This is a genomic window from Ferrovibrio sp., assembly GCF_002796975.1.
Taxonomy (GTDB): domain Bacteria; phylum Pseudomonadota; class Alphaproteobacteria; order Ferrovibrionales; family Ferrovibrionaceae; genus Ferrovibrio.
Map to the genome: position 1 here is coordinate 51,989 of NZ_PEKV01000010.1, position 57,054 is coordinate 109,042.

A 57,054-nucleotide genomic window follows, 5' to 3' on the forward strand; every position below is an offset into this window, starting at 1 on the left:
GGTCACCGCCAGCGCCTGCAGCTTGTTCTCCTTCACCTGCGGCACATACGTGGGCATGAAATCGACCGAGAGATCGACCTGCCCGCCCAGCAGATCGGTCATCAGCGGCATGGTGCCGCGATAGGCCACCGGCGTCATCGTCACGCCGGTGAACTGCTGCACCAGTTCGGCCGTGATATGGCCGAGCGTGCCGTTGCCCGGATTGCCGACAGTCACCTTGCCAGGATTCGCCTTGGCATAGGCGATCAGCTCGGCAAAGGTCTTGGCCGGGAAACCGAGCCGCGTGGTGATCATCAGCGGCGAACGGGCCACCAGGATGACCGGCGTGAAATCCTTTTCCGAGTCGTAGGTCAGGCCCTTGTACATCAGCTTGTTCATCGCGATCGGCGAGGGCGTGCCGAACAGGAATGTGTAGCCGTCGGGCTTGGACTTGGCGACGGCGGCACCGCCGATATTGCCGCCCGCGCCGGTGCGGTTCTCGACAATGAAGGGCTTGCCGAGCTTGTCGCTCAGTTCGGACGCCGTGGCGCGCGCCAGGAAATCGACCGCAGAGCCGGCCGGGAACGGCACGATCACGGTGACCGGGCGATCCGGCCAGGCCTGTGCCGCGGCATCGCGGCCGGGTGAGAGCAGAAGTGCGAGACCCATCAGGGCAAGAGCGAGCAGACGCATGTTTCCTCCGCGTGGTGCTGGTGTTTTCCGCGACTGTTTTTCGTTGGTGTGGTCGATCATGGCGATACCGGCAGCGACAGCATCTCACGGGCCTGCTGCGCCGTCGCGATCTCACCGCCGAGGGCTTCGACAATGCGGCGCGCCTTGGCCACCATGGCAGCATTGGACTCGGCCAGCACGCCCTTCTCCAGGAAGATGGCATCCTCCAGCCCGACGCGGACATGGCCGCCGGCCAGATAGGACTGCGCCACCATCGGAAAGCAGGAACGGCCGGTGCCGAACGCGGTCCAGGCAGTGCCCGGCGGCAACAGGCTGCGCGCATAGAGCACGGTTTCGGGCGACGGCTGGAAGCCGTATTTCACGCCCATCACCACGGAACACAGGAGCGGGCCTTTCAGGGTGCCATCGGCGACAAGGTCGCGGCAGAGCGCAATGTCGCCGGAATCGAACAGTTCGATTTCGGGCTTCACACCGGCGCCGTTGATCACGGCCGCCATGCGCCGGACATTCTCCGGCGTGTTGATCACCACCTGCTTGCCGGAATTCATGGTGTTGAGATCGAGCGTGGCGATATCGGGTTTCAGTTGGGCGATATGCGTGACGCGATCTTCCGGTCGCATCAGCGTGGTGCCGGGCGCCGCCACTTTCGGATCGTCGGGGCTGGGGACAAAACGCCCGCCCGGCCCGGTGGTGAGGTTGATGATCAGTTGCTTGTTCTTCGCCCGGATACGCTCGACCGCCTCGCGGTAATGCCCGATCTCCATCGAGGGCCGGCCGCTCTGCGGATCGCGCACATGGATATGCACGGCGGCGGCACCGGCCTCGGCGGCGCCCAGCGAAGCTTCGGCAATCTGCACGGGCGTGATCGGCAGATGCGGCGTCATCTCCGGCGTCGTCTGATTGCCGGTCACGGCGCATGTGATGATGACGCGCGATTGCATCGGTGGCCCCGCTCCTCCCTCTGGATGCTGCCCTCCTGCGAGGACATTGGTTGCCGAGGGTTCTACAATAGAAGGGGGGCAGCGGCGCGCGTCACCTCCTGCCGTTCCACGATACGGAATGGTTTTCCGGCAGGCGCTCTAGGTATGGGCGCTCAGAAAGGCCTGCAATGGCCGCACCACGCCGGCATCGGTGACCGTGAAGCCCGGCAGCGTCTCCATCGAAGCGCGGTATTCCTTGTCCCGGATGATGCCGATCAGCCGCTGCACCGAGGGTGAACGGAGTTCCGGCTCGCGGCAGACGAAGAAACAGTCTTCCGTCACCAGGTGGACGAAATCCAGGCTGAACTGGACCGCTGCCGCCCGCACCCCGAAACCCGCATCCGCCATGTCGCGGGCGACATTCGCCGCCACGGCGGCATGCGTCGTCTCGACGCGCTGGTAGCCCGCGATCAGACGGCCGTCGATCTTGCTTTGCGCCAGCAGGTTGTCGAACAGCAGACGGGTTCCCGAACCCTGATCGCGATTCACGATCGAGATGCCCTCGCTGCGCAGGGCTTCGAGGTCAAGGATCTGCTTCGGATTGCCCTGCTTGACCATCAGGCCGATCTGGCGCGTTGCCAGGCCGATGGACTGAAACAGCTTGGGATCGAGCAGCGATTTGAAAGAGGCTGCCGCCCGCTTGCGCAGCGAACCGTGCGGCAGGTGTACCGCGGCAATCTCGCATTCGCGCGCCGCCAGCGATTCCAGCGCGGCCTGGTTCGACATGTAGCGCAGGTCGATCTGCACCTCCGGCTCCTGTGCCAGCAGATCGCCGACCCGCGAGATCGCGAAGCCATGATAGGCATGCATGCGGATCCGCGGCGGTATATGCGGCACCAGGCTGGCGAGTTCGGCTTCGAGTTCGCGGGCGATATTGTGCAGCTGCGGTCCGAGCCGCGCCCGCAGATGCTGGTCGGCCCAGACCAGTTTGCTGCCCAGCGGCGTCAGCTGCGTGCCCCTGCCGCGATGCCGGGTGACCAGCGGCTCGCCGAAGAACGACGCCCATTTGTCGACCAGATTCCAGGCATGGCGATACGACATCCCGGCCTGATCGGCAGCCGATGCCAGGGTTCCGGCCATCTGGATTTCACTCAGGAAGCTGATCACCACGCGCATCGACAGCGGCGAGGTTTCGCTGGTGAAATTCCACGTCGATTCAATATTGATCCGAACCATTCGGGTCGTTTTCCTGGGTCAGGCCGAGCCCAACCTCAGCGTAAACAACATGGAACTGCAAGGAATACGTCGGAAATATCCCTGCCCGGCACAGCCGGAGAGAGATGTCGCCGGCCGGGGCCGGCCGGCGACACCGTATCTCTGCTACTGGAACAGCTTCACGGCATTGAGCAGCGTCTGGAATACCCCGCCGAGCAGCGGGATTCCGACAAAGGCCCAGGCCAGGAAGACCCTGAACGGGTGCGTGGTGTTGGCAGCTTCATTCTGCATGATGTGTCTCCTATGCCCGCGCCGCGGCGGTTCTTGGATCCGCCGGCACGTCGCCCTCTGCCTTCATGTGATAGCGCGCGTCGACCGCTTTCACGAAGTAGTTGCAGATGAAGCCGATCACCAGCAACCCGGCCATGATGTACATGGTCGTGTTATAGGCCTGGGCTTTCGGCACACCGTGGGTGACGTTGTACTCGCGGATGTAGTTGATCAGCACCGGGCCGGCGATGCCTGCCGCCGACCAGGCCGTCAGCAGGATGCCATGGATGGCGCCGACATACCGCGTGCCGAACATATCGCGCAGATAGGCCGGCACGGTGGCAAAGCCGCCGCCATACATGCTGACGATCACCAGGAAGCAGCAGACGAACAGCACCACATTTCCGGTGCCGCCGGCATAAGGCACGGTGATGTAGAGGACAAAGCCGAGCGTCATGAACACGAAATAGGTGTTCCGGCGTCCGATATAGTCCGATACCGAGGCCCAGCTGAAGCGACCGCCCATGTTGAACAGGCTCATCAGGCCGACCAGGCCTGCCGCGGCCACCACGGTGATGCGGCCGGGGAACATTTCCTGGCTCATCGCCGAGGCCTGGCCCAGCACGCCGATACCGGCCGTGGTATTCAGGAACAGCACGACCCAGATCAGCCAGAACTGCGGCGTCTTGACCGCGTCGTAAACGAATACGTCGTTCTTGGTGATCATCTTTGTGGCGGCCGAGGGCGCAACATAGCCCTTCGGCTTCCAGCCGGGCGCTGGAACGCGCACGATGGCGGCACCCACCATCATGAACACGAAATACGCACAGCCCAGCACGATGAAGGTTTTCAGCACGCCGACATCGCTGCCGGTCGCGAACTTGCCCATGAGCCAGACCGACAGCGGCGAAGCGACCAGCGCGCCGCCGCCGAAGCCCATGATCGCCATGCCCGTCGCCATGCCTGGCCGATCCGGGAACCATTTCATCAATGTCGAGACCGGCGAGATATAACCGATGCCGAGTGCGCATCCGCCGACGATGCCGTATCCGAAATAGATGACCCAGAGATTGTGGATATGGATGCCGAAGGCGGAGATCAGGAAACCTGAGGCCCAGCACATGCCGGCGGTGAACATGGCGCGGCGCGGGCCGCCCTCTTCCACCCAGCGACCGAACAGCGCCGCCGAGATACCGAGGATCACCATCGAAATCGAGAAGATCCAGCCCAGCTCGGTCAGCTTCCAGTCATCGGGCGTCGACTGGCTGACGCCGAGCAGGCGCGTCATCGGCAGGTTGAACACGCTGAATGCATAAGCCTGACCGATGCACAGATGCACGCAAAGCGCGGCCGGTGGCACCATCCAGCGATTGAACCCGGGTTTCGCAACGGTACGTTCGCGATCCAGGAATCCGAACAGGGATCCTGACCCTGCTTTGGTCTCTTCCATGGTAGTCATCAGTTTCCTCCCAGAAACGGTGTGATGATGGCTATCGTTGAGGGGACTGCTGTTTGGCCTGCGCCGTCGCCGTCTTCTGCTTTGTGAGAACCGCCACGATCTCGCGTAGATTCGCGTGTTTTCGCAATATGAAATCAGATGCCGATTTGGATATGCACTCATGTGCATATTTGGACAACGCGACAACCGGCGCAGAATGGGTGCGCACTCCGATCCTGCTTCAGAGGAGCAACCATGATGCGCGAGCCTTTTCTGCAGACACCGATTTGCTCACTGCTGCAATGCCGTTACCCCATCCTGCAGGCCGGCATGGGTGGCGTGGCGCGCGCCGAGCTGGTGTCGGCCGTCTCCAAGACTGGCGGTTACGGCTTTCTCGGCATGGTGCGTGAATCGCCCGAACTGATCGCGCAGCAGATCGACCTGGTCCGGCGCAACACCAACCAGCCCTTCGGCGTGAATCTGATTCCGCTGGCGACGCGGCCCGATCTGTTCAAGGCCGAGCTGGATGTCTGCCTCGCCAAGCGGGTCCATGCGATGTGCTTCTTCTGGGGCGTGGATGCGGCGGCGGTGGCGCAGGCCAAGGCGGCAGGCTGCATCGTGCTGTATCAGGTCGGCTCGGTGGCCGATGCCATCGCCGCCGAGGCTGCGGGCGCCGACATCATCATCGCGCAGGGTTTCGAGGCCGGCGGACATGTGCATGGCACGGTGTCGTCGCTGGTGCTGGTGCCGCAGATCGCCAGCCGCGTCAGAATCCCGGTCGTGGCATCCGGCGGATTCGCCTCGGGCGAAAGCCTGGTGGCCGCTCTCGCCCTCGGTGCACAGGGCATTCATTGCGGCACGGCGTTTCTGGCCACGCGCGAATCCTTCGCCCATGACGTCCACAAGTCGGCGATTGCCGCCGCCGGCTCCGACGACACCGTCTACACCGATGTCTTTGCCATCAACTGGCCGGCCGGTTCGCCGGTCCGCGTGCTGCGCAACGCCCTGACCGACGAGCTTGGCCCGGAACTGCTCGGCCACGATCCCGACGAGATGCCATGGGACGAGATTGCCAGCGAGGACGGCCGGCCGATCTATCGCTTCAGCACCGACTCGCCGCTGCGCAACATGACCGGCGCACTCGACGAACTCGCGCTGTTCGCCGGCCAGGTGTCCGGGCTGATCGACGACATCCCGAGCGCCGGCGAGCGCCTCTCCGGCATTGTCAGCACCGCGGAACGGGCGCTGCGCCGGCTGCAGCAGGCCGCGGTGCCAGCCGCCGCCTGAAGCTGGATTTCACCGGCGGGTTTCACCGACGATACCGGCCCGGGAACCTTTGGCGCTGGCGCGCATCCAATCGGCATAGACGCCTTTCAGGAGCCGCTACCGATGAACAGCCTTGTCCCCCCGCTGATGATGCCCGAGATGATGCCCGACATGGATACCGCGCGCCCGACGCCGTCGGAAGCCGAGGCCGCCGTGCGCACACTGATCCGCTTCGCCGGCGACGACCCGTCGCGCGAAGGGCTGGCAGACACGCCGGCCCGCGTCGTGCGCGCCTATGCGGAATGGTTCGGCGGCTATCAGCTCGACCCGATTGCGCTGCTGAGCCGCACCTTTGGCGAGTCTGGCGGCTATGACGAGCCGGTGGAGCTGCGCAATATTCCGGTCCATTCGGTCTGCGAGCATCATATGGCGCCTATTCAGGGTCTGGCGCATGTGGCGTATATTCCGACCGACCGGGTGGTCGGCATTTCGAAACTGGCGCGCGTGGTCGATGCCTGCGCCCGGCGGTTGCAGATCCAGGAGCGTCTGACCGATGACATTGCCTCGGCGATCGACAAGGCCCTCAAACCGCGCGGCGTCGCCGTCGTGATCGAGGCCGACCATGCCTGCATGACCTCGCGCGGCGTATCTGCCGCCGGCACGCGCATGGTCACCAGGCGGATGCTCGGCCTGTTCGGCGCGGATGCAGCCCTGCGCCGGGAATTCCTGTCGTCGCTGACATTGACATCCGAACGGTAGAAGTCATGGCGACAGCACCGTTACGATCCAGCGCGCAGACGATCCGGGCGGATATCGACGACCGCAGCCTCGTCGACCTCGCGATCGGCGGCAGCGAGGCCGCGATCCGCCATATCATCCAGCGCTACAACCGGCGGCTGTTCCGGGTCGCCCGCGCCGTCCTGCGCAACGACGCGGAGGCCGAAGAGGTGGTGCAGGAAGCCTATCTCCGCGCCTTCAGCCGGATGCAGGACTTCAGGGGCGAAGCCAGTCTCGCCACCTGGCTGACGCGCATTGCGCTGAACGAGGCGCTCGGGCGTCTGCGCCGCCGCAGGCCCGCGCGCGACTTCAACGACCTGATCGCCTCAGCCAGCAATGACGAAAAGGCCGACATCATGCTGCTGCGCCCGGCCGCCACACCCGAAGCCGACCTGTCGCGCCAGGAAATCCGGCGCCTGCTCGAACAGGTGATCGACACGCTGCCGGAGCCTTTCCGCATCGTCTTCATCATGCGCGACATCGAGGAGATGAGCATCGAGGATGTCGCCCGGCAGCTAGCGATCAAACCGGAAACCGTGAAGACGCGGCTGCATCGTGCGCGGCGGCTGATTCGCGCCACCCTGCGGGAGCAGTTCGCTTCGGCTTTCTCCGAACTCTTCCCGTTCGACGGGATGCGCTGCACCGGGATCACCGAGCAGGTGATCGGCCAGCTGCGCAGCCGCAGGATTCTGCCGCCCGCCGAAGCGCCGAACTGACCCGGGCCCCGCGACGCGCCCCATGGCGCGGCGGCCCGAATCCTGCTACTTTGCAGCGCCTGATTTTTAAGCGATTTTCCGCCGGCCCAGCGGCCGGAAGATAACGTTTTAAACTGCATTATGGGGAATGGCGTTGTGGTGGGGATAGACGGGGCTGCGCCGCAGTCTGAAGCTGGAAGACTGGCTGAAGCGACAAAGCTGACCGGCAGCGTTTTCGAGTACCTGAGCGCAGGCCTGCCGCGACTGCGCGATACGTTGCGGATCGCCGTCCTCTATAACGGCGATCGCCAGAGCCCCGGCGCCGTCATCCACCAGACCCACAATCCACGCTCCGAGAAATCCTATCGCCCGGTCGCCGAGGACATCGCCGGCGCGCTGCGGGACAACGGCTTCCGGCATGTGCTGCTGCTGCCGGACGACATGACGCTGGCCGCACGGCTGCGTCAGGAGTCCGTCGATATTGCCTGGCTCAATACCGCCGGCGTGCAGGGCTACGATGCCGTCGCGCATACGCCGTCGCTGCTGGAGATGGCAGGGATTCCATATGTCGGCCATCGCCCGTTGCTGGCGGTCACGCTGGACAACAAGCAGGTCTTCAAGCGCGAATGTGCCGGCCTCGGTTTACCCACGCCGGCCTTCATGGTGTGGGACGGCGTGTGGGGCAAACTGGATCCGGAGAACGAGCCGCGTTTCCAGAGTGCCTTCCGCGGCTATCGCGGGTCGTTCGTGGTCAAGCCGGTCACCGGCCGCGCCTCGCAGCATGTGCATTTCGTGCCGGACTATGCCGGCCTGACCGCTGCCGTGGATGAGGTGTATCGCCGCACGCTGAACCAGGTGCTGGTCGAGACATTTGTCGGCGGGCGCGAATACTGCGTTGCAGTCGGCGGCAAGGTCGTCTCCCGCGGCGGCCAGCTGGAGCAACTGGAGCAGCCGCTGGTCTTCTCGGCGCTGGAACGCCTGCTGGAGCCGGACGAGGCGATCTTCACCTCGATGGATGTGCGCCCGATCACGCAGGATCGCACGCGATTGCTGGGTCCGGCGGATGGCGCGATTTACGACGAACTGGTCCGGCTGGCACGTGCGGTCCGTGGCGAGTTCCAGCTGCGCGCGCTGGTGCGCCTCGATGTGCGTGCCGACGGCGACGGCCGCCTCCATATCCTCGAAGCCAATCCCAAGCCGGACCTGAAACGCCCGGATGGCAAACAGACCAGCCTGGTTTGCATCGGTCTCGGCGCCCATGGCATGAGCTATGAAGACCTGATCCTCTCACAGCTGGTCGACCGGCTTGAGCATTATCTGCGCAACCGCCCGGCGGCCGTGCGTCATATCGCGGAACGGCTTTTGTGAGTTTCGCGGATCGCGCCCGCAACGGTCTGATCATGCTGGCCATGGCAGCCCTGTCGCTTGGCCTGCTGGTCTATGTCGGATGGAGCGAGGCCAGGCGGACCTATGCGCATTTCCAGGTCGACAAGATGGTGGCGCAGGGCGAACTGGTGCTGACCGCGATGGACACCTACCTGCGCGCGGGGCTTCCAATCGGGCAGTTTCCCGGCTTCCGGCAGATTGCAGACTCGATTCGTGAGTCCGATCCGGCCATCGCCGCGATTGCCATCCATGATCTGAACGGCCGCACAACCTTCCTGGCGGGCGATGCTGCCACCCCGCGCCTGTCCGGCAATGCGACTGCGGACCGGTTCCAGGTCTATGAGACCGACGACTGGCTGCAGGTCGCGCTGCCGCTGCGCAATCGCTTCGAAACCATCGGCGAGCTGCGGCTCACCATGCCGCGCGCTGCCGTGACGGGCAGTGTGAACGCGCATCTGCCGCGGCTTGTCGCATTGGCGACCGGCCTCGCGCTGCTGTTCGGCCTGTTCGCTTTCCGGTTTGCGGCGCGGACAAAAGACAGCGGCCTGTCCTGGATTGGCGCGGGTTACCTGCTGACCTTCGTCGTCGCCACGGTCGCCGTGGTGATCAGCCTGCTCAGTCTCTACGAGGATGGCGCCCAGGCGAAGGCCAAGGCGCTTGCCAGTTCACTGGCGCAAAGGCTCGAACCGGTATTGGCTTATGGCCTGCGCGTGGAGGATTTCGAGGGCCTGGACCGGATGTTGCTGCGCTATCGCCAGCTCAATCCCGATATCAAGGCCGTAACGATCACCCTGAACGATACGGTGGTTGTCAGCAGCGAACCGGCCGCGACCGGACAGGTATGGCGAAGCGATGCAGAGGCTTACGAATATGTCGTCCCCATCGCGCACGACCCCATCGCGCACGGCCCCGGCGCGAACGGCCCCGGCGCGAACGAAATCCGCGTGATCGTCGCACTGCCGGTCGCGATCGTGTCGAATGCCGTACTGCACGGCGTCAGGAATTTTGCCGCGCTGTTTGTCGGCACCGCGCTGATCGCCTCGCTCATGCTCGGTGTGGCGCATGCCCTGGGGGCGCGCAACAGCCAGGCCGACATACGACGGCTGGCGCTGATCCGGCCGGTCTTCTTCATCTCTATATTCTGCGAATACCTGCCGGCGAGTTTCTGGCCGCAGCTGCTGCGGAACGCCGCCGCGGACTCCAGCCTCGGCCAGAATGCGGCCTCCCTAGCCTTCGCCGTCTATTTTGCGGTTTTCCTGCTGTCGCTGCTGCCGACCAGCGCCTGGGTCAACCGCCGCGGCCCGCGCAATGCCATTGTCTGCGGCGCCCTGCTGGTCGGCCTGGCCAGCCTGCTGCCCGCACTGCTCGCCGATTTTCCGATCCTGCTGCTTGCGCGTGCCATCGCCGGGCTGGGACAGGGCGTTCTGTTCATTGCCGTGCAGGCCGCGGTTCTGGCCAGCGTTCCGCCCGGTGAGCGTACCCGCGCCGCTGCTGTCATCGTCTTCGGCTTCAATGCCGGCATGATTTCAGGTGCCGCCATCGGCTCCCTGCTGGTCAACGACCTTTCCGCCAACGGCGTCTTCGCGATCGGCGCCATCACGGCAGGCCTGCTGGCGGTCTATGCCGCTTATTCCGCGGCAGCGCTGCCGGTCAATGCCGCCACCGGCGCCGGCTTCCGACAGATGCTGCGCGATATCCCGCAGGCTTTTGCCAGCCTGGGCTTCCTGCGTGCGCTGCTGCTGATCGGTGCGCCCTCGAAGGCGCTGCTGACCGGCGCCATCGGCTTCGCCACGCCGCTGCTGCTGAGCGGACTGGGCTGGGCTGCCGAGGATATCGGCCAGGTCATCATGCTCTATGCCGCCGGCGTCTTGCTGTGCAGCGGGCCGATGGCCCGCTTTGTCGACCGCACCGGCCGCAGCAGCGCGACCCTGCTGGCCGGAGGGCTGATCTCGGCCATCAGCCTGTTCGCACTCGGCAGCGCCGGCCTCTGGTCCCTGTCGCCGCTTTTCGAGACCGGCATGATCGTCGGCGGCGTCTTCCTGCTCGGCCTGGCGCATGGCTGCATCAACGCGCCGATCATCACCTATATCGGCACGACCGGCGCCGCCCGGCAACTCGGCGTGAATGGCGCGACGGCGCTGTATCGCATGGTGGAGCGCGTCGGACATGCCCTCGGGCCGGTCCTGGCCGGACAGCTGCTGCTGCTGACCTCGAACAGCCCCGCGGCCTGGCTGTGGATGGGCGGCATCATGCTGGCCTGCACCCTGCTGTTCGCGCTCCCCACGCGGATGTCACAGCGAGGCGCAGCGGAATGATCCGCGTCGCGACCGTTATTCGCCTGCTGGCGATTTGCATGGCATTGCTGCTGGCCATGCCGGCCGCGGCATCGACATCCGACGACGCCCTGCGCGACGTCGCGGCGTGGTTCGCGGTCGATGACAAGGCACTCGATCACTGGCTGCCGTCTGCCCCCGGCGCCGCGGACGATCGGCGTATATTGCTGCAACGCAAGTCAGCGGCAGACGGACCCCTGCAGCGCGTGATGGTGATCTATCCACGCAAATCCACGGCCTATGATGTCGCGATGTCGACAATGCTGCACGACTTCGCGGCGCGACAGCTGAATCTGGAAATCCTGGCAGTCAATTTCGCGCGCGATCCGCAGCGCGGCGCCTCGCTGATCGCCGAGGCGCGCCGCGAGGGTTATGCCCTGGTCTATGCTATGGGGTCGGAGACCGCGGAATGGCTGTATCAGGATCATCGCGACATCGACATTCCCGTGGTGACTGTCTGCGCCAAGGATCCGGTGCAGCTCGGGCAGATGCCGGATTACGACCGGGGCAGCGGCAACAGCTTTGCCTTTACCTCGCTGAATGTGCTGCTCGATGTGCAGATCGGCTATCTGCGCGAGCTGAAGCCGCAGCTGAAGAACGTTGCTATCCTGGTTGACGAGAAGAATACCAGCGCGGTGACGACGCAGGCGCGCCCAATTGCCGAGGCGTTGCAACGGCAGGGCATCCAGGCGCTGAAAGTGGCGGTGACAAATCCGGCACAGGCGAAAGAGCAGCTGGCGACCCTGGTACCGGCGGCAGTGGACGAGATGCGCCGCAGCGATCCCGCTCTGGAGCAGAGCGTGTTCTGGGTCACGGGTTCAACCAGCGTCTTCTCCGAGATCGCCACGATCAATGCGCAGAGCGGCAAGGTGCCGGTGCTTGCCGTGGTGCCGGAGGTCGTACAGGCCGGCACGGACAGCGCAGTCCTGTCGATCGGCGTCAGTTTTGAGTCGAATGCTCAGCTGGCGGCGCTGTATGGCGTCGACATCCTGACCGGAAAAAGCCGACCGGCGAGCATGAAAGTCGGTGTGGTGTCGCCGCCGGATATCGCCATCAATTTCCTGCGCGCGCGCGAGATCGGCCTGAAAATCCCGTTCTCGTTCTTCGAGGCGGCGACTTTTGTCTTCGATGCCGATGGCAGGCCGGCGCGGATTCGCGGGCAGACCGTCTCCCGACAGCCCGGCGGCTAACTGCCGCTCTTGCCGGTATCCTGCTCCGGCCTTGAAGCAGCCAGCACGGGATGCTTCGGCTCGGCGGCAATGCGCTGCTCGGCGCGGGCCAGGAAAACCTCCGACGGCGCATCGCTGCCGCGCATCTGGATCACCAGGCGGAACTGCTGCGCCGCCTCGTGCCAGCGACCGGCGGCGTAGAAATCCAGCCCCTTCTCGAACAGCGCGATCCATTCGAAGCCGGCCGGAACCTGGCCGTTCTCGTCGCGCATGGCGAGCAACTCATAGACGGCAATGGCAGTCTCGCGACCGCGGACCTTCACCGAATCCAGACGCCGGGTGACGATATCGTAGCGCGCCAGTTCCCAGGTGTTCTGGCTGATCAGGATGGTACTGCCGAATTCCTTGTTCATGCCTTCCAGGCGGGACGCCAGATTCACCGGATCGCCGATCACGGTGTAGTTCAGGCGTTCGGCGCTGCCGATATTGCCGACCACCATGCGGCCGGTGGTGAGGCCGATGCGCAGCTTCAGCTCCGGCAGGCCGCGGCGTGCCCAGTCGTCGCGCAGGGCTGCCATCCCGGCGGCGCAGTCCAGCGCTGCGCGGCAGACCAGCGTCGGATGATCTTCGTCGTAATTGGGCGCGCCCCAGAAGGCCATCACGGCATCGCCGATGAATTTGTCGATGGTGCCGCGCTGGCCCTCGATAGCACTGCTCATGGCGCCGAAATATTCGCCGAGCAGCGGCACGATGCGGTGCCCAAGCCGCTCCGAGGTCGAGGTGAAGCCCTCGAGGTCCATGAACATGACTGACATGTTACGGCGTTCGCCGCCCAGTTCGGCCACCACGCCCTGATCCACCAGGGTCTTCACCAGATCGGCCGAGAGATAGCGGCGGAAGGAACCAAGGCCGCGGCTCATCTGCTCGATCGAGGCCGACAGCGCGTCGATCTCGATCAGCGGGCTGGAGACGCGCTGCACCTGATCCAGATCGAAATGTGCGATCTTGCGCGTTTCACCGATGAGGCGCTGCAGCGGTGCAATGAACAGATAGCGCGACAGGATAATGGCCATCAGGCTGACCAGCAGCACGGCGCCGAGCACCGCCAGCAACACGCGATAATAGTTTGCCTCGATCGGGCCCATGAAAGCCGCTTCGGGAATGATCGTGCCGATGACCCAGCCGCTGCGCTCGGACGGCGCCAGGGTCAGGAAATAGCGTGCGCCGGTCGCATCGCGCGTGATGAGCTGCCTGGCTTCAGTGAGCGTTTCCAGCTTCAGGCCGGCCTGCTGGATGCCGGCATTCGCCAGCTGCAGCATCGGGTGATAGCTGTTGGCCAGCGGTTTCAGTTCCGGCAGGTTTGAGGTCAGCGACGGCTGCGTGACTTCGCGCGCATCCGGAAACGCCACCAGGTTGCCGGCCTGGTTGATGATGAAGGCCGAGCCCGAACGCAGCGAGGTCAGGTTTGCCAGATACTGCGAGATCCGCTCGAGTTCGATGGCGATGGAGATTACACCGGTCAGCTCACCGGCATGATTTTCCAGAGTGACCGCGGTATTCAGGCCGGGCTTGCGGCTGACGTCGAAGACATAGATGTCGGTCCAGATATGCTGGCCGGGCCGGGCCGCCGCCAGACGGTACCAGGAGCGGGTGGGCGCATAATAGTCGGAAACGCGGTATTTCGTCGTCGTGTAGGTGATCTGCTCGCCGTCGTTGACGTAAGAATCCTCGACGCGTTCGGCTTCCTGGCGTTCCGGCGACCAGCGGCTCTCGGCAATGCGCAGGCTGACGTCGTCGATCCGCTGCGCGCCGTAGAAATCGCCATTCGGCTTGCCGAAACTGACCCAGGAGAAATGCCTGTTCGCCTTGAGCAGCGCGAAGAACAGCCGGTCGCGGCTGCGCTTGTCCTCCAGATCGATCGCGCCGTCATACAGCGCATCGTGCAAAGCGGCCTGGGCGGCGGTCGCGGATTCGAAAATGCTGGAGACTTCCCGGTTCACGCCGGAGACGATCTCGGTATTCAGCTGCTGCGCCATCACCGCGACATTGTCGCGGCTGACAAACAGCCAGGGCAGATGCACCGCGGCGGCCGTGAAGAAGACAGTCAGCAGGGAGATGACGATGAGGCTGACCTTCAGCGAAACGCGGAAGCGCCCGCGCATGGTCGTCGTCTCAGACCCGGCCTGAACCGTCACGCTGCGCCCTTCCCCCATGGATTTCATCGCCTCTGTTGCCGGCAATGGCCGAATTTGGCCATGATCGGCCGGCAGGATAGCGCGATAAGTGTTGATGTAACGTGAAAAGCTCTCTGGGCGGACGGCTTCGGCGCCGCACGAACGGCGACAACACCCCCATGGCAAAGATCCGTGTGCGGCAGACACAACCATGCATTCATTGTGGAGGTCGGAGAACAATTCTCAGATGACGCGACGGTGCGATGAGAACGCTGGATGCATTTTATACAAATTTTACTATTCCCGATGCCCCAACTACACTCTTTCTAGTTGTTTTCCTTCAATAATTCTATTGTGCGACACTGGCGGACCTGAAATATCGTCCGTATGGACATCTTTCTTTCATCACCCCCCGAACCCGCCTTCCCAAGCTCCACCCCCACAGATCCCCTACGGGCCGCCTCTCGACCTGAGGTACGGCCTATCCAGGATCGCATCCACGACCTTTGGGACGCACTGGCCGATTTCGATGCCGCGCGCATGGAAGAGGCACGCACCCACCTGCTCACCGGCATCTGCGGCCTGATCGGCGCGCAGAATGCCGTCTGGATCGGCGCGGTTCGGCTGGGGGACCCGCAACCGGAAGACCCGGTCAAGGGCTGGCGACCGCGCGCCATCCGCCAGCTCCGCCCGACCGAGGCAATCAAGGAGAAGGCCAAGGAGCAGGCCGATATGCTGGAAGCGGGCGAAGTGGACGTCACCACCTTCCGCAATGTCGCACTGGCCGGGCAATACCGCGTCAACCGCCTGGTCGAGCTGGCGCCGGAAGGCTGGTTCGAGAGCGACTACTATCGTGTCTTCTATCTGGGCGCCGGCTATCGCGACGCGATCTGGGCCGGCATTCCCCTCAACGAGGATGCCGAAACCTACTTCGGCTTCTATCGCAATATCGACCACCCGCCCTTCGACATGGCAGATCGCGATATCGTCGCCTATGCCCTGCGCAGCCTGCGCTGGTTCTATCGCCTGCAGATGCTCGGCGAAGGACTCAGCGTGGCCTCCGCTCCACTTACGCCGACCGAGCGTCGCATTCTCCAGGGACTGCTGCAGGGGTTGACGGAAAAACAGATCGCCGCCGCGGTGGGGCAGAGCCCACACACGACCCATGATCATGTGAAACGAATCTTCCGCAAATACGGTGTCAGCAGCCGCAATGCACTCATGGCGCTCTGGCTTGGGCGCACCCCTCCCTGAACAGTCGGGCTAACTTCCGGCGCTCTTGACGGGCATGCGCTGCCTCGTCTCTCGATTCACGCGGCTGTCATTGTCGGCGCGGTGTCGATTGCGATCGCGCGCATTCGCCTATTTTGTCCTGAACAGTCTTCCGCTTGCGGAGGTATACAGGAACCACGGGCGCCCATCGGGCCCTACGGCAACGCGATCGGCGTTGCGATTCGTCGCGTCAAATCTCTGGGTCGTGGCGTTCCAGCGCCGCAGCAGCGACGGCGAATCCTCGTCGGTACTGAACACCGAGCCGTCTGCGCCGGCGCCGATGTCGCTGGCGGTGCGCGTGCTCACCGACTGGCGCACGACGAACTTCTGTCCATCCCACTCGCGAATGGCACGATCGCTGTCGAGAACCCACACGTCGCCGGACACACCGACGGCTACCCTGCCCCACGTCCCGCTGGCCAGCTTCTTGAACGAATTCTCCGTTGACAGTTTGCGGAAGATCCCCCCGAACGCCGTGACGTAGACCGTTCCGTCGCTGCCCACCGCAATCGAGCTTTGGCAAATGCCAAACGCCGCAGTGCAACTCGTCGGCACTCCGCTCAGGTTGAAGGTGTCGAAGCCCGATGTGGAGGAGGTCGTCTTCTGGCGAAAAACCTGGCTATTGGCAATCGCCCACAGGCGGCCCTGCGAATCCGTGGACACGTCGCTGGGCGTCATGGGGGGCCGCGGCGCATAGTCCGTGAAGGTTTCCGTTTTCTGGTTGAATTTCCTAATCCACTCCCCACCGTCGCAGATGACAAGGACCGTTCCGTCAGAGCCCACCGATACGTCGTCCGTCACGGCACAGCCAGGTTCGTAACTCTCGACCTGCAGATTTCGGGTGAAGGTGAAGCCTGACTGCGTGGCAACGGGTGAGACCGTCTCGACCGCGCCTGTGCCGACCGTCGGCGCCGTCGTGGCAATCGCCGTATTGCGGTCCTGGCTTTCGTCACGTTCGAAGAACGCCGAGGCCAGTATCTTGCCGCCCGAGGTGACGATCCATGGGCGATCGCGCGGGCCGACGGCAACCCAGGCCGCGTCGAAACCCGGTACCGGAATTTCCTGCCAGTTGTTGGCCGAGAAATCCCAGCGCAGGAGTTTGTTGTCGGTGCTGGTCGCAAATACGCTGCCGCCTGGACCGATAGATAAGCTTTTGCCCTGTCGCGGCAGGCGCTGACAGGGATTGACATCACAGCGGTACATCGAACCGTCCGCCCGGATGGTCCATGGCTGGCCCTGCGCATTCACCGCGACCGTCAGGCCCCGTCCCGGGATCGTCTCGTAAAGTCCGCCCGCTGTGCGCCGGCGCAGCGTCTCGTCGGCCACCGAAACGATGACCGTGCTGTCGAGACCGATGCCGAGGTTGGCGGCCGTGCCCGGGACCTGCACCCAGTCGGCGCCATCATGGCGGAAGATACGCGCCAGCGTGTTCACGCCCCATGGATTTCCGGCGGGGTCCATCGCGATATGGACCAGCGCGCCGGGAAACGGCTCGAAGCGGCGGAATGTGTTGCTCCAGCGGATCAGTCGTCCGTCCATCGCGAAGCCGAAAACGCTGCCCTCGCGTCCGATTGCCAGACGCGCCGCTGTCGCCAGGGTATCGACGAAGACGATCGGCTCGGTGCTCGGGATGTCGGCGACCGGGGGCGCCGTGCGCTGCGTCCGCCCGCGCGCGCTCTGCTCGCTCGGACCGGCGGCGCCGGGCCGCGCCTGCACCGCCCGCGGCGCCTGTGTCGCGAACATGTCGGATGCGGCAATCGTCCCTGTGCGGGTGAATACCCATGGTTTGTCCCCCGGCCCGACGACGACACCTTCAAGGTCGGTCGCGCCGGGCACCGGCTGCCAGATGCCCGCCGTTTCGCTCCACACCTGCAGCGTGCCTTCGGTGTTCACGGCAAAGAGGGTTCTGCCCGGGCCGAAGGCGATGTCGCGCACACGCCCCGCAACGCCGACCCATGCGTTCGTGGCACGGTCGAAGCGCTGCACCGTGCCATCGCGCGCAATGGCCCACGGCGCTCCGTCCGGATCGACGGTCAGACGGGCTGCAGTTCCCGGAAAGGCTGCCCATGCCTGTGTCTGCGCGTTCCAGCGCGCGAGCGTACCATCAGTTCGCACGAGGTAGAGTTCGCCCCGGAAATTTCCGGCGATGTCGGCGCCGCGCTCGTCGCCCACCTGCTCCCACCACATACCGTTGTGACGAAAGATCTTGCCGTCGCCGGCGACGCCCCACGGCCGCCCGTTCTCTCCGATCGTGATCCGCGCGAGCTCGCCGGGAATGGGGCTCCAGTAGCGCCCATCGGCCTGCCACCGCCACACATGCCGATCGCGACCGACCGCGAACACCTCACCCGACGGCGTGATCGCGAGATCCGCGGCGCTTCCCGGCAAGGCCGCCCAGGTATACGTACGCTGCACCTGGATCGCCGGCTGCTGCTGCGACACGGCGGAGAACGGCACCGTCAGGCTGACGAGGGTGATGAACGCGATTGCGATGAGGTGCCGCATGATCAAGCCTGTTTACGGATGGATTTCTATCCCCGGACGCGATCCAGGATTTCACCCACCTTTTCCTGCACGTCTCCGCGGCGAAGCCAACTCTCTCCTTCGATGTCGCCGGTGCGGAACTCGTTGTTGAAGTCACCGCTTTCCAGCCGATCCATCACGTCGTTGAAGGTCTTGCGCGGAACGAACCATTGCTGCTGGCGGCGCTCGAACTTCTCGAGCGAACGCTCGAATTCGCTGAGCCGCTCTGCATCGGCGCGTGCGTCTTCCGGCGAGCGGGTACCGTATTGCGGCCGACGGGGCGTGAGCAGGATCAGGATCGAGCGCTCGAACTCACGCTTGACCTGGCGGTTGAAGAACAGATTGAGGCCCGGAATATCCTTGAGCCCCGGCACACCGTCCGAGCCTCCCGAATTCTCGCGCTCGGACAGACCGCCCAAGATCAAGGTCTCACCGAACTTCATGGCGACGGTCGAGTTGACGATGGTCTTGGTGGTGTCGAGGCGGAACTGGAACAGCACCGACTGACTGGGATCGGTGAGGAACGTGCGCTCGGCAATGACCTGGAGCCGGATCATGTTGTCAGGCAGAAATTCGGGTACGACGCGCAGTTTCACGCCGACCTCTTTCTGGATCGAGACAGAGTCGCCCTGCCCGCCCGAGACGGCGGCTGCGGCGATGTCCACACCGGAGAAGAACTCCGACGCCTGTCCCGACAGCGCCACCAGGCTCGGTCGCGCCAGAATATGGCTTTGACCGGAGAGCGAATTGGCGATGTTGAGAGAATAGGTGACGGAGGGAATGCTGATCAGGCTGGTGATGGTTCTGGTATTCTCCGACAGGGTGGGGTCATCCAGATTCTTCAGGCTGTTACGGCCGAAGCTCAGTGCCGGCAACGGCCGCAACGGATCGCCGAATTGCAGTTGAAGTCCGCTCAAGAGATTGATGCCGCGGCTGTCGCGCCGGTCCTCCTCGATGCCGATCATGACGACATCTACCACCACCATATTGGCGTTGAAGAAACCCTGACTGCCGAACTGTCCACCCGGTGCGCCGAAACCGCTCTGGCCGGGAAATCCGCTCTGCCCCGGAAAGCCGCCGAGCGGCGCGGGGAAGACCGGCTGGACGGGAATGGCCGGCGGCGCGCCGAAGCCGGTCTGGCCGGGAAAGCTCGGCGTCGGCGGCTGCGCGAAGCCGGGCGTCGGTGGCGTCGAGAAGCTTGGCGGGAACTGTGCAAGCTCGATCTGCTTCTGCGTCCCGGCGCTGCCGCCCTGGGCCGCCTCGTCGTACGCCATCGCCCAGGCGTCAAGACGACGGCCGAGGGTGCGCACATGGTTGGCGTTCGTCTCGCTCGACTGATACGCCGCGAAGTAGGTTCGCGCGTCGCTGCGCTGGTCGAGCGCCGCCTTGGTGACTGACAGTGCCTTGAGTATGCGCGGCTTGCTCGCGCGCTCAGGGGCGAGCTTCTTGAAACCGTTCAAGGCAGCGTCCGCGGTACGCGGATCGCCCGCGTAGTAGGCGGCACGTGCCAGATCGTACAGCACTTCGGGGTCGTCCGGCCGCACGGTGGCGGCACGCAGCAGCGCATCCTCGGCAAGGCCGAACTTGCGCTGGTCGAGATAGGCGAGACCCAGGAAGTACTCGGCGGTCCAGTTCGTGGAATCGAACTTGAGCGCCAGCCGATAGCCTTCCTCGGCCAGGGGGAATTTCGATTCGTCACCCTGCGCGGCCATCATGTGGTAGGCGAAGCCGTTCAGGAACTGCAGCTCCGAGCGAGTGATTTCCAGCTTGAGTGCGAGGTTGAACTGCCGCGAGGCTTCCTCGTACCTGCCATCTCGCAGCGCCATCATGCCATCGCGCACCGCGCGCCGTGCGATGGTGTCGGCGGCACTGCCGGGTATCGCGGAGGCTGTGCCGAAGCCACTCATTTGACGCGAGCTGCTGCTGAAACCCAGCCCATCGGTTTGACACCCGGCCAGGCTCAGCGCAGCCACGCACGCGCCGGCTCCGAGCGCGGTTCGCAATCCCGCGCCACGCCGCATCGATTCCCCCATGATACCCCCTCTGCCTTACGCTCTACTTACTCAGGTCTTCGGCTTCCACACGTGGCCTTGCGCACAATTCGCCATCGTGATGATGGCGCCTGTCGTGCTCGCCGCCCCGTGGATGCCAAGGCAGGTACCCGTGGACTGGTTCCTGATCCGGCCATCCTGCTGCAGCGACCATTGCTGGGTGGCGCGCCGGGGATCGCAGGCCTGGAGTGCCGGACTCGCCCCGCTCGCGGCCACGTCCATGCAGGCATTGAGGCCGCCGTTTCGCAGTTCGCCGTTTTGCGCGACGAAGATCCACTGGGTCGAGTCCTCGTTGCACGGACGGATGCCGACGTAGTTGGCCGCATAACCGATGCACATGCCACGCGCCGACGAACTTTCGGGCTGCAACGCCTGCCCGACGGGCGTTCCGTTCAGCGCGGCAACGGCATGGGCCCGGATCTCGGCGGCCCCGGCCGCGGACGGCGGCGTCTCGGATCCCGTAGCGAGCGTCCAGTATCCCTGCACATTTCCCATGCCCTGCTCGCTCGCCGTCATGCGGGAAAAGTCCGGGGCCTGCCTGGCCGTCGCCAAAGCGGTTTGCAGCTTGGGGCGGGCCTGGGTGATGCTCTCCATTTTCTCGAACTCGGCCGTGATGATCTCCGTCGCAATGAAGATGATGATTTGCGGACCGGCGCTGGCGATCATTTTCATGGCGGCCATCGTCGCTTTGGTACCGGCCTTCTTCGCCGTAACAATGGCCGCCTTGGTGCTATTCTTGACCATAACTTTCGTCAGGTCTTCACCGGCCTTCAGCGCGACCTTCTGTGCGAATTTTATGCCGGATTGCTTGGCGACCTGGGTCGCGTACGGCGCCAGCTTCGTGAACGCGCCCCCGAGCATGGCCATGGTATAGCCGGTGCTGGCAACGCCGCTCGCCGTCATACCCACAATCAGGCCCACATGGCCGATCTCCTCGAAATCCGGCGGCGCTACGCCGGTGTCGAGCAGCGCAACCATGTTGCCGGCGGTCTGGTTCCGCTGCTGCCTCCAGTAGGTGTCCGCCTGGGCCCATGCCTCGTAGGCCAGTAGCGCGTCCTGCGCGGTATAGGTCCGTCGCGCGACGATGTACCTGCCGAAGCTTTGGAGCAGCTCCTTCTGCGCCGGCGTGGCCACGGAGGGCTGCGCGATTGCGTCCAGGAGCTTCGCGAACAGGACCGCTTTGAGAACCGCGCTGTCCTGCGGTGCCCTGGCGATCTCCTCCCAGACCTCGCGCCGCACCGTGGCGACCGGCGTGTTGGTGTTTTTGGCCAGTTCGGCGATTGCGATCTCAATGCCATTCCGCTCGCGCAGGATCTCCAGCGTCGCGGCCTCGGCCCCTTGCAGCCGGAACAGGCCCGGCTCGTCGTAGGGCGCCGTAGACCAGCGGAACCCGTCCGGAGCGCTGCAGGCGTTGGCATCCTTCACGGAGTACACCGTCCGCTTCGCGCCGGTCGGACAGGACCAGCACGTGCCGCTGTTCGCCGCGCCGGGATTTCCCCTGACCAGGTTCCTGGCCCGCAGCGCCGAGAGTTCTGCGTTCGATACGCCGATCAGATCGAAGTGCTGCCCGGACGGGCAGGTCAGCGCGGCCTGGAATGTCGCGCGCGCAAACTCCATGCGCGGATCCTTCTCGCATGCCTGCGGGCCCGTGACGTCATGGACGGTGCGATCCCACGCCTCCGCGCATTTGTAGCAGCCGCCGCCGGTGCGGGTATCCTGCTGCCCGGGAATCTTCAGGTCGTGAATCTCGCCAGCTTCGCACTGGGCTCTTTTGACGACCGATGCGCGGGCGATCTGGGCCGACAGCGAACGCGAGCAGGCTTCGCCGCTGTTGATATGGTTGCCGGTACGGTTGTACCCGCTGGGGCAAGACCAGCAGCTGCCGCCGTCCCAACCATCGTGGAACTGGCCACTCGAGCACTCGTGCGGCCAGATCGTGCGCTTCTGGCGGATGGCCGACTTCAGATCGTCGCGCGCCGGCCGGACGCATGCATCCCCTGCATCGATATGGGCGATGGTGCGTTCGTAGCCGGACGGACAGCTCCAGCATTCGCCGCCACGGATCGGATCGTGGAACGACCCCGGCGGGCAGAGCGGGCCCATATACCTGGCCGGGCCCAGCTCGCCGCGAGCATTGGGATCCCGGCGCGCGCAGGCCCGGGCCGTGTCGACGGCGGCAGTACTGCGTTCGTAGCCTTGCGGGCACGACCAGCACTGCCACAGACCGACATCGAAGAACGATCCTGCCGGACACGAGCCGCGCGCCGGCCCCTCGTAGGTCGCGCCCATGGGATCACAAGGCGGCTGCGGCTTGCCATTGACGATGCCGCCGCACATCGGGCTGCTCCCGACCGGGTTGGACGGATAGCTGAACTGGGCGGCAGGCGTAACACTGGCGCCCGGCGTGTTGAGGATCACTGGGCCGCCGACCTTGACGTTAGGCTTCTGGTCCAGCTGGAGCTTGCTCGGGTCGCCGACTTGCAGGTTGCCCGAATTGGTGATGACCAGCTGGGGTTGCGGATCGGCGGCCGGCTTGGTCTCGATCTTGCCCGGGGTCACGATCACGCCTTGCTGGAATTGCGAGGTCTGGACCTGCGTCGATTGTTGCTGGGTTGCCTGCCGCTGCACGGGCTGGGCCGCGACCGGGGGGACCTGGCCGCCAGCCAACAGGTTCGGCAGCACCAGGACCTCGTATTTCTCGATCGTGATCTCCTTGCCGCCCCAGCCGATGTTGCACTTGCCGGCGACTTCCTTGCCGGAATGGATGCCGTCCTGCAACGCTGCGCGGCAGGGGCGCATTGCCTGCGCGCCTTCATTGCCGGCGACGAAAGACATCCTCGGGTCAATGCCTGCGGGTTCGCGCCAGACATCGGGAAACGAAGTCGCGTATTGCTGCGGCACCGAACGCGTCAGAATGTCGAAATCGGCGATGGCAAGCTCGCGACCGCCATAGCCGATATTGCATTTGCCAGCCCAGACCTTGCCGGGATGCAGGCCGCCCTGGTGGCGCGCCCGGCACAGCATCATGGCTTGCGCGCCGACCTGACCACCGATCACCGCACCAGCCAATCGCGGGTCACCCGGGGAGACGCCGTTGACCCACGCATAGGGTGTCATGCTGGCAATGCCGTCAGTGTAAGGAGCCCAGGTCCTGGGATCGGCCGAGGGTGTCTGTTGCTGCGCGGTCGCGCCCTGCATCACACCTGCAATGCCTGTGACAAGCAGCGCCGCTGCGATGACCGCCTTGTATCCGACCATAGACCCCCCTGTTCCGGGTGATGGCTAGATTCCCGGAAAGCATGCAAATCTAGAAAAATCCAGCGAGTGAGCGCGCGCAAAGGGAGGTCAAAAAAACATCAATTCAGAGTGTTGTTTGGGGGATCAATGCGTGTTTTTGAGTTCGGGCCGNNTTTTGAGTTCGGGCCGTATGCCGTGGATTTCGCCGAGCGTCGATTGACGCGCAATGGCGAACAGGTGCCTGTGGCCGGCAAGGTGCTTGAAATCCTGCAGGCGCTGGTCGAAGCCGAAGGCCGGCTAGTTACCCGCGAGGCGTTATATGCGCGTCTGTGGCCGGACGTGGTGGTCGAAGAGCGCAATCTCACCGTGCATATCTCGAGCCTGCGCAAGCTCCTCAACAATGGCGATTCAGTCGACTATATCGAAACGGTCCCCAAGGCCGGCTATCGCTTCACCGGCACGGTTAAGGCCAAAGCTCCAGCCGGCGGAGCGTCCACCGCTATCACACCCCTGACGCCTGCTACCGGCGAGACTCCTCCATCCAGACATCGGCGTCACGCCTGGGCCGCCGCAGCTGTACTCCTGGTCGCGGTCATGGGTGGCGGCTCGTGGATCGCCCACGGCGGATCGACTTGGCTGACCGAAAGCGAGCGCGAGATATTAATTACGGTAGCAGTCCTGCCGTTCGCCACTACGGGGCTCGATGCGACCGAAATTTATCTCGGTCTGGGAGTCGCCGACGCCATCATCACGCGTCTCAACGGCGTGTCTGGCATCGGTATGCGCCCACTGGGAGCGGTGCGCGAATTCTCCGGCACAACCGATCCCGTGGCAGCCGGCCGGAAGATGCAGGTGCATGCCGTATTGGACGGCCTGATCCAGCGCGAGGACGACCGGCTACGTGTCTCCGCCTATCTCACCGATACGGAAAGCGGCCTCGCGCGTTGGAGCGAAAGTTTCGAGCTGCCGCTGACCGGCATGTTCCAGCTTCAGGATACCGTTTCCATGCGTGTCGCTATGGCCCTGCCGCCACAAATTGCAAACTGGGGGCAATGAGCTAAGCCGCGTTCAGTTCTACTTTCTTCCGTCGGTACTGGCTCATCTTAGCCACCGCGCAAGGAGGATTGCTCGGCGGGCGACAGGCTGTCGCAAATGTACAGCGCCCCGATCGCGCAGGAGCCGCAAGGCTTCGGCAGCGCCACTTCGGAAGGATGCAGGGGTGAGAGGCTGTGGCGATCGACGGTGGTCATGATTCGAGAGAGACCGTATGGATCAGCCAGATCGGCTACAAATTACTGGCCAGCAGAGTATACGTGTCTTGCGGTACGCGCCGGACTCTCAGGACGATCTGACTCCTATGCGATCTGCTAACGGACGTCCGGCATCGGCGCGTCGATTACCGATCTCAATCTGAGGAATGTTGGAATCGCATTGGACGCGCGCAGAAAGCAAGACGACCTGCGCCTACTCCAGAAGCCTAGCGGCGACCCTGTCCCGGACAGGCAACAAAAGTCTTTGCAAAAACTGGCTTCCCAGCCAGGCGGCTGGCCGCTTCGCCTTATTCCGGCCAAAGCTCCGGCCTACCCTATGTTCAAACTGAAACCGCGCAGCGGATCACCGCTGACTGCACGGTGTTCATTTTATGCTGCACGCGACACCCCTTTAGCGGGATTTAAAGGACTTGGGCTTTATGTCATATAGGTGTAATGAATCTGTAACAATCCTGATTTCCCGTAAAGGCTTCAAATAAATGGCTGTTTTCCGCGATCCAGATCCAGACCCCGACGGCATCCTGGACACTTCCCTGCCCCCCGCCAGCCTGATGACGGCGCGCCATGACCGGGGGGCGGCAGAATGATTTCCGCAAACGCTGGCGCGACCGAACTGCTTCTCCATCTCGTGGCCGGTGTGGCCCTGCTGCTCTGGGGCGTGCGCATGGTGCGCACCGGCATGACCCGGGCCTTCGGCGCCGCCCTGCGCCGCTATCTCGGCCGCGCGATGCGCAACCGCTTCCAGGCTTTCCTCGCCGGCATCGGCGTCACTGCCCTGCTGCANNGCCGTGCTGCTCGGCGCCGGCATCGGCACGTCGATCACCGCACAATATCTCTCGCTCGACCTGCACTGGCTCGGGCCGCTTTGCATCATCGTCGGCGTCATCGGCTTCTTCGCCTCCGAAAGCGGCATGCCGCGCCATGTCGGCCGGCTCGGCATCGGCATCGGCCTGATGCTGCTGTCGCTCGAAATGATCATCGGTGCCAGCGCGCCCCTGCGCGATGCGCCGGGCCTGGCCGCCATCCTGCTGCCGCTGGAACGCGAACCGATTCTCGGCGTGCTGCTGTTTGCGCTGCTCACCTGGCTCAGCCATGCCAGCCTCGCCACCGTGCTGCTGGCGGCTTCGCTGGCCAAGGCCGGCACCGTCGATCCGACCCTCGCCGTGGCGCTGGTGATCGGCGCCAATCTCGGCACCGCGATTTCGCCGCTGGTGGCCAGCACCGGCCAGCCGCCGGCCGCGCGCCGCGCCCAGCTGGCCAACCTGATCACCCGCGTGATCGCCACGCTGGCCGTGCTGCCCTTCATTTCGCAGCTGCCGCACTGGCTGGCTTACGCGGGCGAAGACGGCGCACGCATGGCGGTGAATGCCCACACCGCCTACAACATCGCGATTGCCGTGGCTTTCCTGCCTTTCGTCACGCTGCTCGACAAGCTGGCCCGGCGCCTGATGCCCGATCTGCCGACGCTCGAATCCGGCGGCAAGCCGCGCTATCTCGACAATTCGGCGCTCGATACGCCGACGGTCGCGCTCGCCGCTGCCGCACGCGAGACGCTGCGGCTCAGCGATGCCGTCGCCCGCATGCTGGACGACACCATGACGGTGTTCACCAAGGACGATTCCAAGCTGGCCAAGACGGTGGAAAAGGCCGACGACGAAGTCGACGGGCTGTACGAGGCGATCAAGCTGTACCTCACCGAACTCAGCAAACATGGCCTGGATGAATCGGAGAGTCGGCGTTATGTCGACGTGCTCACCTTCACCACCAACCTGGAGCATATCGGCGACATCATCGACAAGAACCTGATGGAGCTGGCGCAGAAGAAGATCAGGAACAAGCTGGCCTTCTCGAAGGAAGGCCTGGCCGAACTGACCGACTTCCACCATCGCGTCGCCGCCAACCTGCAGATGGCCTGCAACCTGTTCATGTCGGGCGACGTGAAGATGGCGCGCCAGCTGCTGCAGGAAAAAGCCGAGCTGCGGCTGGCCGAACAGCGCGCCGCCGAGAGCCACTATGAGCGCATCCGCGCCGGCCGCGCCGAAAGCATCGAGACCAGCGCGATCCATCTCGACCTGATCCGCGATCTCAAGCGCGTCAACAGCCACCTGACGGCGGTGGCCTATCCCATCCTGGAACAGGCCGGCGAACTGACCGCAACGCGGCTGCGCGCCGACGAACGGCTGGACCGCAGTTCTGAGAAGGACGCCGCCGCGGCGCGCAACGGCAGCGCCCGCATGGCGTGATTATGCGGGCGTCGCAGCGATGCGGCGCCTGCTGCCTGCCAGGCGATGCAGCAGCCAGGCAGCGATCAGGATATTCATCATGTTGAAGGCGATGCCGTTCAGCAGCGCCGCTTGGTACGACCCGGTGAAATCGTAGATCTTGCCTGACATCCAGCCGCCCAGCGCCATGCCGGCCAGCGTGGCGGAAATCGCCAGGCTGACGCGCAGGCCGGCCTGCGCAGCGGGAAACAGCTCGCGGATGATGAAGGCGTAGCTCGGCACGATGCCACCCTGCACCAGGCCGAAAACGGCGGAAATGACGTAGAGCGACATCAGTCCGTCGAAGGGCAGATAGAGCGCCAGTGCCAGCATCTGCAGGGTGGACCCCAGCAGCAGTGTCTTCAATCCGCCGATCCTGTCGAGAATGTAACCGGAGGCCAGCCGGCTGATGATGCCGAAGCCCAGCATCAGCGACAGCATCTCCGCGCCGCGCGCCGGGCCGTATCCGAGATCGACGCAATAGGCCACGATATGCACCTGCGGCATTGACATGGCGACACAGCAGCCAAGTCCCATCACTAGGATAGCGCCCTGCAGCAGATTGGGGTGCAGGCCGAGCGGACGCGCCATGCCCGACTGCGCCGTGGCGGCCGGTGCGGATTGCACAGGCGGCCGACGGCGCAGCAGCAGGCTGAGCGGCAGCAGAGTAATGAGGCAGAAGACACCGACGTGGAAATGCGTATCGCGCCAGCCATGGCCCGAGATGAAATATTCCAGCACCGGCGGCCAGATCGTGCCGGCGACATAGTTGCCGGCGGCACAGAGCGAGATGGCCAGTCCGCGCCGGCGATCGAACCACATCGAGGTATCGGCCAGCAGCGGCGCGAAGAAGGCCGCGCTGCCCATGAAGCCCATCAGACCACAGATCGCGGCAAAGACCCAGAAGCTTGGCGCCTGCGAGGCCAGCATGTAGCCGGCCGACATGGTGATCGTGGCGAGCACGACCGGAAAAATGATACCGCGCTTGTCGGCCATGCGACCGGCGATGATGCTGCCGAAGACGAAACCGATCATGGTCAGCGTGTAGGGCAGCGCGGCTTCGGCGCGCGCCACGCCGAAGTCGGCCTGGACCGCAGGCACCACCAGAACCGGCGACCACATGCCGACTCCGCCGATGGTGCCGATCACAATGGCGGTGATCAGACGCAGCCAGGCATAGGGCGATTCGACACGGCTTTCAGCAAAGGCCTGGGCCATGTGGATTTCCTCCGGGTGGGCGATTGGCGGGTGGCGGATCTTTATCGTTATGCGGAGCAGTCTAGCCGCAGCAGGAGCCGACCGGCAATTACCTCGTCAGTCCACGATGAACAGCTTGGCGCCAGTGACAGTGCGCGAGCGATGCGGCTCCGCATTGTCGGCGACCTGATACGACTGTCCGGCCTTCATCACGAATTCGCGGCCGTCTTCGAGTTCAGTGACCAGTTCGCCCTCGAGGACGAAAAGGATATGTCCCTTCACGCACCAGTGGTCGGCCAGATAGCCCGGCGTGTAGTCGACGCGGCGCACGCGGATGCCGCCGAAATTCTGTGTGCGCCAGGTGGCGCTGCCGGTCTCACCCTTGTGCTGGGTCGGCGCGATGGTCGACCAGTCGGTGGTGCCGAAGGGAATGTCGGACATCTGCATGGGGAAGCGCTCCGGAAACTGAAGCCCCGCTTCTAGGCCGGAATTTCACGCGAAGCCAGTGCGGAATTGTCGGGGGACAATATACCCTGTTACCACCCCAGCTGACGGCTCGCCAGATCCTTCATGATCTCTTCGGCGCCGCCGCCGATGGTGTTGACCTTCACTTCACGGTAGATGCGCTCGACACGCAGCCCCCGCATGAAACCGGCGCCGCCGAAAATCTGCACGGCTTCTGAGGCGCAGAAGGCCATCGTCTGTGTCGCCTGATTCTTCAGCATGCACAATTCGGCGACCGGGTTTTCGCCGTTGTCCAATGCCCATGCTATGCGCTCCAGAAACGCCTGGCTCGCTTCGATGCGCTGCGCCATGTCGACCAGCTTGTGGCGGATCACCTGGTGCCGGATCAGAGGCTTGCCGAAGGTCTCGCGCTGCTTCGCATAGTCCAGCGCGTCTTCGTAAGCCACCCGGGCGAAGCCGATGGCGCCGGCCGACAGCCCGAGCCGCTCATCATTGAAGTTGAGCATGATGCCCATGAAGCCGCGATTCTCCGGCCCGATCAGGTTCTCGGCCGGCACGCGGCAATCATCAAAGTGGAGCGTCGCGGTGTCCGAAGCCCACCAGCCCATTTTCTTCAGCGGCGTGCGCGTGAAGCCGGGCGCGTCGCGCTCGATCAGCAGCAGCGAAATCCCGCCCATGCCGGCATCACCGGTGCGCACTGCCACGGTGTAGTAATCGGCGCGCATGCCGGATGTAATAAACGTCTTCTCGCCGCGCACCACATAGTGGTCGTCGTCCAGCTTCGCGGTGGTCTTGAGATTCGCCACATCCGAGCCGCCACCGGGTTCGGTGATGGCGAGCGCGGAAATCTTCTCGCCGCTGAGCACGCCGGGCAGCACTTTGTCTTTCAGATATTGCGAGCCCAATTTGGCAATCGGCGGACAACCTATGGTGTGGCTCATCAGCGAAGCCGCCACGCCGCCCGATCCGGCGCGCGCTAGTTCCTGGCCGGCGATGATGGCGTAGAAGCGGTCGGCGGCAATCCCGCCATGGCTTTCCGGGAAATTCAGCTGCAACAGGCCGATGTCCGCGGCCTTTTTGTAAAGCTCGCGCGGGAATTCGCCGGCTTCATCCCACCGGTCGGCGAAGGGCGTGATCTCTTTCGCCACGAAACGGCGCAGCTGGTCGCGAAAGGCCTCGTGATCGGCCGTGTAATAGGGCGAGGTGCCGAGCATGCTTGATCAGCCTCTCGAGGGCGGCCGCAGCCGCGCCATCATGATGATGTCGTCATACTGCCCGTCGATCTTGCGGGCGCGGGATTTGATGCCCTCCGTGACGAAGCCGAATCTGCGATACAGCTTCACGGCGCTTTCGTTGCTGGCATAGACCTGCAGTTCGACCCGCTCGATGCCGACACGGCCGGCCGTGTCGAACACCGATTGCAGCATCTCGCGGCCGAGCCCCTTGCCACGATGCGGTGCATCCAGCCCCATGCCGACGGTGCCAACATGCGAGAAGCCGACGCGATGCTCGGTCTGCGGCAGCACATGGATGTTGCACCAGCCGACCACCAGGCCGCTGCCATCGACGGCGACGATGAAGGGCAGGCCACGCTGCAGCATCGCCTTGATGTAGAATTTCACCTCCTGCAGGGGCGGCGCCGCGGTGAAGGCGAGATAGCGCCGCTCCGCCGCGACGCGATCAAGGCAGGCGCGATAGCCCTCGGCATCGGCCTCGGTGATCGCACGCAGTGTGGCGCGCGTCTGATCAGAGTTGGGGGCTTCGCTCATGATGCGTTCGCCGGCGTGAGTGCGGCGAGTAGCTGCCGCGCCGCCACCTGATCGCCGACCTTGACCGGCAGGGCCTCGATGGTGGCATCGACACGCGCCACCATTTCATGCTGCATCTTCATCGCTTCCATCACGACGAGGCGCTGGCCCTTTTGCACCTGATCGCCGGCAGCCGCCAGCACGGCGACGATCTTGCCATTCATCGGCGCGCGCAGTTCGCGCTCGGCCGCACCCTCGGCTTCAGCCGGCGGCGCCCAGGTCAAATCGCGGCAGGCGAGATCGGCCGCACCGCTGGAAAGATGCAGCTCGTCGCCGGCAAAAGCATAGACGACATCGCGTTCGATGCCGCCGGCTGTGACGCGCAGGCGGGTGTCGCCGCGCGAAGTCACTGTGTAATCCGCGTCATTGATGCGGTAGCGATCCTTGCCGAGGACAGTGACCGCCAGTTTCGCGCTACCCTCGCCGATACCGAGTTTCACCGGCCAGGCCAGGCTGCCGTTGGACGACCAGGCATCGGCCGGATCATGGCCGAACTGCGTCGCACCGCGTTCGAACCACAGGAGCGCCGCAATGGCCTGCAAGGCGGCATCGGCAACCGGCGTGGCGGGCGACGCGAAATACTGCGGGATGAAGGCCGTCGTGGCCTTACCGGCTGCAAACTCCTTATGAGAAAGCAGCTCGATCAGGAAGCCGCGATTGGTGCTGATGCCGAGCGCGGCGGTCTGTTCCAGCGCGGCGATCAGGCGACGGCGCGCCTCCTCGCGGGTGCCGCCATGGGCAATCAGCTTGGCAATCATCGGATCGTAAAACGGCGTGATCTGCTGGTCGCGTGCATGCAGGCCGTGATCGACGCGAATGCCGGCCGGCGGCGACCAGAGAGCAAGCTGCCCCGATTGCGGCAGGAAATTCTGCGCCGGCGCCTCGGCATAGAGCCGCACCTCGATGGCATGGCCATCCAGCCGTACATCGTCCTGCGTCAGCGGCAGTGCCTCGCCGGCGGCGACGCGGATCTGCAGCGCCACCAGATCGAGGCCGGTGATCGCTTCCGTCACCGGATGCTCGACCTGCAGGCGGGTGTTCATCTCCAGGAAATAGAAGTCTTTGCCATTGGCGTCGAGCAGGAATTCCACCGTGCCGGCGCCGATATAGGAAATGGCTTTCGCGGCTGCGACGGCCGCCACACCCATCTGCGCGCGCAGATCGGCATTCACTGCCGGCGAAGGCGCTTCCTCAATCACCTTCTGGTGCCGGCGTTGCACGGAACAGTCGCGCTCACCGAGATGGATGCAGTTGCCGTGGCTGTCGGCAAACACCTGGATCTCGATATGGCGGCCGTTGACGACGGCTTTCTCCAGGATCAGCTCGCCGGAGCCAAAGGCATTCTCGGCCTCATGACGTGCCGTGCGGATCGCATCGCCGAGATCGGCGGCAGTGTGTACCAGCCGCATACCGCGCCCGCCGCCGCCGGCCGCAGCCTTCACCATCACCGGCAGACCGATCTGCTCGGATTCCCTGGCGAGCGTTACATCCGATTGGTCGCTACCCTGATAGCCCGGTACGCAGGGCACGCCGGCAGCGATCATGCGCTGCTTGGCCGCCGCTTTGTTGCCCATCGCGGCAATCGCCGAGGCCGGCGGGCCGATGAATATGAGACCGGCATCCGCGCAGGCTTTGGCGAAGTCCGCATTCTCCGACAGGAAGCCGTAACCCGGATGCACCGCATCGGCGCTGGTAGCTTTGGCGGCTGCAATCACCGCGTCGATATTCAGATAGCTCTGCTTCGCCTCCGCCGGACCGATACAGATGGCGCGGTCTGCCTGCTGCGCATGCAACGCGCCGGCATCGGCCTCGGAATACACCGCTACCGTCTTGTAGCCGAGCGCCTGTGCGCTGCGGATCACCCGGCAGGCAATCTCGCCGCGATTGGCCACTAGGATGGTGGTGAAGCCCGGCATTATTCCACAATTCCACAACTGTCATGGCCGGACTTGTTCCGGCCATCCACGCCTTTGATACCGTCGTTCAAACGCAAGACGTGGATGCCCGGGACAAGCCCGGGCATGACAGCTTTCTGTTGAACCGCGCCCACTATGCCTTACTTCTTCTTGCCCGGCAGGATGCCCATGTATTTCGAGATGATGCCGAGCATCACTTCATCGGCACCGCCGCCGATCGAAGCGAGGCGGCTGTCGCGATAGGCGCGACTGATCGACGTTTCGTTCATGAAGCCCATGCCGCCGAAATACTGCAGGCAGGCATCGGTGATCTCGCGCGCCAGACGGCCGGCCTTCAGCTTGGCCATCGAGGCCAGCATGGTGACATCCTCGCCCTTCAGCATCAGGTCGGCGGCGCGATAGCTGATCGAGCGCAGCAGTTCGACCTCGGTGCGCAATTCGGCCATGCGGAAATGCACCACCTGATTGTCGAGGATCGATTGCCCGAAGGCCTTGCGCTGCCGGGTATACTCGATGGTCTCGTCGATATGGCGGTCGAAGGCCATCAGCGAGGAGAAAGCGCACCACAGCCGCTCCTCCTGGAACTGCTGCATCTGGTAGACGAAGCCGTGGCCTTCCTGGCCGATCAGATAGCGCTGCGGGATGCGCACGTCGTCGAGATAGACCTGCGCGGTATCCGAACTGCGCATACCCATCTTGTCGAGCTTGCGCGCAATCTGCACGCCTTTGGTCTTCATCGGCAGGCAGAGCAGCGACTTGTTCTGATGGATCGGGCCTTCGCCGGTATTGGCGAGCAGGCACATCCAGTCGGCCTGGGTGCCGTTGGTGGTCCACATCTTGCCGCCGTTGATGACATAGTCGCCGCCGTCTTTCCGCGCGGTCGTCTTGATGCCGGCCACATCCGAGCCGGCGCCGACTTCCGACACGCCGAGGCAGACCACTTGGTCGCCGGCAATCGCGGGGCTGAGGAATTCCTTGCGCAGCTCATCCGAACCGAAACGGGCGAGCGCCGGCGTGCCCATATCGGTCTGCACGCCGAGGCCCATCGGCACGCCGCCGCAGTTGATATGGCCGAGCGCCTCGATCATCACCATCTGGTAGGAGTAATCGAGGCCGAGGCCACCATATTCCGTGGGCTTGTTGATGCCGAGGAAGCCGAGGTTGCCCATTTTCTTGAACAGGTCATGCGCCGGGAAGATGCCGTCGCGTTCCCAGTCCTCGACATGCGGGTTGATCTCGGTGTCGATGAACTTGATCAGGTTGCGGCGCAGGCCTTCATGTTCCTGGGTGAATTCCATTTTTTCCTCCCTCTGTCGTCATACCCGGGCTTGACCCGGGCATCCCATTCAATGGGACCCGCGGGTCAGGCCCGCGGGTGACAATGAAACCTACATCCTCGCAATCCCGAACGCGTTTTGCTTGGTCACCCGTGCATCGGCTTCACGGCATACAGACAAACACATGGCCAGCACGCGACGGCTGTCGCGCGGATCGATCAACCCGTCATCCCACAGCCGCGCGGTGGCGAAGTACGCCGTGCTTTCTGCTTCCATCTTGGCGACGACTTTCGCCTTCATCTTCTCCAGCGCGGCCATGTCGGGTTCGGCGCCGGCGCGGCGGAATTTCTCTTCCGCCACGATGCCGAGCACGCCGGCAGCCTGTTCCGGCCCCATCACGGCGATGCGGTTGTTGGGCCAGGCGAAAATGAAGCGCGGATCGTAGGCGCGACCGCACATGCCGTAATTGCCGGCGCCGAAACTGGCGCCTATATGCAGCGTGAGTTTCGGCACCCGCGCATTGGTCACCGCCTGGATCATCTTCGAGCCATGCTTGACGATACCGCCGCGCTCGGCCTCCTTGCCCACCATGTAACCGGTGGTGTTCTGCAGGAAGACCAGCGGCATGTCGGCCTGGTCGCAGAGCTGGATGAACTGCGCGGCTTTCACCGCGCCTTCGGTGTCTATAGGCCCGTTGTTGCCGATCAGGCCGACGGCCTCGCCCTCGATGCTCGCCTGCGCGCAGACCGTGTGTGACCCATATAGCGCCTTGAAATCGGTCAGGTCGCTAGCGTCAGTCAGCCGCGCCATCACCTCGCGCACGTCGTAAGGCTTGCGATAGTCGACCGGCACGATGCCGCAGAGCTCGTCGATGTCGTATGCGGGGGCAGACCAGCTTTTCTTCTGCAGCTGCGGACCGCGCGCGTTCCACGGCAGGCGCTGCAGAATCTCGCGCGCGAGGCGCAACCCGTCGGCGTCGTCTTCGGCCATGAATTCGGCGACGCCCGAGACCGTCGTATGCATCTCGGCGCCGCCGAGTTCTTCATCGGTGGCGATTTCGCCGGTGGCGGATTTCAGCAGCGGCGGCCCGGCGAGGAAAATCTTGGCACGGCCTTTGACGACCACGACATAGTCGCTCATGCCCGGGATATAGGCGCCGCCCGCCGTGCTGGAGCCGTGCACGACTGTTATCTGCGGGATGCCGGCCGCCGACATGCGCGCCTGGTTGGCGAAGCCGCGTCCGCCATCGACAAAAATCTCGGCCTGGTAATTCAGGTTGGCGCCGCCGGATTCGACCAGGTTCACCACCGGCAGCTTGTTGCGGAAGGCGATCTCCTGCGCGCGCAAGGATTTGCGCAACCCCATCGGCGCAATGGTGCCGCCCTTGATACCGGAATCGGATGCCGTGACCATGCAACGGATGCCGGCAATCGAACCGATGCCGGCGATGAAGCCGCCACCCATGATGTTTTCGCCACCGTCATCGTCGTGCATCCGGTAGCCGCAGAGCGTCGAGATCTCCAGAAACAGCGCACCGCGATCCAGCAGATGCGCCAGACGATCCCGCGGGCTGAGCTGGCCGCGCTTCTCAAATACCGGACGGCGCGCATTCGAGGTGTCGCGCACGCGCTGTTCGAGCGCGCGGAAACCTTCCACCAGCGCCAGCATATCCGCGCGGTTCTGCCGATATGCGTCCGAGCCGGTGTCGATCTGCGACCGCCAGATGGCCACGTTTATTCCTCCAGCACTTTCGGCGAGACCGCGCGATGGAAACCGTCGAAGGGCTTCGGCGCATTATCGTGTTTCGGCAGCGGATAGTGCCGGCGCGCATTCGGTACGGCGGCATCGACACGAAGCGTTGTGCCGCTGATGAAGCTTGCCGCCGGCGACAGCAGGAAGACGATGGCAGCAGAAACTTCCGCCTCGTTGCCGAGCCGCCGCATCGGCACATGATTGCGCATGTCGCGAATCAGCGGCTTCATCCAGTCGGGATAGGTGTCCATACCCGAGGACGCGATCCAGCCCGGCGCCACCGCATTGACGCGCACGCCCGACACGCCCCATTCGGTGGCGGCTGTTTCAGTGAAATTGACCATGCCGGCGCGCGCCGCGCCCGAATGGCCCATATTCGGCATGCCCATCCACATATCAGCGACGATATTGACGATGCAGCCGCCATGGTCGGCCATCCACTGCGTGTAACATTCGCGCGCCACCAGGAAGCCGCCGGTGAGGTTGTTGCGCACCACCGCATCCCAGCCCTTCTGCGAGGTCTGGGCCAGCGGCGCCGGGAACTGCCCGCCGGCGTTGTTGACCAGTCCGTCGATGCGGCCGAAGCGTTGCAGCGCCGCTTTCACGGTTTCGGCGACGCGCTCTTCCTCGCGGATATCGCAGGAGAGGCACTCGACCTCCGCACCCGGATTGTCGGACTGCAATTCTGTTGCCACGGCCTGCAGCTTCTCAAGCTTGCGGCCGACCAGCACCAGCTTTGCGCCCAGCCGGGAAAGTTCGTGTGCCGTGCAACGGCCGATACCGGAGCCGCCGCCGGTGACGATCACCACCTGGCCGGCAAAAAGCGCATCGCGGAAGACCGAGCGATAGGGCATCGGACCGTTTCTCTCCCTGCGCAGCTATGATGAGGGTCGCTGCGGAATTTTTATCGTTCAGGAACGCTACTTGACGCTAACGTAAGCGTCAATATAGGGTGCAAAAAACCCGCATGACACCTGACCTTACGTCAATTCGTCATGTTGCCGCCGACTATGAACCGGGAGCCCGAGATGTCGCTCGAACAGATCACCCAGCAGATGAGCCAGCGTGTGAAGCCCGGCGCGATCGACGCCACGGTGAAGTTCGATTTCGGCGATGACGGCATTGTCTTCGTCGACGGTCCGGCTGGCACGGTCAGCAACGACGACAACGACGCCGACTGCACCATCACCATCTCGATGAGCAACTTCACGGCGCTGGCCAGCGGCGACCTCGATCCCACCACGGCCTTCATGATGGGCAAGCTGAAGGTGAAGGGCAGCATGGGCGTGGCGATGAAGCTGCAGTCGATCCTCGGCTGAGCCGCAGCCGGTTCGAACAGGTATCGAAAAGCCGGGTGACGCCAACATCACCCGGCTTTTTGCGTTCAGGTCGGCTGTTGCCGGAGATTGCGGTTCTGCAGTGTCGCGAACAGCGCGGCGGCAAGCAGCAGCAGCACCTGCAGGCCGATGGCCTGGATGGACGGATTGACACCTGCCTGCACCGCCCAGGCGGGCAGGTCGACATAGTCATATGGCACCCAGCCGATTTCCTGGAATTCCTGCAATGCACCGCCGATGAAGCTCAGGCCGAGCAGGAACAGGATGACTGAGGTGACCGAGAAGACCGGCCGCAGCGGCAGCCGCAACGCCAGCTTCGTCATCGCCAGATAGATCAGGATCAGCAGCAGTGCGGCCGCCGCCAGGCCGAGCGGCATGCCGGACAGGTCGGCTTCCGCACCCGCCGCCACAGCATGCAGGAACAGGATCGTCTCGGCGCCTTCGCGAAAGACGGCGAGAAAAGCGATGCAGGCCAGCAGCCAGGGCCCGTCAGCCTGCAGCGCGCGGTCGGCATGGTGCTGAAGATGGCGCTGCCAGCCGGCCGGATCGCGACGCAGCCAGAGCCAGCCGCTGACATACAGCAGCAGCGCGGCCGCCACCGCCATCACCACCGCCTCGGTCAGATCGTCATGCGCACCGCCGAAATAGCGGTAGAAAATCCACGCCGCCGCCAGGCTGGCGAGCAGGGCAGCCAGACTGCCCCAGAACAGCGCGCTGCGCCGGTGACCTTCGCCGGCACGCTGCAGGAAGGCCGACAGGGCGGCGATTACCAGCAGGGCTTCCAGCCCTTCGCGCAGCAGGATGAAAAACGATTCGACAGCGACCGACAGCATGGCAACGGCCCTCCTTGGTTTTGGGCGGGGCGCGGCCAACGCTATTGCGAGTCGTTTTCAACAGCAAGGCCGCTGCAGGTGACATAACGCCGCGCCTGGCGCGGATTTCCGATATCCGGCAGTTCGGCGGCCTGGCCCCGCGGCAGACCGGCCTGCCCGCGGACGCCATGCGCCAGCGGCCGGGGCCGACCCTCACCCCCAACGGCCCTGACGGCACCGCTGAAAATCTCACAAGCCATTGTTAATAAAAGGGTTATCGGCCTTGGCGGGGGCAGCCCTTTCGGTTACTCTCCCGGCCCAGTCTCTACCGCCCTTTTCGTTTCCGAGGATTTCATGTCGCAACCGCAACCGCTCATGCACGGCAAGCGTGGCCTGATCATGGGCGTCGCCAATGACCGTTCGCTGGCCTGGGGCATCGCCAAGGCGCTGCACGACCATGGCGCGGAACTCGCCTTCACCTACCAGGGCGAGGCACTGGAAAAGCGCGTGAAGCCGCTGGCCGCCACCATCGGCGCCGAGCATGTGCTGGAATGCGACGTCACCAATGCCGCCTCGATCGACAGCACCTTTGAGACGCTGGGCAAGGCCTGGGGCAAGATGGACTTCCTGGTCCATGCCATCGGCTTTTCCGACAAGAACGAGCTGAAGGGCCGCTATCTCGATACCAGCGCGGAAAACTTCGCGCTGACCATGAATGTCAGCTGCTACAGCTTCACCGCCGTGATGCAGCGCGCCGAGAAGCTGATGACCGATGGCGGCGCGGCCGTCACGCTCACCTATTACGGCGCCGAGCGCGTGATGCCGCATTACAATGTGATGGGCGTCGCCAAGGCAGCACTTGAAGCCAGCGTGCGCTATCTCGCCGTCGATCTCGGCAAGAAGGGCATCCGCGTCAACGCCATTTCCGCTGGCCCGATCAAGACGCTGGCCGCCAGCGGCATCGGCGACTTCCGCTATATCCTGAAATGGAACGAGCTGAACGCGCCGCTGCGCCGCAACGTCAGCATCGAACAGGTCGGCGGCGCCGGTCTCTATCTGCTCAGCGATCTGGGCTCCGGCGTCACCGGCGAGACGCATCATGTCGACAGCGGCTATCATGCCGTAGGCATGGTGGCGACCGACCAGTCGCAGCAGGTCGCCGAACTGCTGCTGTCACTCGGCAAGAAGGCCGAGTAAGCAGGCCCAATGTCAGACAACAGCTTCGGACGGCTCTTTCGCGTCACCACCTGGGGTGAGAGTCACGGTCCGGCGCTGGGCTGCGTGATCGACGGCGCACCGCCGCGCGTGCCGCTGACCGAAGCCGATATCCAGGACTGGATGGACAAGCGCAAGCCCGGCACCTCGCGGTTCGTGACACAGCGCCGGGAACCCGACAGCGTGAAGATTCTGTCCGGTACCTTCGAGGGCCTGACCACTGGCACGCCGATCATGCTGATGATCGAGAATGTCGACCAGCGCTCGAAGGACTACGGCGAGATCAAGGACAAGTTCCGTCCCGGCCATGCCGACTTCACCTACTGGAGCAAATACGGCATCCGCGACTATCGCGGCGGCGGGCGTTCGTCCGCGCGCGAAACCGCGTCGCGTGTCGCCGCTGGCGTCGTGGCGCGGCAGGTGCTGAAGACGCTGATTGGCCCGCAGGTGCAGTTGCGCGGCGCGCTGGTGCAGATCGGCGAAAAGACCATCGACGGCACGACCTGGAACTGGGACAGCGTGACGCAGAATCCCTTCTGGTGCCCCGATCCGAAAATGGCGCTGGAATGGGAAGACTATCTGGATGGCATCCGCAAGGCGGGCTCGTCGGTTGGCGCGGTCGTCGAACTGCGCGCCAGCGGCATTCCGGCCGGGCTGGGCGAACCGATCTACGGCAAACTCGATGCCGAACTCGCGGCGGCGATGATGAGCATCAATGCCGTGAAGGGTGTCGAGATCGGCGCCGGCTTCGCCTCGGCGCGGCTGAGCGGCGAGCAGAATGCCGACGAGATGCGGCTTGCCGACGGCGCACCGGAATTCACCTCGAACCAGGCCGGCGGTATCCTCGGCGGCATTTCGACCGGGCAGGAGATCGTTGTGCGCTTCGCGGTGAAGCCGACGTCCTCCATTCTCAATCCGCGCGCCACGATTGACCGCTTCGGTGGCGAGACCGAGATCATGACCAAGGGTCGCCATGACCCCTGCGTCGGTATCCGTGCCGTGCCGGTCGGCGAAGCCATGCTGGCGCTGGTGCTGGCCGACCAGCTGCTGCGCCATCGCGGCCAGGTCGGCGGCTTCAAGAGCGGCTTCGACGCGCGCTAGGCGCGCGCGGTCGCCTTCCATTCACACCCCAGTGTGTCATGGCCGGGCTTGACCCGGCCATCCACGCCTTTGTCTCCGCGGCTCGAAAAGTAAGACGTGGATGCCCGGATCAAGTCCGGGCATGACAAACAAGTAAAAGCCAAAAAAGCTACTGCATCATCGGCGAGGCGAGGTCACCCATTGTGTGGCACGACATCTCGCAACGACGGCAGGCCTCGGCGCAGATCGCGCAATGGTCGTGCATCTCGGCATGGCTCTCGCACTCTTCGGCACAGACGCGGCAGGCTTCGGCGCAGGCGGCCAGCAGCACACGCAGCGTGGTGATGTTGCTGCCGGTACGGCGCGTCGCGACTTTCGCCACCGTGTCGCAGATATCAGCGCAGTCGAGATCGAGCCGGATGCATTGCTTGAGATGATGCGCCTCGTCTTCCGCCAGGCAGGCATCGGCACAGGCGATGCAGGTCTGCGCGCAGTCGAAACAGGCTTCGATACAGTCAATCAGTATCTGGTCGGCCTGAATGTCACCGTCCACTTCGGGATGGGTCCGGATCATCATCTGGGTATGCATGGCCCCTCTCCATATTTCACGCTGGGCGCTCAACCCCGGAGTCTGGGACTTTGTTCCAGCGGCGCTTAGCCCTAATCTCAGGGCAACCCAGGAGGACATCATGGCCAAGAGCAAGCCAAAAACCGCCCAGAAATCCGCTACCAAAAAGGCATCTAAGCCGCATGCCCTGAAGATTCCGGTGCCGCCGCGCGAAAAACTCGACCCGGCGACCCAGGCCTATTTCGCCAAATGCGACGAGAAGATCGGCTTCGTGCCCAACGTGCTGCTGAGTTACAGCTTCGATGCGAAGAAGCTGCGCGGCTTCACCGAGATGTATAACGAGCTGATGCTCGGCGAGTCGGGCCTGAGCAAGCTCGAACGCGAGATGATCGCGGTGGCGGTCAGCAGCATCAACCACTGCTTCTACTGCCTGACCGCGCATGGCGCGGCCGTACGCCAGATCTCGGGCGACCCCAAGCTGGGCGAGCAGATGGTGATGAACTACCGCGTCGCCGACCTGACGCCGAAAATGCGCGCGGCGCTGGATTTCGCCGCCAAGCTGACCGAGAGCCCGGACAAAATCGTGGAAGGCGACCGCGAGGCTTTGCGCAAGGCCGGCTGGAGCGACAAGGACATCTGGGACATCGCGTCGACGGCGAGCTTCTTCAACATGAGCAATCGCATGGCCGCCGCCATCGAGATGAACCCGAACGACGAGTATCACGGCGCGTTCCGGTGACGGTTTGACCGGGCATTAATATTAAAACTGTCATGGCCGGGCTTGTCCCTGCCATCCACGTCTTAAGGGAAGGCGTGGATTCTCGGGACAAGCCCGAGAATGACAATTATTTCTATGGTCGGACGTTAACGTAACTGATCATGCTCGCACTCCTCTCCCGCCTCTTCACCCGCCTCGGCAAGTTCGAACTGCCGCTGCTGGTGCTGCCCGGCATCGCTGCCGCGGGCGTCTGGGGTTTCGTCGCGCTGGTCGACGAGGTGCTGGACGGCGAGATCCACGACATCGATGGCCGCCTGCTGCTCGCGTTACGCAATGCACGGGATATTTCCGATCCGCTCGGGCCGCGCTGGTTCGAGGAGCTGATGCGCGACATCACCGCCTTTGGCGGTACCGGGCCGCTCACTTTCATCACGCTGGCCGGCATAGTTTACCTGCTGCTGCGCCGCCGTCTGCGCACCGCACTATTCCTGTTCGCCGCCATCGCCGGCGGGCAGCTGCTGTCGTCGCTGCTGAAACTCGGCTTCGACCGGCCACGACCGGATCTGGTCCCGCATGGCGCGAGCGTCTACACCGCCAGCTTCCCGAGCGGCCATGCGATGATGACCGCCATCGTTTACCTCACGCTCGCGGCACTTCTGGCGCGCAGTGAAAGCCGGCGCCGCATCAAGACCTTCCTGCTGCTGCTGGCCGCGACGGTGACGCTGCTGGTCGGCATCAGCCGCGTCTACCTCGGCGTACACTGGCCGAGCGACGTGCTGGGCGGCTGGATGATCGGCAGTGCCTGGGCGGCGGGCTGCTGGACGCTGGTCGTGCTGCTGCAGCGCCAGGGCGAACTGGAAGGCGAGGCCGCGCCCGCGCGCGAAGATCACGCGCCTGACGATCGGGCCTGAGACAGTCGCGACAGTTCAGTCGGGCGCGATCCCAGGGGCGACCTAAGTCCAAGCGTTCAAACCCAGTTTTCCTTGACCCTGCCGCTACGGCAGCCGAGAGTAACGACGTGTCGGCCGTAGAAACCACTGCCACCGTCATCGACCCGGCCCGCCTGCGCGTGCTGGTGGTCGACGACATGAAACTGATGCGCGAGATGGCCTCGGCCATGCTGCGGGCGCAGGGCATCGGCACGGTGGAAACCTGCGACGACGGCGGCACGGCGCTGGCCGCACTCGACCGCCTTGCCGCCGCCTCGCTCTCCTGCGATCTGATGCTGCTCGATCTCAACATGCCCGGCATGGACGGGATCGAAGTGCTGCGCCATCTCGCCGACCGCGGCTATGACGGCCAGATCGCCCTGTTCAGCGCTGAATCGACGCGCGTGCTGCGCACTGCCGAGACGCTGGCGCGCGCGCATAACCTCAACATCCTCGGCTTCGTCGAAAAGCCGCTGACCGACACAGCCGTGTCCGACCTGCTGCGCAAGCTCAGCCAGGGCGGCGCGAAGGCGGCGATCAATGCCGCCGAACCCTTGAGTGAAGCCGAACTGCTCGACGGCATTCGCCTGGGCCAGATCGAGATCATGGTGCAGCCGAAAGTGTCGATGCAGACGCGTCAGCCGATCGGCGTCGAGGCCCTGGCACGCTGGCGTCATCCGCAGCGCGGCGTGGTCGGCGCCGGCCAGTTCATACCATTGGCCGAGAACGGCGCCGCCGCCGAGCCGCTGTTCGAGGCGATCCTGGGATTGGCTTTGCGCGCCGCCGGATTGTGGCGCGCCGAAGGCCTGTCGCTGCAGATGGCGGTGAATCTCTCGACGGCGAATCTCACGCGGCTGGATCTGCCGCAACGCATTTCGACGGCGGTGAGCGAACACGGGCTGAAGCCCGCCGATCTCGTACTGGAAGTGACCGAGAGCCGGCTGATCGAAGATCAGACCGCCGCACTGGAAGTGCTGACGCGGCTGAAGCTGAAAGGCTTCAATCTCGCGATCGACGATTTCGGTACCGGCTATTCCTCGCTCGAACAGCTGCAGCGTTTTCCGTTCGAGGAAATGAAGATCGACCGCCAGTTCGTCGGTATGGCCGTCACCGACCAGGCGGCGCGCGCCATCGTCAGTTCATCGGTGCGACTGGCACGCAAGCTCGGCATGACCACGGTGGCCGAGGGGATCGAGAACCAGGCCGACTGGGANNTTTTTCGCCCTCCGGCACCGCCCGGCGGGCTGCCCAAAAATGTGGCTGAGAAAGCGACTGCCTGTGTTCCGGGCGCAACAGTCGAAAACTATTCGCGCATGCACAATAGAATGTGAACGAACAATCTGTCGCAACGCCGGTCAATTTGAATCAGAAAATTACCTAAGCCATTGATAAGGCTGGTGCGACAATCTGGCCCAACTTTCCTCTTGCGCTGCACACGTCCTTTCTTTAGATTGTGCGTTGCAACAAGCCTCCGGGTTTGTTGCATGCCCTTCTCGGGCGTTTCCTCCCTAGACTTGGGCCGCATTTCGATGCGGCCCCTTTTTTTGCCCAGATGGCCCCGGTGAGGGCCACGGCATAGTTATCCACAATTTGGCGAAGATCAGGACTCCGGCGTGCCGTCGGTGACCGTCATCTGCCGGGCCAGCACCTTGTCGATGCGACGGCCGTCCATGTCGATCACCTCGAAGCGCCAGTCCTTCCAGTCGACATAGTCGCCGGTCTCGGGCAGGCGGCCGAACCGCGCCAGCATAAAGCCGGCCACCGTGTGATAGTCGTCTTCCTCCGGCGGCAGCGTCAGGCCGAGTCTGGCGGCAAGTTCCTCGCGCGCCAGCAGACCGTCGAGCAGCCAGGAGCCGTCTTCGCGCTGGAGCGCGCCGGGCACATCCTCGCCATCGGGCAGCGCAAAATTGCCGGCGATGGTTTCGAGGATATCGTTCGCCGTCACCACGCCTTCGAGGCTGCCGAATTCATCGACCACGAAAGCCATACCGGCCGGCGACTTCTGCAGCATCGACAATGCACCGAGAATATCGGCGCTTTCATGCAGGGCCGGCACCGGGCGCACGAAGCTGGCAATGCCGGCCTGCGCCAGACCGTCGCGGCCACTGTCGAGCAGCAGGTTGAGCACATCCTTCACGCTGACGCTGCCGAGCGGTTCGTCGATCGAACCGCGCGCGGCCGGCAGCAGCAGATGCGTGGTTTCGCGCAGGCGCAGCAGCTGTTCCTCATGCGGCAGCGACAGATCGAGCCAGTCGAGATCGTGGCGCGGCGTCATCACGCTGCGCACCGGGCGGTCGCCGAGTCTCAGCACCGCCGCAATCATCAGTCTTTCCGCGGGCTCTACGGTGCCGGCGCTTTCGGCTTCGGCGACGAGATGATGAATCTCTTCTTCCGTAACTGCGTCTGAATTTCCCGATCTCGCGCCGAGCAGCCGCAGCAGAGCCTGCGACGAGATATCGAGCAGCCAGACCAGCGGCGCGGCCACTTTCGCCAGCATATTCAGCACCGGCGCCATCGCACTGGCGATCGCTTCGGCATTTTTGAGCGCCAGCTGCTTGGGCACCAGTTCGCCGACAATCAGCGACAGATAGGTCACGCTGCCGACCACGATGGCAAACGAGATCGGATCGGCAATCGTGCGATCCAGCATGAAGGTCGCCATCATCCAGCCGGTCAGACGCTCGGCCAGCGTGGCGCCCGAATAGGCGCCGGCGAAAATGCCGACCAGCGTGATGCCGATCTGCACTGCGGAGAGGAAGCGGCCCGGCTCGGTGGCCAGCGTCAGCGCCAGCCGCGCGCCGCGCCAGCCGCGCGACTTCTTGCGCACGATGGCTTCGAGGCGTGCCTTGCGCGCCGACACCACCGCCAGCTCCGACATCGCCAGCACGCCGTTGATCAGGATCAGCACCACGATCAGCAGCAGTTCAACGGCGAGCGACATCGAATCCTCGCACCGAACGGGCACCGGAGGCGAAAGAGGCCGGCGATCTCAGGGGATTTTCGGGAGTGGCATCCGCAGGGTTGCGGTGGCCACCTGGGGGCAGGACGCCCGGGCTAGGTCGGTCTGGCATAGCGGCGGCACTATAAGGCAGGGGCCGGTCCCATGGCTAGGGCCGGCCCCGTTTACGCAACTATGCGTTTGAATTCACATATAAATTATGGGATGGCGTCGAGAGCTGCCGGCGCCGCCTTGCGCGGACGCATGCTGGCCTTGCGCTTGGGGGCCGGTGCCTTTTCCAAGCCCAGCAGTTCGGCGCGCCGCTTTTCGTTTTCGGCAGCGGCCTCAGCCTGGGCCGGCGTGGTCTCACCGGCTTCACGCGCCAGTCGCAACGCCCGCAGATGCTCCATTTTGGCCGCCGTCGCCTTGCGGCGGTCGGCTTCGGCCTTTTCGGCAGCTTCTGCCTCGCGTTCACGCTGCGCGGTTTTCTGGAACCGCTGTTCGGCGCGGGCGCGGGCGTCTTCGGATGTAATCGTGCGTGCGGTCATAATGTAGGACCTCCGGTCAAACTGCACCTGTGCGGGCATGAGAAGCCGGCAAACGGTGCTGGTAGGAGAAACGGCGCAAAACAGAAGCGGTATCCGCTTACAAAAGCGGAAAAAGCGCCGGAGAAGCTGTGCGGAATGGGCATTCCCAGTGGAATGCCGGATAAATCTGGCACAGTGCGGAGTGCTACAGCGCAGCTTCGCTGGCCGCGCACCCGACTTACGTCATGTACTTATATGGTGTGCGCGGACCGCAAATACAAGGCCCGCACGCCAGGTTCAGGACTACTCATTTGCCGCTTTTGCAGCGGCCTGACTTGCAGTTCGACTGGCGTCGCGCGCAAGGCGCAGGTCGCGCAGCTCGGCGACCCGCGCGGCCACTGCAGCGCGTTCGTCATCCGCTTCGCGTGCCGCGTCGACAGCCGCCTGCTGGCGCTGCTGGAGGGTTTCCTGGCGGAGTTCGGCGCGATGGCGGTCGAGTTCCGCCTGATGTCTGCGGGCTGTCATGGACTGGCTCCCCTTGCGTTACGGCCGGAGCCTGGATGCGATGCACCACTATAGTCGAAGTCAGCCTGAAAAGGGGGAAATTCTGCGTTCTGGTGCGGATTTGCCTGGAATGATCCGGCCCGAAAGTGGCGTCTGGGATCAGCGTCCCAACACGCCATCGCGCAGCTCCAGCAATCCGGCGCTGCTGAAGGCCGGCCGTTCCGCCAGCGGCTGCAACGGTGCGGCGATGCGGCCCTGGGCATCGGTGCGGAAGCGCAGGCCCCAGAAGCCGAGTACGCTGTCGCCCGGCATGCCATAGCGATAATCGCGCGCCTCGAAGATGAAGCCGCCGGACTCCTGCGGCAGCTGGCGCCAGTGCAGGCGGCCATCGGCAAACCAGCGGAACACGCGCGCTTCGTAGGTGGACTGGATCGCGCTGAGTTCAGGCGTCTGCCCAAGTCCGTTTTCGCTGCGCGGAATGCGCCGCCATTCGATCGGCGCGCTGCGGAACGGCGAGGCGAAACCGATCAGGATTTCGTTCGGCAGATCGGCCACGATGCGACGCCACCAGATCTGGAAGATCACCGGATAGGCATCGACGCGCGCCGCCGCGGCCGCCGTCGGTTCGATGCGGCGCAATTCCTCGCGCGCGCGATCTTCCATATGGCGGCCGACGCCCCAGGCCACGGTGGTATAGAGCCCGACATACAGCAGCACGAGCTGCGCCAGGCGTTGCGCGGTGTCGACATGGCGGCGCGCCAGCAGCGCAAACAGGAAGACCGCCAGCAGCGGCAGGGAATACAGCGGATCGATGATCGGCATCGCATGGACGGCGAACCGCGCCATGCTGAACGGTGCCAGCAGCTGCGTGCCATAGGATGTGAAAAGATCGAGCAGCGGATGTGTGACGGCAGACAGCATGCCGAGCCACATCCACGCGCTGCGCCGCCCGGCATCGTCGAGTGCGTCTTTTGCCAGAATGCGCGGACGCCGGGCCATGCGGCGTTCGACCGCCCAGATGCCGGCGCCGATGACGGCACCGGCCACCAGCGTGACCGGGAAGGAATGCGTGATGCTGCGGTGATGCAGCCAGACATTGATCAGCGACGGCTGCGTCACCAGATCGGCCAGCACATCAAGATCGGGCAGGGTGGCAATCGCGCCACCGGCGATCACCGCGCGGCGGCCGAGCTGAGTGCGAAAGCCGGCCGCGGCGATCGCGCCGCCGAACAGGATCTGGGTGATGCTGTCCATGCGTCTTATGTTTTCCGGAAGATGACGGTGAGATTGTTCGCCGGCATCTCGACGACGCAATCCAGCGCAAAGCCGGTGTGCTGCGCCAGCGGCACCACTTCGGTTTCGAGGCAGCGCACGCCCCAGAGCGGATTGCGCGCCTTGAGAAACTCGGCATCGAATTTCTCGTTCGACGGCGCGGTATGCTTGCCGTGGCGTTTGAACGGGCCGTAGAGAATCAGCGGTGCGCTTTGCGGCATGATGGCAGACGCGCCACCGAACAGTCCTTCGGCGGCAGCCCAGGGCGCGATATGGATCATGTTGCAGCAGAGCAGCGCGTCGCAGGCTTTCACCGGCCAGGACTGCTGCGTCACATCCAGCTGCAGGGCCGGGCGGATATTGTTTGACCCGCTATCGGCGGCATAGGCATCGATGGAGGGCAGGTTTTCTGCTTCGTAGTCGGTCGGCTGCCAGAGCAGCGGCTGCAGCTGCGGCGCCATGAAGGCGGCATGCTCGCCGCTGCCGCTGGCGATTTCGAGCAGCAGGCCCTGCTGCGGCACGATGTCCTTCAGCACGGCGAGGATGGCGTCGCGGTTGCGCAGGGTGGCCGGCATATGGCGGCGCGGATCGTCGGGCGTTGCAGTCATGGATCACAAACTAAGACTGGGGGGCGATAAAGGGAACTCTCACCCCATGTGTCATGGCCGGGTTCGTCCCGGCCATCCACGTCTTATGGGCGCCGCCTGAAAGAGAAAGGCGTGGATGCCCGGCACAAGGCCGGGCATGACAAAAAGAGACCAATGGACCAAGCCAGCGTTACCGCCATCACAGAAATGCCGGTAACCCCACAGGGCGGTTGACGTTCGCCCGCCGCTTCGCTTAAATCGCCGCCATGACCTTCGCGGCCAACTATTATTATTGGTTTATCTCCTCCCATACGGGCGGCGCGCAGGGTTTTGTCTGAACCATTGCAGCCGCCGAGGTCGGCGGCTTGCGGTTTGTGACTCGGGGTCTCCGACCTAGCGGCTTCAAAAAAGCCACTGAAACCGGAGACCACCATGACGACCCAATCTTCTTCCATCGCTGAACTGCCGCAGGTATCACTGCAGAAATCGCATCTGGCCGAAGGCATATCGCTGTCGGAACTGCTGGTGCTGGCCGGCCTGGCCAGCAGCCGCGACGCCGCCCGCACGCTGATCGCGCGCGGTGAAACGCTGATCGACGACCGGCTGGTCGACAATGCGATGGAACGCGTGCGGCTGGCCGAAGGCGCAATCCGGCTCACAGCCGGTGCAGGTCAGGTGATGCTCAGGGCGGTGTAATGCTGCGCGGGGTGACGCCGGACGGTCACGTCCAGGGCACATCGCTGCGTTTCGGGATCGGCACGGGATCGTCGTCAGCCGGGCGATCCGTGCTGCGGCGACCGGAGACGCCGGGCTCCTGGCGGTTGCGCCGGTCCGGGCCGAAATAGTCCCTGGCCGTGACGAAGGCTTTCGGCCGTTCCAGCACCGCCCTGACGGCCTCGATGACGGTTTCCGCCGTCGCAGGTTTCGAGACGAAGCGGTTGACGCCGAGATTCAGCACCTCGCGCACGGTTTCGGCCTTGCTGTCGCCAGTCAGCACGATGATCGGCATGTGGCGGTTGGTGAAATTCGGATTGAGCCGCACCGCGCGGATCAGGGTCTGACCGTTGATCTCGCCGAGATTGAGATCGCAGATCAGCAGATCGCGCAGCTTGCCTTTCAGCAGCGGCAGCGCCGCTTTCACGTCGGCGACGATCTGCAGATGCACGACGCCAGCGGCGCCGAGCACCTCTTTCAGGAAAATCCGGGTCGGTTCGTGGTCTTCCACGACCAGAATTTTCAGCCGGCTGAAATCAAGCTTGCTCATGTCGCCAGCCTAGCGGTGCCGCCGCGGCCGGCAAGATGGTTTTCCGGTAACCGCTTACGCCCTGCCGCCCTCCGGGGTGTCCACCAGCGCCTTGAGCCGGTCGAAGCTGTCCGACCAGAAGGCGGCATAATGTTCGAGCCATTCATTGGCCTGGCGCAGCGGCGCCGCCTCCAGCTTGCACGGCCGCCATTGCGCCGCGCGCCCGCGCGTGATCAGCCCGGCCCGTTCCAGCACTTTCAGATGTTTCGAGATCGCCGGCTGGCTCATCGAAAACGGTGCCGCCAGTTCGCCGACCGAGGCCTCGCCCCGGCTCAGGCGTGCCAGGATCGCGCGCCGCGTCGGGTCGGCCAGCGCGGCAAAGACGGTGCTGAGCGGATCCGCCCGGGTGACGGCAGCGGGCATGGCAGCCTCCTGTTCCCATCGGTTACATAACCTGAAGGTTAGCTATAGGCGGCAGCCGGAAATGGTCAAGCCGGCACTGGAAAACTGCTGGTTCTTTATTATATGTTCCTGTATTGTTCCAATATTGCCGGCATGAATACTCTTATATGCAGAGCGGCGAACCGGGACGAATTTCAGCGAAGGCTGACGAATGCCTGCGAACACCCACGAACGCGCACGAACACCAACGAAGCAAAACGAACGCAAACGAACCGAAACGAACATAAACGACGCGAAGCGACGCACTGATCCGTCTCCGGCGCTTTACCTCGCACCAGTGCAATCGTTAGGGTTGCGCTTCGCCGCGCGGCAAGACGCGGACAGTTTTTCTGGAGGAAACCGGCCTTGTCGCAAGGCGCAGCATTACCCGTACAGTCCCCGTCCGCATCGGCCGCGGCTGCCGCCAGGCCCGATGTCTGCCTGCGCGGCCTCGACATCACCTTCGCGCTCAAGACCGGCGAGCTGCATGCCGCCGTGAAGAATATCGATCTGGATATCGCGCCGGGCGAGTTCGTTACCATCGTCGGGCCCACCGGCTGCGGCAAGTCCACCCTGCTGAATGCCACCGCCGGGCTGCTGAAACCCTCGGCCGGCCATGTCGAAATCCAGGGCGCGGCGCTGAACGGCCTGAATGGCAAGGCCGGCTATCTGTTCCAGGCCGATGCGCTGATGCCGTGGAAGACGGCGATCGACAATGTCGCCGTGGCGCTGGAGCCGATGGGCGTGCCGAAAGCCGAGGCGCTGAAGCGCGCGCAGGACTGGCTGGCCCGCGTCGGCCTGAAAGGTTTCGCGCAGCGCTATCCGCATATGCTGTCGGGCGGCCAGCGCAAGCGCGTTGCACTGGCGCAGATGCTGATCCGCGATCCGCAGATCCTTCTGATGGACGAGCCCTTCGGCCCGCTGGATGCACAGACCCGGCAGATCATGGGCAATCTGCTGCTCGATCTCTGGGCCGCCAACAAGAAAGCCGTGATGTTCGTGACGCACGATCTGGAAGAGGCCATTGCGCTGTCGGATCGTGTGGTGGTGATGTCGGCCGGTCCCGCCGCCGGCATCGTCGGCGATTTCCGCGTCGAACTGCCGCGACCGCGCGACATCGCCGAAATCCGCACCGAGCCGGCGTTCCACGCGATCCACAAGGCGATCTGGGCGAGCCTGCGCGTCGAAGTGCAGAAGGCTTACAGCCAGGGTGAAGAGGCACAACAATGAACCGCGTCACCCTCATCGCGCTGCAGCTGCTGGTCGGCGTCGCCTTCCTGCTGGTCTGGCATCTGCTCACCACCGTGCCGGTGGTCGACGGCAAACCGCTGTTTGCGCCCTTCTTCTTCTCCACGCCGCTGGAGGTGCTGGCGCGCACCTGGAAGGATTTCGCCTCCGGCGAAATCTGGCGCCATCTCGGCATCACGCTGCTGGAAACCGTGCTGGCCTTTGCCATCGGCGCCGCCGGCGGCATCGTCGTCGGCTTCGCCTTTGCCCGCCGCGAACTGCTGGCTGCCGTGTTCGATCCTTACGTGAAGGCCGCGAACGCGCTGCCCCGCGTGGTGCTGGCGCCGATCTTCGCGCTGTGGTTCGGCCTCGGCATCTGGTCGAAGGTAGCGCTCGGTTTCACGCTGGTGTTCTTCATCGTCTTCTTCAACGTCTACCAAGGCGTGAAGGAAGTCAGCCCCACCGTGCTGGCCAATGCCCGCATGCTGGGCATGAACGAACGCCAGCTGCTGCGCCATGTCTACTGGCCGGCGGCGCTGACCTGGATGTTCTCCTCGCTGCACACGTCTGTGGGCTTCGCCCTGGTCGGTGCGGTGGTCGGTGAGTATCTCGGCTCGGCCGGCGGGCTGGGCTACAAGATCCACGAAGCCGAAAGCGTGTTCGACGTGACCGGAGTCTTCTCCGGCATGGTGATCCTGACCATTTTCGTGATCGTGCTGGATACCTTTGTCACGGCCATTGAAAACCGCCTGCTGGTCTGGCGGCCCGATACGGCGGCGAAGACCGCCTGACATCATTCATAATCCAAGGAGGAAACCACAGATGAAACTCAAACTCGCACTCGCAGCCATGACGGCACTCGGCCTGCTGGCCTCTGCCGCCCAGGCGGCTCCCGAGAAGGCCAAGCTGATGCTCGGCGTCGGCGGCAAGCCGCTGCTGTATTATCTGCCGCTCACGATTGCCGAGCAGAAGGGCTACTTCAAGGCCGAGGGCCTTGAGGTCGAGATCAACGATTTCGGCGGCGGCTCCAAGTCGCTGCAGGCGCTGATCGGCGGCAGCGTCGATGCCGTGACCGGTGCCTACGAACACACCATTCGCATGCAGGAGAAAGGCCAGCCGATCACCGCGGTGATCGAACTCGGCCGCTTCCCCGGCATCGTGCTGGCCGTGAAGAACGAGCATAAGGGCAAGGTCAAGACTGCGGCCGACCTGAAGGGCATGAAGATCGGCGTCACCGCGCCGGGTTCGTCGACCAACTTCTTCGTCAACTACCTGATCGCCAAGGCGGGCGGCAACTACAAGGACTCCGCCTTCATCGGTGTCGGCGCCGGCGCCGGCGCGGTTGCGGCGATGCAGAAGGGCGAGATCGACGCAATCTCGAATCTCGATCCGGTCATCTCGAAGCTGGAAATGGACAAGAATGTCTTCATCCTGGCCGACAGCCGCACCGAAGCGGGTACCAAGGCGATCTTCGGCGGCTCCAATCCGGCGGCCGTGCTGTATCTGAAGGATGAGTTCATCCAGAAGAATCCGCAGACCACGCAGGCGCTGGTCAATGCCTTCCACAAGGCGCTGGTCTGGCTCTCGACCGCCAAGCCGGCCGACGTCGCCGCCACGGTGCCGGAAGCCTACTATCTGGGCGACAAGGGGCTGTACATGACCGCGGTGAAGGCCTCGATGGAGACCTATTCGCGCACCGGCATCATCAGCCCGGATGGCATGAAGAGCGCCTACAACATGCTGGCGCAGTTCGACGAGGGTCTCGCCAAGGCCAAGATCGACCTGAACAAGACCTTCAACGACAAGTTCGTCAAGGCCGTGAAGAAATAATCGGTCCTGCGACTGCTGGTACTGCGGCCGGGCGGGAAACCGCCCGGCCGTTTGCTTTCGGGCCCGGCTTTCCACCCTGTCAATTTTTTTGACTCGGCAATGCCGGCCTGCAGGTATAACGTCCGCAGAAGTCTGTTGGGTCTGAACGAGGTGGCGCATGGACGAGTTTTCCGGCGCGGATTTTCTCACGCGTTTGCCGGGGCCGCTCTCTGCAGCGGGCCGGCAGTTGTTCGCCACCTGGCACGGCTGGCGGCGCGGTCGGCGGCTGCCCGAACGCCGCGACCTCGATGTCGCAGCACTCGGCGATTTCCATATCGTGATGGAGCTGCGCCACCGCGACGATATCCGCATCACCTCGATCGGCGCCGGCGTCGGCCGCTATCTTGGCTTCGACCTCACCGGGCTGAACTATCTCGACATCACGAACCCGGAGAACCGCGCGCTGCGCGCCCGCCTCTTCATCGAACAGGTGCTGCAGCCCTGCGGCAGCATCGTCTACTACCCGCTGCGCTACGCAGACGGCGGCGTGCTGCCGGTCGAATGCGCCGGCGCACCCTTCTGCGACGACGACGGCAGCGGCATGGTCAGCCTGATGGCGGGCTGCTGCACACCGCTGGTCCCGCCGCGACCCGACGATGTGATCGACCCGGATTCCTGGCTGGTCGGCGAAGGCATGCGCTTCATCGATCTCGGCTTCGGTATCCCGCCGGCCGATCCCTCCACGCCGCGCCACATGCTGCCGGCGTTTTAGCGCGGCGCGGGATTCCGCAAGAATTCCCGGACTGGCTTTCGCATCCTCGTGGTGCTTAAATCCGTCACATGGGGTCGGGTGATTTTCTGCATACATTGCCATCGCCGCTGTCGCAGCAGGCACGGCAGTTCTTCGCCATCTGGCAGGGCTGGCGCGGTGCGCGCCGCCTGCCGCAGCGCAGCGATTTGTCCAAGGGCGATCTCGGCGCGCTGGCCGACAGCTGCCTTTTACTCAACATCCGCTCCGCCGATGACATCCGGATGGAAAATGTCGGCCGCACCATCGTTGAGAAGATCGGCTTCGACCTCACCGGCCTGAACTATCTCGACCTGACCTCGAAAGAGAACCGCAGCTGGCGCGCCACGCTCACGATTGCGCAGGCGGCGCAGCCCTGCGGCGTGCTGATCTACTACTGGCTGCGCTTCCCTGACGGCGCGGTGCTGCCGGTCGAATTCACCGGCGCACCGCTCTATGAAGACGGTGCGGCGCAGTCGAACCTGATCCTGTGCTGCGCGACCGGGCTCGCCGACACCATGGGCCGCAGCCAGCCGCTCGATCCGGACTCCTACGTGGAGGGCGACGGCATGCGCTTCATCGATATCGGCTATGGCATTCCGCCGCTGGTGCCGGCCGAACGCCAGGAGGCGCGGCCGGTTCAGTAATGGATGCAGAACCAGAGGCGCCACCCGGCGTCGGTCCACATAGTTTACGCGAACTGGACCTGATGCTGGCCGGCACGAAGCCGGCGGCGATGTTCGGCGAAGCCGTCCAGTTCCGCGACATCATCCCCGAAGACGATTTCGCCCCGCATGTGGCGGCCGGCCGCATCGTCAGGCGCGAATATTACTGGGACGACAAGGAATCAGGCCATTCCTTCGTCGAGATCTATTACGCGCTGCCCGGCGAGGAATGGCGCATCGACGCGCTGCATGAACTGAATCTCGTCGTGCAGGAAAAGCGCCGGTGTTGGACGGCAGCGGATGAGCGCGAAACCGGCCGGCTGCTGGGATACACAGACGCAGAAGTCGAGGCTTTCCTGGAATGGACCGGCCGCCCGGGCGGTTAGCCTTCCAGCTCTTCGCGCAGCATTTCCAGTTCGAGCCACTGGTCTTCGGCGGCGCTTAAGTCCGCACCGGCTTTCTCCAGGCCCTTACTGGCGGCTTCGAATTTGGCCGGGTCGCGGCTGAACAGCTGCGGGTCGTTCATCGCGGCCTGGTGCTTCGCGATCTGGTCCTGCAGATCGGCAATGCGCTTGGGCAAAGTCTCCAGCGCGTGCTTTTCCTTGAAGCTGAGTTTGCGCTTGGCAGCCGCGCGCGGCGCAGCTTCAGATTTCTCCGCAACAGGCTTCTCGGCTTTCGCCGCCGCGCGCGCCTGCACGCCGGAACCGCGCTGAGACACCATGTCGCTGTAACCGCCGGCATAAACATTCCAGCGGCCGTCGCCCTCGGACGCCAGCACAGACGTGCAGACGCGGTCGAGGAAGTCGCGATCATGGCTCACGAGTAAAACCGTGCCGGGATAGTCGGCCAGCATTTCCTGCAGCAGGTCGAGCGTTTCCAGATCCAGATCGTTGGTCGGTTCGTCGAGCACCAGCACGTTGGATGGCTTGGCCAGCGCACGCGCCAGCATCAGCCGGCCGCGTTCGCCGCCCGACAACACGCGCAGCGGCGTGCGCGCCTGTTCCGGCGCGAACAGGAAATCCTTCATGTAGCTCATGACATGGCGTGGCTGGCCGTTCAGCGTCACCTTGTCGCTGCCACCCGACAGCGCATATTGCAGCGTCATCTCAGGATCGAGCGTTTCGCGCCGCTGGTCGAGTGTCACCAGCGCGATGTTTTCGCCGAGCCGGATGCTGCCGGAATCCGGCTGCAGCTGCCCGGTGAGAATATTCAGCAGCGTGGTCTTGCCGGCGCCGTTGGCGCCGACGATGCCAAAACGGTCGCCGCGCAGCACCTTCACGCTGACCTCGCGCAGGACCGTCAGATCGCCAAAAGATTTCGACACCGCCTTGGTCTCGGCGATCAGCTTGGACGAAGTCTCGGCTTCGGAGACGACGAGATTGACATTGCCGGCCACCTTGCGCTGTTCACTGCGACCGGTCTTGAGCTGCTGCAGCGCGCGCATGCGGCCCATGTTGCGCTTGCGCCGGCCCGACACGCCATGCCGCACCCAGTCGAGTTCAGCGACGATCTTGCGATCCAGCTTGTGGCGCTCGGTTTCCTCCTGTTCGAGGAAGGCATCGCGCCAGTCCTCGAAAGCCGCAAAACCTTGCTCCAGGCGCCGCGTGGCGCTGCGGTCGAGCCAGATGGTGGCGCGCGTCAGGTTGCTCAGGAACCGGCGATCATGGCTGATCAGCACCAGCGCAGACCGCAACCGCTGCAACTCGCTTTCGAGCCATTCGATCGCCGGCAGATCGAGATGGTTGGTCGGCTCATCCAGCAGCAGAATGTCGGGCTCGGGCGCCAGCACACGGGCGAGTGCCGCACGGCGTGCCTCGCCACCCGATAGCCGCGCAGGATGTTCCGTGCCATCGAGACCGAGCGCATTGAGCAGTGTGATGGCGCGATGCGGATCGTCGCCGGGCGCCAGGCCGGCCAGCACATAGGACAGCGTGTCGTCGAAGCCGCCGAGATCCGGTTCCTGCGGCAGGTAGCGCATGGTGACGCCCGACTGCACGATGCGTTCGCCGCGATCCGACTGTACTGTTCCGGCAGCAATTTTGAGCAGCGTCGACTTGCCCGAACCGTTGCGGCCGACCAGGCAGAGCCGGTCGCCCGGCATGACGCTGAGCGCCGCGCCTTCCAGCAGCGGCGTGCCGCCGAAGCTGAGGTGGATGTCGCTGAGCGTGAGAAGCGGGGGAGCCATGATGCGCAGGGTGTAGCAACCGCAGGCCGGCAGGGGAAGACCGCAAGCCACGGAATTTCCGTGCGGATTACCGGCATTTACCTGATTATTGACTGATCGTTCCAGAATAAGCTATATCTGCGCCATGGCGAGACCCAAGGCTTTCGATATCGATGCGGCACTGGTGCGGGCGATGGAGCTGTTCTGGGAACAGGGCTATGCCGCCACCTCGATGGAGCAGCTGGTCAAAACCATGGGGATCAGCCGCCAGAGCCTGTACGACACGTTTGGCGACAAGCACCGCCTGTTCCTCGCCGCGATGGACAGCTACTGCGCCATGCTGGATGCGGCGATGCTGTCGCCCCTGCGCGCACCCGATGCCGGACTGCAGGCACTGCACGACACCGGCCTGGCGATCATCGATTTCCTGGTGCAATACCCGAAGCGGCGCGCCTGCCTGATGGCCAACACGACACTGGAACTCGCGCCACATGACGCCGCAGTAGCGGCGAAGGTGCGCGCGCATATGCAGACGATGGAAGACGCCTTCCGCCATGCCCTGGGCAATGCGCAGACGCGCGGCGAGATCGCGGCCGGCGGCGACCTGACCGCGCTGGCGAAGTATCTCGTCGCGGCAACCCATGGCCTGATGGTGATGGCGAAAAGCGGCGCCGATCGCGCGGCGCTGACCAGCATCCTGAGCACGGCCGTCGCACCGCTGATGCCCGCCCCCGGTTTCCGTCCCGCAGCTTAAAGATCACAACAACAGAGGAGAAACTCCCATGACCACCGATATGACCATGCTGATCGCCAGTGCGGTGCTGACCGTGCTGCTGGCGCTGCCCTATTCCACCGGCCATATGCTGACGCGCGGCCTGTATGTGAT

The 57,054-nt window shown here is 64.2% G+C and carries 52 protein-coding genes and 1 pseudogene (1 of these 53 running past the window's edge); 25 read left to right on the forward strand and 28 right to left on the reverse strand.

The genetic code is table 11. The annotated features are described in order from the left end of the window. The 5 genes from CTR53_RS12195 to CTR53_RS12215 form a co-directional block, all read right to left on the reverse strand. Positions 1-672 (reverse strand): tripartite tricarboxylate transporter substrate binding protein (locus CTR53_RS12195; protein WP_290813524.1); only part of this gene is annotated, 672 nt, incomplete at its 3' end. A 56-nt stretch (positions 673-728) separates the two neighbouring features. Next, positions 729-1,613: a 3-keto-5-aminohexanoate cleavage protein gene (locus CTR53_RS12200; protein WP_290813527.1), complete on the reverse strand. Its 885-nt coding sequence runs from the start codon at positions 1,611-1,613 to the stop codon at positions 729-731. A 138-nt stretch (positions 1,614-1,751) separates the two neighbouring features. After that, positions 1,752-2,828 (reverse strand): substrate-binding domain-containing protein, encoded by a 1,077-nt coding sequence (locus tag CTR53_RS12205; protein WP_290813530.1) that lies wholly within the window; start codon positions 2,826-2,828, stop codon positions 1,752-1,754. Positions 2,829-2,972: 144 nt separating this feature from the next. Continuing rightward, positions 2,973-3,098, reverse strand: a complete 126-nt coding sequence (locus CTR53_RS12210) for a hypothetical protein (RefSeq protein ID WP_290813533.1) — start codon at positions 3,096-3,098, stop codon at positions 2,973-2,975. A gap of 10 nt (positions 3,099-3,108) precedes the next feature. Further along, positions 3,109-4,536 carry an OFA family MFS transporter gene (locus CTR53_RS12215; RefSeq protein ID WP_290813536.1) on the reverse strand — a complete coding sequence of 476 codons (1,428 nt, stop codon included), beginning with the start codon at positions 4,534-4,536 and terminating at the stop codon, positions 3,109-3,111. Between the two features lie 234 nt (positions 4,537-4,770). Between CTR53_RS12215 and CTR53_RS12220 the strand changes: the two genes are divergently transcribed. The 6 genes from CTR53_RS12220 to CTR53_RS12245 all read left to right on the forward strand — a co-directional run bounded on the left by CTR53_RS12220 (position 4,771) and on the right by CTR53_RS12245 (position 12,162). Next, positions 4,771-5,802: a nitronate monooxygenase gene (locus CTR53_RS12220; protein ID WP_290813539.1), complete on the forward strand. Its 1,032-nt coding sequence runs from the start codon at positions 4,771-4,773 to the stop codon at positions 5,800-5,802. 102 nt (positions 5,803-5,904) lie between these two features. Then, entirely contained in the window at positions 5,905-6,540 is a 636-nt protein-coding gene (gene folE, locus CTR53_RS12225) for a GTP cyclohydrolase I FolE (RefSeq protein ID WP_290813541.1), read from the forward strand. A gap of 5 nt (positions 6,541-6,545) precedes the next feature. Continuing rightward, positions 6,546-7,274, forward strand: coding sequence for an RNA polymerase sigma factor (locus CTR53_RS12230; protein ID WP_290813544.1), 729 nt, complete (start codon positions 6,546-6,548; stop codon positions 7,272-7,274). 135 nt (positions 7,275-7,409) lie between these two features. After that, a complete protein-coding gene (locus CTR53_RS12235; RefSeq protein WP_290813548.1) occupies positions 7,410-8,621 on the forward strand; it encodes a hypothetical protein in 1,212 nt (403 codons plus the stop codon). Further along, positions 8,618-10,954 carry an MFS transporter gene (locus CTR53_RS12240; protein WP_290813551.1) on the forward strand — a complete coding sequence of 779 codons (2,337 nt, stop codon included), beginning with the start codon at positions 8,618-8,620 and terminating at the stop codon, positions 10,952-10,954. The genes CTR53_RS12235 and CTR53_RS12240 overlap by 4 nt, the downstream gene beginning before the upstream one ends. Continuing rightward, complete coding sequence (locus tag CTR53_RS12245; protein WP_290813553.1) at positions 10,951-12,162, forward strand: ABC transporter substrate binding protein; 1,212 nt, start codon at positions 10,951-10,953, stop codon at positions 12,160-12,162. Before CTR53_RS12240 ends, CTR53_RS12245 begins: the two co-directional genes overlap by 4 nt. Here CTR53_RS12245 and CTR53_RS12250 read toward each other — a convergent pair. Further along, positions 12,159-14,336 carry an adenylate/guanylate cyclase domain-containing protein gene (locus CTR53_RS12250; RefSeq protein WP_290813556.1) on the reverse strand — a complete coding sequence of 726 codons (2,178 nt, stop codon included), beginning with the start codon at positions 14,334-14,336 and terminating at the stop codon, positions 12,159-12,161. The two genes, CTR53_RS12245 and CTR53_RS12250, sit on opposite strands and share 4 nt — an antisense overlap. 519 nt (positions 14,337-14,855) lie before the next feature. Between CTR53_RS12250 and CTR53_RS12255 the strand changes: the two genes are divergently transcribed. After that, positions 14,856-15,569 (forward strand): response regulator transcription factor, encoded by a 714-nt coding sequence (locus CTR53_RS12255; RefSeq protein ID WP_290813558.1) that lies wholly within the window; start codon positions 14,856-14,858, stop codon positions 15,567-15,569. 108 nt (positions 15,570-15,677) lie between these two features. Here CTR53_RS12255 and CTR53_RS12260 read toward each other — a convergent pair whose 3' ends face one another. The 3 genes from CTR53_RS12260 to CTR53_RS12270 all read right to left on the reverse strand — a co-directional run bounded on the left by CTR53_RS12260 (position 15,678) and on the right by CTR53_RS12270 (position 23,419). Next, positions 15,678-18,092, reverse strand: coding sequence for a tectonin domain-containing protein (locus CTR53_RS12260; RefSeq protein WP_290813561.1), 2,415 nt, complete (start codon positions 18,090-18,092; stop codon positions 15,678-15,680). Positions 18,093-18,118: 26 nt separating this feature from the next. Continuing rightward, entirely contained in the window at positions 18,119-20,017 is a 1,899-nt protein-coding gene (locus CTR53_RS12265) for a hypothetical protein (protein ID WP_290813564.1), read from the reverse strand. Positions 20,018-20,173: 156 nt separating this feature from the next. Continuing rightward, positions 20,174-23,419: a DM9 repeat-containing protein gene (locus CTR53_RS12270; RefSeq protein ID WP_290813567.1), complete on the reverse strand. Its 3,246-nt coding sequence runs from the start codon at positions 23,417-23,419 to the stop codon at positions 20,174-20,176. 126 nt (positions 23,420-23,545) lie between these two features. Between CTR53_RS12270 and CTR53_RS12275 the strand changes: the two genes are divergently transcribed. Beyond that, positions 23,546-24,454, forward strand: coding sequence for a winged helix-turn-helix domain-containing protein (locus CTR53_RS12275; protein ID WP_290813570.1), 909 nt, complete (start codon positions 23,546-23,548; stop codon positions 24,452-24,454). Positions 24,455-24,501: 47 nt separating this feature from the next. On the opposite strand, the gene CTR53_RS12280 is transcribed toward CTR53_RS12275, so the two are convergent. After that, entirely contained in the window at positions 24,502-24,648 is a 147-nt protein-coding gene (locus CTR53_RS12280) for a hypothetical protein (RefSeq protein WP_290813572.1), read from the reverse strand. 700 nt (positions 24,649-25,348) lie between these two features. Between CTR53_RS12280 and CTR53_RS12285 the strand changes: the two are divergent. Beyond that, positions 25,349-26,042 (forward strand): annotated as a pseudogene (locus CTR53_RS12285) (Na/Pi cotransporter family protein); the annotation flags it as partial. 222 nt (positions 26,043-26,264) lie between these two features. Then, positions 26,265-26,912 (forward strand): PhoU domain-containing protein, encoded by a 648-nt coding sequence (locus tag CTR53_RS12290; RefSeq protein WP_290813826.1) that lies wholly within the window; start codon positions 26,265-26,267, stop codon positions 26,910-26,912. Here the strand turns inward: CTR53_RS12290 and CTR53_RS12295 are convergent, their stop codons facing one another. The 8 genes from CTR53_RS12295 to CTR53_RS12330 form a co-directional block, all read right to left on the reverse strand. After that, on the reverse strand, positions 26,913-28,148 hold the full coding sequence (locus CTR53_RS12295) for an MFS transporter (RefSeq protein WP_290813575.1): 1,236 nt from the start codon (positions 28,146-28,148) through the stop codon (positions 26,913-26,915). A gap of 96 nt (positions 28,149-28,244) precedes the next feature. Beyond that, positions 28,245-28,574 carry a DHCW motif cupin fold protein gene (locus tag CTR53_RS12300; RefSeq protein WP_290813578.1) on the reverse strand — a complete coding sequence of 110 codons (330 nt, stop codon included), beginning with the start codon at positions 28,572-28,574 and terminating at the stop codon, positions 28,245-28,247. 89 nt (positions 28,575-28,663) lie between these two features. Further along, positions 28,664-29,806: an acyl-CoA dehydrogenase family protein gene (locus CTR53_RS12305; protein ID WP_290813581.1), complete on the reverse strand. Its 1,143-nt coding sequence runs from the start codon at positions 29,804-29,806 to the stop codon at positions 28,664-28,666. Positions 29,807-29,812: 6 nt separating this feature from the next. Continuing rightward, positions 29,813-30,361, reverse strand: coding sequence for a GNAT family protein (locus tag CTR53_RS12310; protein ID WP_290813584.1), 549 nt, complete (start codon positions 30,359-30,361; stop codon positions 29,813-29,815). Next, positions 30,358-32,316: an acetyl-CoA carboxylase biotin carboxylase subunit gene (locus CTR53_RS12315; RefSeq protein WP_290813587.1), complete on the reverse strand. Its 1,959-nt coding sequence runs from the start codon at positions 32,314-32,316 to the stop codon at positions 30,358-30,360. Before CTR53_RS12315 ends, CTR53_RS12310 begins: the two co-directional genes overlap by 4 nt. Before the next feature lie 140 nt (positions 32,317-32,456). Then, on the reverse strand, positions 32,457-33,614 hold the full coding sequence (locus CTR53_RS12320) for an acyl-CoA dehydrogenase family protein (RefSeq protein ID WP_290813590.1): 1,158 nt from the start codon (positions 33,612-33,614) through the stop codon (positions 32,457-32,459). A gap of 90 nt (positions 33,615-33,704) precedes the next feature. Continuing rightward, on the reverse strand, positions 33,705-35,324 hold the full coding sequence (locus tag CTR53_RS12325; RefSeq protein WP_290813593.1) for an acyl-CoA carboxylase subunit beta: 1,620 nt from the start codon (positions 35,322-35,324) through the stop codon (positions 33,705-33,707). Positions 35,325-35,326: 2 nt separating this feature from the next. Next, positions 35,327-36,199 carry an SDR family oxidoreductase gene (locus tag CTR53_RS12330; protein WP_290813596.1) on the reverse strand — a complete coding sequence of 291 codons (873 nt, stop codon included), beginning with the start codon at positions 36,197-36,199 and terminating at the stop codon, positions 35,327-35,329. Positions 36,200-36,373: 174 nt separating this feature from the next. Between CTR53_RS12330 and CTR53_RS12335 the strand changes: the two genes are divergently transcribed. Continuing rightward, positions 36,374-36,664: an SCP2 sterol-binding domain-containing protein gene (locus tag CTR53_RS12335; RefSeq protein ID WP_290813599.1), complete on the forward strand. Its 291-nt coding sequence runs from the start codon at positions 36,374-36,376 to the stop codon at positions 36,662-36,664. Positions 36,665-36,729: 65 nt separating this feature from the next. Here the strand turns inward: CTR53_RS12335 and CTR53_RS12340 are convergent, their stop codons facing one another. Beyond that, positions 36,730-37,515, reverse strand: a complete 786-nt coding sequence (locus CTR53_RS12340; protein WP_290813602.1) for an FTR1 family protein — start codon at positions 37,513-37,515, stop codon at positions 36,730-36,732. Between the two features lie 333 nt (positions 37,516-37,848). On the opposite strand from CTR53_RS12340, the gene fabI reads away from it, so the two are divergent. Continuing rightward, a complete protein-coding gene (gene fabI, locus CTR53_RS12345) occupies positions 37,849-38,691 on the forward strand; it encodes an enoyl-ACP reductase FabI (protein ID WP_290813605.1) in 843 nt (280 codons plus the stop codon). A gap of 9 nt (positions 38,692-38,700) precedes the next feature. Then, positions 38,701-39,810 (forward strand): chorismate synthase, encoded by a 1,110-nt coding sequence (aroC, locus tag CTR53_RS12350; protein WP_290813608.1) that lies wholly within the window; start codon positions 38,701-38,703, stop codon positions 39,808-39,810. 148 nt (positions 39,811-39,958) lie between these two features. Here the strand turns inward: aroC and CTR53_RS12355 are convergent, their stop codons facing one another. After that, complete coding sequence (locus tag CTR53_RS12355; RefSeq protein ID WP_290813611.1) at positions 39,959-40,378, reverse strand: four-helix bundle copper-binding protein; 420 nt, start codon at positions 40,376-40,378, stop codon at positions 39,959-39,961. A 100-nt stretch (positions 40,379-40,478) separates the two neighbouring features. Between CTR53_RS12355 and CTR53_RS12360 the strand changes: the two genes are divergently transcribed. From CTR53_RS12360 to CTR53_RS12370, 3 genes are all read left to right on the forward strand, one after another. After that, positions 40,479-41,096, forward strand: a complete 618-nt coding sequence (locus CTR53_RS12360; RefSeq protein ID WP_290813614.1) for a peroxidase-related enzyme — start codon at positions 40,479-40,481, stop codon at positions 41,094-41,096. A gap of 140 nt (positions 41,097-41,236) precedes the next feature. Continuing rightward, positions 41,237-41,986, forward strand: coding sequence for a phosphatase PAP2 family protein (locus tag CTR53_RS12365; protein ID WP_290813617.1), 750 nt, complete (start codon positions 41,237-41,239; stop codon positions 41,984-41,986). 107 nt (positions 41,987-42,093) lie between these two features. Further along, a complete protein-coding gene (locus CTR53_RS12370; protein WP_290813620.1) occupies positions 42,094-43,335 on the forward strand; it encodes an EAL domain-containing response regulator in 1,242 nt (413 codons plus the stop codon). 269 nt (positions 43,336-43,604) lie between these two features. Here CTR53_RS12370 and CTR53_RS12375 read toward each other — a convergent pair whose 3' ends face one another. The 5 genes from CTR53_RS12375 to CTR53_RS12395 all read right to left on the reverse strand — a co-directional run bounded on the left by CTR53_RS12375 (position 43,605) and on the right by CTR53_RS12395 (position 47,853). Further along, positions 43,605-44,945 (reverse strand): hemolysin family protein, encoded by a 1,341-nt coding sequence (locus tag CTR53_RS12375; RefSeq protein ID WP_290813622.1) that lies wholly within the window; start codon positions 44,943-44,945, stop codon positions 43,605-43,607. A gap of 215 nt (positions 44,946-45,160) precedes the next feature. Beyond that, entirely contained in the window at positions 45,161-45,490 is a 330-nt protein-coding gene (locus CTR53_RS12380) for a hypothetical protein (RefSeq protein WP_290813624.1), read from the reverse strand. 282 nt (positions 45,491-45,772) lie between these two features. Beyond that, positions 45,773-45,994: a hypothetical protein gene (locus tag CTR53_RS12385; RefSeq protein ID WP_290813627.1), complete on the reverse strand. Its 222-nt coding sequence runs from the start codon at positions 45,992-45,994 to the stop codon at positions 45,773-45,775. Between the two features lie 138 nt (positions 45,995-46,132). After that, on the reverse strand, positions 46,133-47,227 hold the full coding sequence (locus CTR53_RS12390) for a metal-dependent hydrolase (RefSeq protein ID WP_290813630.1): 1,095 nt from the start codon (positions 47,225-47,227) through the stop codon (positions 46,133-46,135). Between the two features lie 5 nt (positions 47,228-47,232). Further along, positions 47,233-47,853, reverse strand: a complete 621-nt coding sequence (locus tag CTR53_RS12395) for a DUF938 domain-containing protein (protein WP_290813633.1) — start codon at positions 47,851-47,853, stop codon at positions 47,233-47,235. Positions 47,854-48,264: 411 nt separating this feature from the next. On the opposite strand from CTR53_RS12395, the gene CTR53_RS12400 reads away from it, so the two are divergent. Beyond that, on the forward strand, positions 48,265-48,528 hold the full coding sequence (locus CTR53_RS12400) for a hypothetical protein (RefSeq protein WP_290813636.1): 264 nt from the start codon (positions 48,265-48,267) through the stop codon (positions 48,526-48,528). A gap of 25 nt (positions 48,529-48,553) precedes the next feature. On the opposite strand, the gene CTR53_RS12405 is transcribed toward CTR53_RS12400, so the two are convergent. Together CTR53_RS12405 and CTR53_RS12410 are read right to left on the reverse strand one after the other, a co-directional pair. Next, positions 48,554-49,096 carry a response regulator gene (locus tag CTR53_RS12405; RefSeq protein ID WP_290813639.1) on the reverse strand — a complete coding sequence of 181 codons (543 nt, stop codon included), beginning with the start codon at positions 49,094-49,096 and terminating at the stop codon, positions 48,554-48,556. 54 nt (positions 49,097-49,150) lie between these two features. Continuing rightward, complete coding sequence (locus CTR53_RS12410) at positions 49,151-49,498, reverse strand: helix-turn-helix transcriptional regulator (protein WP_290813642.1); 348 nt, start codon at positions 49,496-49,498, stop codon at positions 49,151-49,153. 384 nt (positions 49,499-49,882) lie between these two features. Here CTR53_RS12410 and CTR53_RS12415 point away from each other — a divergent pair, with 384 nt between their 5' ends. From CTR53_RS12415 to CTR53_RS12440, 6 genes are all read left to right on the forward strand, one after another. Continuing rightward, complete coding sequence (locus CTR53_RS12415; RefSeq protein ID WP_290813645.1) at positions 49,883-50,746, forward strand: ABC transporter ATP-binding protein; 864 nt, start codon at positions 49,883-49,885, stop codon at positions 50,744-50,746. Further along, the gene (locus CTR53_RS12420) at positions 50,743-51,534 is read left to right on the forward strand and encodes an ABC transporter permease (protein ID WP_290813648.1); all 792 of its coding nucleotides are present in this window, start codon (positions 50,743-50,745) and stop codon (positions 51,532-51,534) included. Before CTR53_RS12415 ends, CTR53_RS12420 begins: the two co-directional genes overlap by 4 nt. A gap of 31 nt (positions 51,535-51,565) precedes the next feature. Then, positions 51,566-52,573, forward strand: a complete 1,008-nt coding sequence (locus CTR53_RS12425) for an ABC transporter substrate-binding protein (protein WP_290813651.1) — start codon at positions 51,566-51,568, stop codon at positions 52,571-52,573. Between the two features lie 157 nt (positions 52,574-52,730). Continuing rightward, complete coding sequence (locus CTR53_RS12430) at positions 52,731-53,324, forward strand: PAS domain-containing protein (RefSeq protein WP_290813657.1); 594 nt, start codon at positions 52,731-52,733, stop codon at positions 53,322-53,324. A gap of 68 nt (positions 53,325-53,392) precedes the next feature. Further along, a complete protein-coding gene (locus CTR53_RS12435; protein WP_290813659.1) occupies positions 53,393-53,986 on the forward strand; it encodes a PAS domain-containing protein in 594 nt (197 codons plus the stop codon). Continuing rightward, positions 53,986-54,390, forward strand: a complete 405-nt coding sequence (locus CTR53_RS12440; protein ID WP_290813661.1) for a hypothetical protein — start codon at positions 53,986-53,988, stop codon at positions 54,388-54,390. Before CTR53_RS12435 ends, CTR53_RS12440 begins: the two co-directional genes overlap by 1 nt. On the opposite strand, the gene CTR53_RS12445 is transcribed toward CTR53_RS12440, so the two are convergent. Continuing rightward, positions 54,387-56,189 carry an ABC-F family ATP-binding cassette domain-containing protein gene (locus CTR53_RS12445; protein WP_290813828.1) on the reverse strand — a complete coding sequence of 601 codons (1,803 nt, stop codon included), beginning with the start codon at positions 56,187-56,189 and terminating at the stop codon, positions 54,387-54,389. The genes CTR53_RS12440 and CTR53_RS12445 overlap by 4 nt on opposite strands. 124 nt (positions 56,190-56,313) lie before the next feature. On the opposite strand from CTR53_RS12445, the gene CTR53_RS12450 reads away from it, so the two are divergent. Together CTR53_RS12450 and CTR53_RS12455 are read left to right on the forward strand one after the other, a co-directional pair. Beyond that, positions 56,314-56,922, forward strand: a complete 609-nt coding sequence (locus tag CTR53_RS12450) for a TetR/AcrR family transcriptional regulator (RefSeq protein ID WP_290813663.1) — start codon at positions 56,314-56,316, stop codon at positions 56,920-56,922. 28 nt (positions 56,923-56,950) lie between these two features. Further along, positions 56,951-57,054, forward strand: the 5' end (the start) of a protein-coding gene (locus CTR53_RS12455; protein WP_290813666.1) for an MAPEG family protein. 286 nt of this gene lie beyond the right edge of the window; 104 of the gene's 390 nt are visible here — the first part of the coding sequence; its start codon is at positions 56,951-56,953; the stop codon falls past the right edge of the window.

Excerpts from the sequence above, each read along its gene's own strand:
- CTR53_RS12200 (WP_290813527.1), bottom strand. The coding sequence starts at position 1,613 with ATGCAATCGCGCGTCATCATCACATGCGCCGTGACCGGCAATCAGACG.
- CTR53_RS12205 (WP_290813530.1), bottom strand. The coding sequence starts at position 2,828 with ATGGTTCGGATCAATATTGAATCGACGTGGAATTTCACCAGCGAAACC.
- CTR53_RS12210 (WP_290813533.1), bottom strand. The coding sequence starts at position 3,098 with ATGCAGAATGAAGCTGCCAACACCACGCACCCGTTCAGGGTCTTCCTG.
- CTR53_RS12215 (WP_290813536.1), bottom strand. The coding sequence starts at position 4,536 with ATGACTACCATGGAAGAGACCAAAGCAGGGTCAGGATCCCTGTTCGGA.
- CTR53_RS12220 (WP_290813539.1), top strand. The coding sequence starts at position 4,771 with ATGATGCGCGAGCCTTTTCTGCAGACACCGATTTGCTCACTGCTGCAA.
- folE (WP_290813541.1), top strand. The coding sequence starts at position 5,905 with ATGAACAGCCTTGTCCCCCCGCTGATGATGCCCGAGATGATGCCCGAC.
- CTR53_RS12230 (WP_290813544.1), top strand. The coding sequence starts at position 6,546 with ATGGCGACAGCACCGTTACGATCCAGCGCGCAGACGATCCGGGCGGAT.
- CTR53_RS12245 (WP_290813553.1), top strand. The coding sequence starts at position 10,951 with ATGATCCGCGTCGCGACCGTTATTCGCCTGCTGGCGATTTGCATGGCA.
- CTR53_RS12255 (WP_290813558.1), top strand. The coding sequence starts at position 14,856 with ATGGAAGAGGCACGCACCCACCTGCTCACCGGCATCTGCGGCCTGATC.
- CTR53_RS12260 (WP_290813561.1), bottom strand. The coding sequence starts at position 18,092 with ATGCGGCACCTCATCGCAATCGCGTTCATCACCCTCGTCAGCCTGACG.
- CTR53_RS12265 (WP_290813564.1), bottom strand. The coding sequence starts at position 20,017 with ATGAGTGGCTTCGGCACAGCCTCCGCGATACCCGGCAGTGCCGCCGAC.
- CTR53_RS12270 (WP_290813567.1), bottom strand. The coding sequence starts at position 23,419 with ATGGTCGGATACAAGGCGGTCATCGCAGCGGCGCTGCTTGTCACAGGC.
- CTR53_RS12280 (WP_290813572.1), bottom strand. The coding sequence starts at position 24,648 with ATGACCACCGTCGATCGCCACAGCCTCTCACCCCTGCATCCTTCCGAA.
- CTR53_RS12290 (WP_290813826.1), top strand. The coding sequence starts at position 26,265 with ATGACGGTGTTCACCAAGGACGATTCCAAGCTGGCCAAGACGGTGGAA.
- CTR53_RS12295 (WP_290813575.1), bottom strand. The coding sequence starts at position 28,148 with ATGGCCCAGGCCTTTGCTGAAAGCCGTGTCGAATCGCCCTATGCCTGG.
- CTR53_RS12300 (WP_290813578.1), bottom strand. The coding sequence starts at position 28,574 with ATGCAGATGTCCGACATTCCCTTCGGCACCACCGACTGGTCGACCATC.
- CTR53_RS12305 (WP_290813581.1), bottom strand. The coding sequence starts at position 29,806 with ATGCTCGGCACCTCGCCCTATTACACGGCCGATCACGAGGCCTTTCGC.
- CTR53_RS12310 (WP_290813584.1), bottom strand. The coding sequence starts at position 30,361 with ATGAGCGAAGCCCCCAACTCTGATCAGACGCGCGCCACACTGCGTGCG.
- CTR53_RS12315 (WP_290813587.1), bottom strand. The coding sequence starts at position 32,316 with ATGCCGGGCTTCACCACCATCCTAGTGGCCAATCGCGGCGAGATTGCC.
- CTR53_RS12320 (WP_290813590.1), bottom strand. The coding sequence starts at position 33,614 with ATGGAATTCACCCAGGAACATGAAGGCCTGCGCCGCAACCTGATCAAG.
- CTR53_RS12330 (WP_290813596.1), bottom strand. The coding sequence starts at position 36,199 with ATGCCCTATCGCTCGGTCTTCCGCGATGCGCTTTTTGCCGGCCAGGTG.
- CTR53_RS12335 (WP_290813599.1), top strand. The coding sequence starts at position 36,374 with ATGTCGCTCGAACAGATCACCCAGCAGATGAGCCAGCGTGTGAAGCCC.
- CTR53_RS12340 (WP_290813602.1), bottom strand. The coding sequence starts at position 37,515 with ATGCTGTCGGTCGCTGTCGAATCGTTTTTCATCCTGCTGCGCGAAGGG.
- fabI (WP_290813605.1), top strand. The coding sequence starts at position 37,849 with ATGTCGCAACCGCAACCGCTCATGCACGGCAAGCGTGGCCTGATCATG.
- aroC (WP_290813608.1), top strand. The coding sequence starts at position 38,701 with ATGTCAGACAACAGCTTCGGACGGCTCTTTCGCGTCACCACCTGGGGT.
- CTR53_RS12355 (WP_290813611.1), bottom strand. The coding sequence starts at position 40,378 with ATGCATACCCAGATGATGATCCGGACCCATCCCGAAGTGGACGGTGAC.
- CTR53_RS12360 (WP_290813614.1), top strand. The coding sequence starts at position 40,479 with ATGGCCAAGAGCAAGCCAAAAACCGCCCAGAAATCCGCTACCAAAAAG.
- CTR53_RS12365 (WP_290813617.1), top strand. The coding sequence starts at position 41,237 with ATGCTCGCACTCCTCTCCCGCCTCTTCACCCGCCTCGGCAAGTTCGAA.
- CTR53_RS12375 (WP_290813622.1), bottom strand. The coding sequence starts at position 44,945 with ATGTCGCTCGCCGTTGAACTGCTGCTGATCGTGGTGCTGATCCTGATC.
- CTR53_RS12380 (WP_290813624.1), bottom strand. The coding sequence starts at position 45,490 with ATGACCGCACGCACGATTACATCCGAAGACGCCCGCGCCCGCGCCGAA.
- CTR53_RS12385 (WP_290813627.1), bottom strand. The coding sequence starts at position 45,994 with ATGACAGCCCGCAGACATCAGGCGGAACTCGACCGCCATCGCGCCGAA.
- CTR53_RS12390 (WP_290813630.1), bottom strand. The coding sequence starts at position 47,227 with ATGGACAGCATCACCCAGATCCTGTTCGGCGGCGCGATCGCCGCGGCC.
- CTR53_RS12395 (WP_290813633.1), bottom strand. The coding sequence starts at position 47,853 with ATGACTGCAACGCCCGACGATCCGCGCCGCCATATGCCGGCCACCCTG.
- CTR53_RS12400 (WP_290813636.1), top strand. The coding sequence starts at position 48,265 with ATGACGACCCAATCTTCTTCCATCGCTGAACTGCCGCAGGTATCACTG.
- CTR53_RS12405 (WP_290813639.1), bottom strand. The coding sequence starts at position 49,096 with ATGAGCAAGCTTGATTTCAGCCGGCTGAAAATTCTGGTCGTGGAAGAC.
- CTR53_RS12410 (WP_290813642.1), bottom strand. The coding sequence starts at position 49,498 with ATGCCCGCTGCCGTCACCCGGGCGGATCCGCTCAGCACCGTCTTTGCC.
- CTR53_RS12420 (WP_290813648.1), top strand. The coding sequence starts at position 50,743 with ATGAACCGCGTCACCCTCATCGCGCTGCAGCTGCTGGTCGGCGTCGCC.
- CTR53_RS12425 (WP_290813651.1), top strand. The coding sequence starts at position 51,566 with ATGAAACTCAAACTCGCACTCGCAGCCATGACGGCACTCGGCCTGCTG.
- CTR53_RS12430 (WP_290813657.1), top strand. The coding sequence starts at position 52,731 with ATGGACGAGTTTTCCGGCGCGGATTTTCTCACGCGTTTGCCGGGGCCG.
- CTR53_RS12435 (WP_290813659.1), top strand. The coding sequence starts at position 53,393 with ATGGGGTCGGGTGATTTTCTGCATACATTGCCATCGCCGCTGTCGCAG.
- CTR53_RS12440 (WP_290813661.1), top strand. The coding sequence starts at position 53,986 with ATGGATGCAGAACCAGAGGCGCCACCCGGCGTCGGTCCACATAGTTTA.
- CTR53_RS12445 (WP_290813828.1), bottom strand. The coding sequence starts at position 56,189 with ATGGCTCCCCCGCTTCTCACGCTCAGCGACATCCACCTCAGCTTCGGC.
- CTR53_RS12450 (WP_290813663.1), top strand. The coding sequence starts at position 56,314 with ATGGCGAGACCCAAGGCTTTCGATATCGATGCGGCACTGGTGCGGGCG.